Origin of the sequence: Desulfotruncus alcoholivorax DSM 16058 (assembly GCF_000430885.1) — a bacterium.
Lineage (GTDB): Bacteria > Bacillota > Desulfotomaculia > Desulfotomaculales > Desulfallaceae > Desulfotruncus > Desulfotruncus alcoholivorax.
The window spans coordinates 64,468-122,138 of record NZ_KE387266.1; the positions used below are offsets into that span (position 1 = coordinate 64,468).

The following is a 57,671-nucleotide window of genomic DNA, read 5'->3' on the forward strand; positions in this document are numbered from 1 at the left end:
TGTGTGCTGGGGGCTAACCGGTACCACAATGCCTTTCATTCTAATAATAGCATAATAGGCAATTACAAATTCAGGGCAATTACTCATGGCTAATAGGACCCTGTCGCCGGATTTAATACCCGATTGTTGCAGCCCACCGGCCAGCTGATTAACCCGGGTTTCCAGTTGGGCGTACGTCATTCTCCGGTTTTTAAAAACAATAACCTCCTGACCGGGGGATACCCGTGCTATTTCAGCAAGTCTCACAGGTAAGTTCATATTGAAACCTCCTTGATGCGCCGGGGCTAATTTTATTCTAAAACATTTTGGGGTGAAAACAAAGTAATTATTTAATATAATGTGCAGCTAAAGAACCTGTATTTAAGGAATTAATAATTTTAATTTAGTTCGATCTTTAAGCTCAGAAATCCTTCTTGATAATCCCCCGGTGTAACAAAAGGTTTGCTACACTTCCTATAAAATTATTTATTTTATAAAAAAAGTGACAAGAGTAATTGTTCACAAAGTTGGGTTTAGATAGTGATTTAAAGAACTTGCGTTAAACTATTGCTAAAATATGTGGTGACAATGTAAAATAAAATATAAAATAAAATACGAAGGTAGTTGTTTGCAGCTAGATTAAGTGTGTTAGCCGAGTTGTGAAAATTGCGACAATGCTATTGCGAGTTCAACAAATTCAGATTATTAAATTAATTTAAGAATTTATTATATCAGTAAGAAAATGGGGGGTGATTTATATGTCAAGCGTCTCTCAAACCGTAGGTAAAAATATGGACTGGACGGCGCCCAATGTATTGAAAAGGCTAATTAAATCGTTTGAGGGGTTTTTCAGTATACAGGACGTAACCAAGAAGGCTCGCATTTGGCACGGTGCTTTTTCGTACTCCTTAATACCAAACACTTCTATAAAAAATTTCCATAATATGAACCCTGTTACATCAATTGATGCAGGTCAGTGTTACATATGCGTGTTCGACCAGGATAATTACCAGGGAAACTACCAAATGCTTGGACCAGGGGAAAAAGTTCAGCTGAATAATTGTGCTTCGCTGGTTGTCAGTACTGAAAAATTCTCTATTGGGTCGGTGCGTAGCAATGCTGCACCTCCTAAAGGGTTCTGGGAAATGGACGGCCCGATGTACATGGCGCACTTTTCTTCCGGTTACAGGTACGCATAAGAAAGTTAAGTTTGCGACCAGGGACTTACCCTGGTTTTTTATTTTTATCTTTTGGTTATTGGTTTTTCGGCATGGATAATACTGATTGAGGTTATGTTTTGTGGTAAAATCTGAACCATAATCATGTTTTAATGGAGGGGGTTAAATGCACATAGAGCAGGGGCCGATTAGGCCGCCCAGCGAGGCAGCAAGTTTGCTGATCAGGGTAACCAGAAATTGCCCGTGGAATAAATGCGCCTTTTGCAGCACCTACAAGGGAGAAAAGTTTAGCCGCCGGCCTGTTGAAGACGTGCTGCGCGATGTGGATACCGTCAGACAGGTCAGTGAGCAGGTAATGCAAATTTCCTGGTCAAAGGGTCTCGGCGGCAAGATAAGCAGTGAAGTTGTGAACGAATCAGGGGCACGGTACGGCCATTTGCACTACCACGTGGCCTCCTGGTTGTATTATGGCGGCAGGTCTGTTTTTTTACAGGACGCCAACTCGTTGCTGTTAAAAACTTCAGACCTGGTTAAGGTTATAGAATATATCCGGGCTGCTTTTCCAACGGTGGAAAGGGTCACAACGTACGCCAGGGCGGATACCGCGGCCAGGAAAAATGAGGATGACTATTTAGCTTTGCGCAATGCCGGCCTGGCCAGGATTCATATGGGCATGGAATCCGGTTCCGATATTGTGCTGAAAATGGTTAAAAAAGGCATTACAGCAAACCAGTTGATTCAAGCGGCCCATAAAATAAAGGGGGCTGGCATATCACTGTGCTGGTATATCATGCCCGGCCTCGGGGGTAAAGAACATGCCAGGGAGCATGCATTGGAAACCGCCAGGGTGATCAATGCGGGTAACCCTGATTATGTTCGATTCAGAACACTATCAGTATTAAAAGGAACACCGCTTTATGATATGGCGCAAAGCGGTATATTCACGGTGCCCGGGGAGGATGATATGGTGGAGGAACAGCGTTTAATCATTCAGTCCCTCGATGGAGTAACCACGACAATTGTCAGTGACCATATGTTAAATTTGCTGCAAGAGCTTGAGGGCACTTTGCCGGCCGACCGGGATACAATGCTGGACATAATTGACCGTTACCTTGCTTTGCCGGAGGATGCCAAAAATAATTATCAGCTGGGCAGAAGGGCGGGAATATATTTAAAACTTGACGATATGCAAAATAAAAATAGATATAATTACGTGCAGGGACTGCTAAGTCAAATCGGCGGACCGGAAAATATAAAAAAAGAGCTGGCCAGGATTCGCCGTGGTTTTGTGTAATAACATGGATGACCTCTATAATTGTCAAATGGGAGGAACTATATGGCAACACGGCATGAGCAAAACGGTTCTAAAAAGTTAAGGATTGGGAGGCTGGCTATAGATCCAATATTTTTGCTCCTTTTCTTCCTTTTTACCGCGAGCTCTTTTTTTCTGGTATTTTTTTTGTGGTTAATGTTGTAAAGTTATTGACAAAAATTTAGCAAAAAGTTAATATTTTTTTAAGATGGTTTGTGATAGAGATCACAAATAATTTTAAAAGAAGGAAGGTGAGTAAGGGCAGATATAGCTGGCGTATATTTGCCCGTTTTCTATGCAAAAAAGTATCCAAACCAGGCTGGCTGTGATAATCACGGTGTTGATTGCGGTATCTGTCCTTGTAATTGGTTATTTGGCATATAACAAATCCCGCGCTATGCTGGTTGATTATACCAAAGAGAGGCTTATTACTGACGCGGGTATTTATTCAGATATGGTGGATAAATACATTTTTGAACGCAGTAAGGATATAGCAATAATGGCCAAACATCCAGTGTTAAGAAACGAGACCACCACCAGTGCTGAAAAGTCGGCGGTTTTAAAAAGCTATAAGGAGGATTATGGCTGCTACGCTTCCATCTCAATGACCGACGCTTCCGGTATGCAAATTGCGGACAGTGAAGGCACGGTCGGGGTGATGAAGAACGACACTGAGTGGTTTCAGGCTGCTATAAAGGGTGATTTATACATCTCAGATGTGCGCATGTCCAGAGATCTAAAAAAGCCTGTTTTAAGTTTTGCCTGTCCCGTTAAAGATAGCGGCGGCAGTATTATCGGTACTTTGACCAGCCGTTTAATTCTGGACAGCACCATCTGGGCTATGGCGGACGAATTTCAAACAATGCAGGAAAAACATGGCAAAAAGGGATACGCTTTTATAGTTAACGAAGCCGGCGTAATTATGGCTCACCCTGAGCGGGAAATGGTGCTGAATCAAAATATCCTGGAAATGGGGATTCCCGCGCTTAAAGCGGCGGGAGAAAAAATGATCCGGGGCGAAAGCGGGTTTTCACGCTACACTTACCAGGGCGTGGATAAATATGTTGCCTACGTGCCACTGGACGGGTGGGGCAACTACCGGGGCAAAGGCTGGTCCATCGCGCTGACCTCACCTGTGGACGATTTTCTAACTCCCGTATATACCATGCGTAAGTTTATAATTACTCTTGGTCTTGTTGTGGTTTTAATAGGTCTCGGGTTTTCATTATTATTTGCCAGGCAGATTGTCCGGCCGATTAGCGCACTTCTGGCCTGTGTTCAAGAAGTTGCCGGCGGAAATCTAACCCGCAGCGTGGACGTTCGATCCAGGGATGAAATAGGCGAGCTGGGCAGCGCTTTTAACCAAATGGTGTACCAATTAAGGGGAATTGTGGCCAACCTGCAGGACACTTCGGTTAAACTTTCGTCCCACAGCCAGGAAATGGCCGCGTCGGGAGAAGAGGTGAGCGCCACAGTGGAAGAACTGGCCAGCACCACCAACGAGGTGGCGGCTACAATAAACAACAGCGCAGAGAACAGCCGGGCCGCGCAGCAGGAATCAATCAACATGCGTGAGATTGCCGGGGATGGGGATACCGCCATCCAGAAGGCATTGGGGAAGATTAATTCCATAGCCGAGAACAGCAGGGTAATTGCCGGGGCGGTGCACAATCTGGGTAAACAGTCCGGCAAGATAGGGGAAATTATTGGTACCATAACCGGAATTGCCGATCAAACCAATCTACTGGCCTTAAATGCCGCCATTGAGGCCGCCAGGGCCGGCGAACACGGCAGGGGATTTGCCGTAGTTGCCGATGAGGTGCGTAAATTGGCTGAGCAATCAGGCCGGGCGGCCAATGAGATTACCGAATTGGTTAAACAAATTCAAACCGGTGTCGGTGAGGCTATGATGATGATGGATAAAGGGTTGGTTGAAGTAAACGAAGGTGTGGAAATAGCTAACAGCGCCGGTGTGGCTCTGAGCAAAATTACGGCTGCCATTGATAGAAATGTTGAAACGATCAGTGATCTGGCTATGGGTGCAGAACAAATTAATGAAGGTGCCCAGCAGCTTTCGGCAGCCATACAGCAAATTTCTTCCACCATTCAACAGGTATCGGGCGCAGCGCAGGACCTGGCAGGTATTTCAGTTGAACTGCAAAATGCCGCTGCCAGATTTATTGTTGAAGAGTAGCATGTAAATTTTCAGGTTAGATTGGTTTGCGCGGAGGGATGGAAAGGTGTCGAATTGCCGGGATCAACTGATAGGGGAGGAAATTCTAAACGCAATAACAACTATTAAGGGTTTAATTGACTACTTGTTTAAAGATGATTACCCCGAAGAAGTCCTGGTGGTGGACTGGGAAATAGAGAAAATATGCTTCCTGGTAAGAAACCACTTCGGGCTTATATCCGCGAACTTGAACCGGCCCCAAATGAATAGGGGGTAATCAAATGATCAACTCACACGCTAATAAAAAGTACCTTTTGGCCTATATTGCAATCCTTGCCGGCACACTGATCATGGCTTGCCTGGTTTTGCGCTGGTTGCTGATAGTCAGCAATAATATTGGAAAAATCTCGGTGCAGGAAAATAAAGTAGCCGACATTTCTCAAATTTATGAAAATGTTTTATTGCAGTCTCACTATATCAATAACTATCTGCTTACAGGTAACCCGGAAAGCCTGCAAAGATTCAGGGAGCTGGCCAGGACCAACCTGGTGCTGGAAGACCGCCTGATCGAAGTAATCAGGGAGTCCAGGAAACCGCTGGCCAGGAATGTAAGGTTATTGAATGAAAAGTATAACCGGTACTGTGAGGAGCAAGTTATCTCCAACATGCAAAAAGGAGTAAACCTGCCGGAAGAAGTAAAAGGACAGCTTTTTCTGCTGGAGGAAAATCTGCGCAACTCTGTTTATATAATCAGAGATATGCGACTGGCCGACACCGGCGAAATAACTTCCGCGGCCCTGGCCGACAGCCGCCTGGCGGTTAAGTTGGGAATAATATTTACGCTGGTGGGACTGGTTACAGGCATTACAGCGAGTTTAATAACCTGGCGCAGGATGTTCTATGAGTATACCAATTACCGGGCCATCCTGAATACAACCAGGAACGCTGCCATTACCGTGGGGCGCAGCGGCAAAATTACCAGCTTTAACAGGGTTGCCGAAGAAATTTTTCAAATAGACCGTTCGCTGGTGCTGGGTAAAAAATTTGAAAATGTATTCACCGGTGAACAAAGCAGGGAAACAATTAAATTCGTACTTCCCGTCCAAGAAGTGGCTGCTTCCGGCCTGGGTAGATGTAACCAGGAATTGTTATATACTTCGTCCGACGGCTGGGAAACGGTGCTAAACGTTGATTGCCTGCCCCTATCTCACAGAGTTCCGTCGGATGTGCTGGTAATTGCCAGGGATATCACCCACCGCAAGCTGCTTGAAGAAAAACTTTACTCCATGACCCTCCGGGACGGCTTGACAGGGTTGTTTAATCACAGCTATATTAAGAATTCTCTCAACAATGAAATAAAAAGATGCCGGGAGCAGAATCGTTGTCTGGCCTTTATACTACTTGATATTGATAATTTTAAATATTATAACGATATGTTTGGCCACCAGTGCGGCGATAAATTGCTGTTGGAATTTTCCAAAGTATTACTTAGCGGCACCAGAAATTCCGACATCGTGGGCAGATATGGAGGAGATGAGTTCGGCATCATTTTACCAGGCGCCAACGGCGAGCGGGCCTTGCAGGTAGGTGAAAGGTTAAAACAATTAATCGAAGAACACCCGTTTAAGAAAAAAGACCAATTGCCGGGTGGGTGCTTAACCGCCAGTATAGGGATAGCCATTTATCCGGATCACGCGGATAACGCGCAAGAACTGCTTAAACTGGCAGACGAGGCAATGTATCACGCCAAGCGCAATTCAAAAAACCAGGTGCAGTTGTATTTTTCCGCCATTCAAGAGTTTCAAAGGGAATTATCGCATTCCGACCGGGATTTAATGAAGTCATTAAACACTCTTTTAACCATAATCAACGCCAAGGACCGGTATACCTATGCCCACTCGGAAAAGGTTGCGGAATACGCTGAAGCCATCGCCCGCAAGCTTGAACTACCCGGTGACGTCATTAAAGAAATTAAAATCGCCGCTTTTCTGCACGATATTGGTAAGCTTGAAATCCCTTGTGAAATCCTGACCAAACAGGGGACTCTCACTGAACAGGAATGGCAGTTTATTAAACAACACCCCCGCTGGGGCAGCAATATGCTCAGATCCTTTGGACAGTTTAAAAACATTATTCCCTACATCGAGCACCATCACGAGCGGTATGACGGCAAAGGCTACCCCGACGGCCTTGTAGGGGATAGCATTCCCCTGGGCGCTCAGATTATCAGCTTGGCTGACAGTTTTGACGCCATGGTTTCACAAAGGCCGTATAAAAAACATTTGACTTTTAGAGAAGCGATTTTGGAATTGCACAAAAACAGGGGCAAACAGTTCCATCCGGTTTTAACAGGCATCTTTATTGATGTTTTAACAGGAGATTATGCTCAACGTTTTGGAGAAAACGGTCACCGGGAATTGCCGGAGTTATCTTGACGTCAAGACCCCGGCGATCGAACAGAGGCAGTTGCTTTACCGGTCGTTATGCTACTATATCCATAATTGATTAATGAAAAAGCTGCCAATCGGGGCCGCTTTGCTTACGGCCCCGGAATTGCCGGTTGCTATTTGCCCGGGTGCCGCCGGACCGCCAGAAGGTATATTTCCTGGTTTGCCCCGCCGGCATTTATTTCTTTCTCGGCATTAATCAAACGGTTTAATTGTTCCTGCGATAAATTTGCTGCTTCCATGCCTTTGGTATCAATATTTGCCATATCTCATCCCTCCTTTAAATTATTTTTATCCAAACCCGATTTTTTTATAGCGTTAAATAATAAATGTTGATATAATATCAATGAGAACGGTTATCTTTATCAATTAATGATGGGGGTGGCCTAAATTACTTTAGATAAAGTAAGGCGCGGCGAACAAATTAAAATAATATCCATAGGAGACTTTCGCATCAAGGAACAGGCCCTTCGCATGGGTATTGATGAAGGAACAATATTAACTTGTTCCGAGGTTGTACCGGCAGGGCCGGTGGTTGTAAGTAAAAACAGGCAGGAACTGGCCATTGGCAGATCGCTGGCCCGGCAGATCAATGTTGAAGTTTTGGCCCGGGCGGATGCGGCCGGATTGGCCAAGCCCTCGCTGAAAAGCGAAACTTTTGGCGAGGTTTAATTATGGTAAATCCAGTTTCCATAGGGGAACAAAAAAAGATTGTGCTTGTGGGCAATCCCAACGTTGGCAAGTCGGTTTATTTTCATCGAATGACAGGTCAATACGTTGATGTGTCTAATTTTCCGGGTACTACCATGGAATTTTATTGCGGTAAGCTTGGTTCCGATTTCCTGGTTGACACGCCCGGCGTGTATGGGCTGTCCGGCCATAATGAAGAAGAATCATTGGTTCGTGACGCAGTTTTAACTGCGGATATAGTTATTAACGTGGTTGACGCTGTGCACCTGGAACGTGATCTGTTTTTAACCTGTCAGCTGGTGGACACAGGGGTGCCAATGATTATAGCCCTTAACATGGTTGACGAACTTGAAGGGCGGGGCCTGGCAGTTGATACCGCCCGGCTGGAGCAATTGTTGGGTGTTCCCGTTGTTGCAACGGTGGCGGTAACCGGCCATGGTTTTGACCGGCTCAGTGAAAAGCTGGCCGGGGCCCGTCCCGGGCAGGCTGGTGAACTGGTTGGGCAATTGTCGGCGGGCTACATGGGCATACCCCGCAGTGAGGCGTTATTTATACTTGAGGGAGATTCCGAAGTGTCTTCCCGTTATGGTTTGGAGCCCGGTTTGGAAAGAGATAATATTTATAGGGCCAGGAGGAAACGGGCAGGGGAAATTGCTGCAGCCGTATTAAAAGAAAAGCGAAAAGATTTATCTATGGCCTCCAGGATTGGTCACTGGCTGATTAATCCTTTAACGGGAATTCCCGCATTATTTTTAACCTTATGGGTGATTTATGAACTGGTGGGTGTTTTTTTCGCCCAAACTGTGGTGGGAGTTACCGAAACAACCATAATGAAGGGACATTATGAGCCGCTGGTGCGGGCGCTGCTTAACCACGTTTTGGATTTGGATTCACCCCTGGGCTTTATTCTAACAGGTCAATTTGGCCTCCTGACCATGGCTGTGACTTATCTGTTTGGGTTACTGCTGCCTCTGGTGGGCGGGTTTTTTTTAGTGCTTTCCATTTTGGAGGATTCGGGTTATCTGCCCAGGATTGCGACATTGATGGACCGGGTAATGAGTTATATCGGTCTCAACGGGCAGGCTATAATTCCACTGGTGCTTGGTTTTGGCTGTGTCACAATGGCGGCTATAACCACCCGCATGCTGGCATCGGACCGGGAGCGTCGCATAGCTATCTTTTTACTTGCCCTATCTGTCCCCTGCTCGGCGCAGCTGGCTTTTGTGGCGGCGATTTTAGGATCGCTGGGGCCGGAGTACATGTTTTTATACGGGTTCTTTATCTTGAGCGTTATGGCCGGGGTGGGTACTTTAATGGACCGCCTGCTGCCCGGTTATGCCCAACCGCTTTGGTTGGACCTGCCTACGATGAGATTACCCAGGCCGGATAATATATTAAAAAAAACCTGGACCAGGACATTTAGCTTCCTTAAAGAGGCTTTCCCCATCTTCCTGGGAGGGGCACTGCTGCTAAGTTTGCTTAAGGTTACCGGGCTGATGGATGCCATTGAACGAATGATGCAGCCATTAACCACCGGCTGGCTCTACTTGCCGGGCGAAACGGCCGGGGCCTTTATCATGGGTTTTATCCGTAGGGATTTCGGCACGGCGGGCATTATGGCCATACCAATGGATCCAATGCAAAAATTTATCGCCCTGGTAACGTTGACCCTATTTGTTCCGTGTATCGCCACAACGCTGGTTATCTTCAAGGAGAGGGGCTGGCGGGAAGGCATTGTAATTTGGTTGACCGTACTGGCACTGGCCTTTACAATGGGTGGGCTTTTAGCCCATGTTATTTATTATGCGCAGGGAATTAAACCGGCCATGACTTTGCCGCTGACCGCGCTGTTTGTAACAACAGTGCTGGTGCTGGCAGTAATTGCGGGCCGGTGGCGGCGAGGGGTTGGTTGATGTGATGAAATGTGATACAATTACCGTTGTTTGAGATATTTTTCTGGCGGGAGAAATAACAGTTGTTTAAGAGGACAATTTTAGTACTGTTTTTTTATCTCACGGTGGCGGTCGGGGGACCTCCGACCGCAGCTGCGGCTCCGGACAATGCCCCGGAACCGGTGGGTGAGGCGGCGATTTTGGTTGATGCAAATAACGGCCAGGTACTTTTTGATAAAAATGCGGATCGAAGGATGTACCCTGCCAGCACCACCAAAATAATTACTGCTTTGCTGGCCCTCGAGCGGTCCAAGCCTGGTGATATGGTGGAAGTAAGCGAACGGGCGGCTCAAATCGGGGGAACGCGGGTGGGTCTTCAGCCCGGGGAAAAAGTAAGAATGGAAGACCTGTTATACATTCTCATGCTCAGTTCGGCCAATGATGCGGCCATTGCCATTGCCGAGCATGTGGGCGGATCGGTGGAGAATTTCGCCACATTAATGAATGCCAGGGCCCAAAAGGCGGGAGCGAAGGGAACCCACTTCACCAACCCGCACGGTATGCCTGACGAAAACCACTATACCACAGCACGGGATATGGCCTTGATTAGTTGCGAGGCAATGAAAAATCCCGCTTTCAGGCGGATCGTCGGAACGACTAATTACAAAGTGGATCGTAGGAAGCACCTGTCCCCTGAATTGCAGCAAAACATTGAGCGGCTGGAACGAATCTATGGTCCGGTACAGGAAGATTTTTATAACCATAATAAACTCATTTGGAGTAATTATTACGGTTATAAAGGGGCAAACGGCATCAAAACAGGCTATACCGTAGAGGCAGGTCAATGTATTATCGCCTCTGCAGATAGGAACGGCCGGGAACTAATTGCGGTGGTGTTGAAAAGCCAGGGTGCCAACTTGTGGTCCGATGCCGCAATGCTGCTTGATTACGGGTTTAATAATTTTATTCCGGTGCAATTGGTCAAGCCCAGACAAATAATCACTGACGCCGCTGTGCTGCATGGTACCAAAAGAGCCGTACTGGAGACTGCAAGCGGGTTTTATTACGATTTCCCCGTAGGTGAGTTCCCTGAGGTAAACCGTAAGGTTGAATTAAAGGAAAAAATCAGTGCTCCGCTGAAAGCCGGGCAGAAACTGGCGGAACTGGTCCTTGATACCAATGGGCGGGAATTGGGCAGGGTTCAGCTGGTGAATATTTATCCTGTGCCCCGCAAGATTTCAAGTTACTGGTGGTATTGGGCTGCAGCTATAATCATAACGGCATTTTTACTGAAATTATTGACGATGCGGCGGCGTCCCGGGCGGCATTCCCGCAGTAAAAATCGTTGGTAAAAAGCAACTTCTTTGTGTATTTAGAACAAAGATTTTGCTTTTTTTATTTATGATCTCAGATCAGGGACGAATAGCTTTACCAGCCTGGTAAAAAAATGAACAACCGGCAGCACGGCCAAGCTGCTGGTGATATTGAAAAAGGTGTGTGCGTTGGCCACCTGGCGCGGCAGGTTGTCTGCAGTGAAAGCAACCAGTGTTGAAAGCGGCTGAATAAAGGGCAGGAATAAGATTGCCCCCAGAAGATTTAGCAGTACGTGGGCGGCAGCAACCTGTTTTCCGGCCCGGGACCCTCCTAAGCTTGCCAGCACGGCTGTAACGCAAGTGCCGACATTGTTGCCCAAAACCAGGGCCAGAGCCGTTGGCAGGGAAACCAGCTGTTGTTCTGATAGAAGCATAACTATGCCGGTGGCCGCAGCGCTGCTATGCAGTAAGGCTGTTACCAGCGTCCCTGCCAGCACTGCGCGTAAGGGGCTGCCATGAAGGGTTAATAGAATTTCTCTCAACCAGGGTGCTTCTTTAAGCGGGGCAAGGGCTGTGGCCATTAGCCATAAGCCGCAAAAAACCAGCCCAAAACCGAAAAGAGATTGCCCCAATTGACCGGCAGTGCGATTTTGTCCTATCACCCGGAGTGTTGCTCCCACTGCCACCGCTGGTAACGCCAGCTTGAATAAGTCGAATGATATCACCTGCACAGTTACGCAGGTTCCCACATTAGCCCCAAGGATAATTCCTACGGCTTGGTCCAGGCTGAGCAGGCCGGCATTAATGAAGCCGATGGTAAGAACTGATATGGCTGTGCTGCTCTGTGCCAGCATGGTGAGAATCGTGCCGGTGATGGAAGCAGCTGCAGGAGTGCTCGTTAAATTTGATAGCACCCGCCTCATTTTTTCCCTGGACATCTTTTCGAGTCCGGACTTCATTATTTGCATACCTCGCAGAAGCAGGTAAAGACCGGTCAAGGCCCCTGCAATTATCAACAAAACAGTCCCTCCCGGCGCCAAGTATTTATTACTGTTTATGGTTGGCTGCCCTTTGATATGCGGGAAATAGTTTAACAATTTTTTAATTTTATGGACATAATTTTTTAATTAATGGACTATATCCTTAAAATAACAATCGGGGTTGTAGGAGGGTAAATCTGATGTTTTTTTTAAGTTTTCTTAAAAACGATGCAGGTAAAGTTATGTGTCAAAATCAAAACGACATGATTAACTTTATTTCTGCCTTGTCAGTTTTTTCTCTTGTTCACACGGAGCTTATGGCTTTTAGGGCATCGTTAAAAATACAGGAAGTTGTGAATAAAGCTTCGGATTTAGCGGCGACCAGCCAGGAAATGGCTGCGACTACCGAAGAAGTATCTGCATCAGCCCAACAAATCAGCGCCGGAATGCAGCAGGTGAGAACCGGGTCTATAGAAAACATTAATAAAATAGACAGCCTCGATAAATTAGCAAATCAGGTCGGGACAACTCTGGAGCAAATGGTCAGAGACACGGGCAACCTGGTTAACAGGATCAAAAAGATTGATAATATCTCCCAAAATGTTTCTGAAATTGCCGACCAGACCAATTTATTATCTTTAAACGCAGCTATTGAAGCTGCCCGTGCAGGAGAGCACGGCCGGGGGTTTTCGGTGGTGGCGGATGAAGTGCGAAAGCTGGCGGGGCAGACGAAAACCGCCGTTGCAGAGGTCAAAACCATATCGGACCAGATTAACGGTGAAGCCTTGATGGTGGGGGATGCGGTGACAGGAGTGCAAAAAACCCTGGAAAACTATATGGATGAGGTCAGTGAGGTCTCTGAAAGGACGCGCCGGAGCATAAAACAAATTGAAGAAACCACCGAAGCCTCGGAAACAATCGCCAACGCTATGCAGCAGCAGGCCACGGCTACGGAAAGCCTGGCCAAACTTGCACAGGAACTTACTGCTTCGGTTGACTTTGGTGATGTTATTGTCGATGATGCCAACCATTTAAGTGCAATAGTTGAACCGTATTTAAAATTTGCCGAATCTGATTCCGTTATCAGTATTCTGGCAGCCCGCCTTTTTGATCACGCGGTGTTCTTGAAAAATGTTATTATAAATGCCGGCAAGGGTGGTAATTTAGTTAACCATCACGACTGTGCCTTTGGTAAATGGTATGATGCTAATCGTAATAAATACAATCATATTAATGAATTTAATACTATTGACGAACCTCATCGTTTGGTGCACGAGGCGGGCAGTCGGCTGGCGGAAGAAAAAACCCTTGAAAATACTGACCTGCTATTAAAGTCTTCTGTTCAAATTTTGGAAGGGTTTCTTAAATTGCTTGACGTATTTAAAAAAAAGGATGCTGCCTGAAATAGTCGTCGGTAAATAACATGTGACCTGGTTGCTCTTAAACGGCTATTTCCATTCTTCTGTTGGTGACGCGTCAGCGGCATGGGCGTCTACCCTATCGTTGCGATCATTGCGATCATTGCGCAGCTGTTTTAGCTGGGGCGCAGGATAAGCTGTTGCTCCAAAGGTTTGTGCATTCAATTTTTTGTCGGTTTTAACGGGGATTCCTTCTCGGGCTCTTCTAAGGGTTGCCCGTAGATGAAACTCCGCTGCGTTAAGGTCATAAATTGCTGCGTCAAGAGTGTCATCACTGGCGTTGTTGAAATGGTTTTGCGCCTCTTCCAAGAGATCAAGGGCCTCTCTGAGGGCGGGGTTGGTCATGTCGCATATGATTCTGTTATACATTTGAAACCACCTCGATTCTACCATTAAGCCCTGGTATTTTATGTTCATCTTTTTATCAATGCAGCGGGATTGTAATTGTTTATATAATCTTTTACACGGGTGAGCCTGTTTTATACAAGGTTGAAAGATATAAAATGCGTGCGCAATGGTACTGATATGCGCGCGCATTTTTTGTATATCAATTAATTTTCGCTTTTTCTTTATTGCAAGCGAAATATTTGAGTAGTATAATATATCAAAAGAGTCCATCCAATTTTCTCCCCGTCGATTGACGGGGATTCTTTTATTTTAAAATTATTGACATACGTTCATATTGACAGGGGCTAATACATTTAGATATACTATTAATTGGGGGATCCTCCGACCCTCAAAGTTACTGCCCCAAAGCTGGTGTGTGTCCCCGTTCCTTAATTGGGGACATTCCTCCGACCCAGGAGGCCTGACCCCAGAGCGGAGGTGTGTCTCCGTACCTTAATAGAAACTTTTTGGTGGTGTTTTAAATGCGCGGGGTAATTGATGAAGTAGAGGAAAAGCTGCGCTCCAACGAATATAAAATGACTCCCAAGCGGGAGTACGTGCTGAGGGTGTTATTAGAAAACAAAGATAAGCATCTCAGTGCCGAAGAAGTATATAATTTGGTTAAGTTAAAGGCACCTGATGTTGGCCTGGCAACGGTGTACCGTACTCTGGAGCTGTTTTCCAGCTTTGATATTATCCACAGCATGGATTTTGGAGATGGCAGAAAGCGTTATGAGTTCGGGGTGGATAACGCTGACGGGCACAGGCACCACCACTTAATTTGTGTTCAATGTGGTAAAATAATTGAGATGAATGAAGACCTGTTAGAGGAACTGGAAGAAAGGGTCAACAGGACATATAATTTTACCATTAGCGATCATGAACTTAAAATATTCGGACGGTGCAGCGAATGTGTGACCAAAAATATAAAGGAATGACAACAATCATAAACGAGCGTGTAAAACGCATCCAAGAGCTTGAGGAACAAATTGCAGACTTGAAAAAAAGATTTCCTGCCCATTCTATAAAGCCGGAAATGGTTAACCGGCTGGAAGAGCTTGAAGACGAGCTGGAACGTTTGAAAGATAATAATTAATTACACAATCACCGCAGTTGTTTCATATGATGTATTAAACCTAAACAGGGCGGTGATTTTTTATGCCCCCTAAACCATTGGTTGGACTGGCGCTGGGCGGTGGGGTTTTGCGGGGGATGGCGCATATAGGGGTGCTTCGAGCGCTGCGCGAGGCGGGAATTCCCGTTGACATGGTGGCCGGAACCAGCGCGGGCAGTATTGTGGCGGCATTATACGCTTCAGGTTACAGCCCGCGCCAGATGCAGGAAATAGTGGAAAAATTGAAGTCGCGGGATATATTTGATTATGCCTCGCTGATGGGCAATCTTTTTTTAATTGCAGGTGACACTACAGCCGGCCTGCTGCGGATACCTTACCCCTTCAGAAAGCCACTGGGGCTGATGAAGGGCATAAAATTGGACGTTTTATTAAATAAGTGGCTTGGCCAAACCCGTTTATTCGCCCAAACTAAAATCCCTCTGGCCATTGTTGCCGTTGATGTAAGGGACGCCGGCCTGGTAATTTTTTTAGACGGTGATATAGCAACGCGTACTGTTTTGCCGCCGGAAGATAAATATATCAGCAATCAAAAAATTTCGCTGGCGGTGAGGGCCAGTTCATCGGTGCCCGGTATGTTTGAGCCGGTCCGTCTGGGCGAGCGCTTGCTGGTGGACGGAGGCTTGCGAGACAATGTGCCGGCCTCCGTGCTGCGCCGTATGGGGGCGGATATTGTTATTGCCGTTGATGTGGGTTACGACGGCAGCAGCACGCACCGGGTGGATAATATCTTTGACATTGTAGTCCAGAGTTATGAGATTATGATGTCTGAGAGTATGAATTTAAAAATTGAACGTTACGCCGACGTAATTATCCGCCCGGTAATTAAAATGGGACCCTGGGAATTTGAGAGAATAGGTTACTGCATCAAACAGGGGGAATTGGAAACCAGGAAGAAGGTGGATGAAATTAAGCGTAAAATTGAGAGCTACAAATAACTCCGCCTTTAAAACTTGTGGTTAAGGGCCGGCGGGCGGACAGGGTCGTCCGCCCCTACAGAGCACAAAATATAAGAATACTTATCTTTGTGAATATTCCTCCGGACTCAAACGTTATTGGGGACATTCCTCCGACCTTAAAGGTTTGACCCCGAAGAGGAGGTGTGTCCCCTTTCCGCTTTACACTCATTACCCGCAAAGGTATAATTAGCTTGTTGGGAGGGGTTGTTATGAAATTTTTGCCCCGGGGGCTGGCCACAGGTATAGGCAGTATGCCGTTTACACAGCCGGATCCCGCGCTTGTTTTAATTAGCCAAAACCTGCCGGAGATACCTCACTGGCCTCAATTGCCGCGGCGCGGTGCGGACGAGGGCTTTGTGCGGCAGTTTCTTGACCCGCTGGTGCGTTTGGGCTTGTTGGAAAAACGAGAGGATAAAGTTGTTTTCCCGGTGGACAACCCGGAATGGCCGCAGAGATTAACAGAGTTTTACTCTACTTACCTTTCCGCTGAAGCAGGAGATGCGAAGGCTCTCCGGCAATTTGCTTTCCCCCCTGAATCAGCTGCGGGCTTTTATGCATTTATGGAAAATATACATAGGAATGGGTCAGGTAGTGCGATATACCTAAAAGGGCACCTGGCCGGTCCCCTAACCATAGGTTTTCAGTTGAAAGACGAGAGGGGACGTTTAGCCTATTATGAAGAACAATTACGTGACCTGGTGGTTAAAACGCTGGCGATGCACGCCCGCTGGCAGGCAGTGGAGTTGGCCGGAGCCGGTCTACCGGTCATTATTTTTGTGGACGAGCCCGGCATCAGGGTATATGGAAGCAGCAGTTATATCACGGTAACCAGGGAAATGGTGACGGGAGACCTCAATGCTATTTTTTCAGCCATACATGCCGCCGGCGGCCTTGCCGGGGTGCATTCCTGCGATGCCATAGACTGGTCGGTTTTATTTGAATCCAACCTTGATATCGTCAACCTGGACACGTACCAGTTCGGTGATTCTCTGATCCCTTATGCCAGGGAAATGAAAACATACCTGGAGCGGGGCGGGATCATGGCCTGGGGCATAGTGCCCACACTTGAACTGGCTTTTAAGGAAAGTGCCGAATCATTGCTGGCGCGCCTGGAAAAACTGTGGACTGAACTGGCGTCCCGTGGCATGGACCGGCAGGTGATCTTGCGGCAAAGCATGATTACACCAGCCTGCGGCACCGGATTACTGGAGCCGGGACTGGCGGAAAAGATCTACCGGCTGACAGCGGAGGTTTCAGAAAAGGTGAAGGATTTAGCGCAATGAATTATTGGCCCGATTACCACGTCCATACCTCCCGCTGCGGTCACGCCGCGGGTGAAATGAAAGAATATGTGGAATATGCGATAAAGCTGGGTATTAAAGAAATGGGCTTTGCCGATCACATTCCAATGTACTGGCTTGATGAAGGACAGCGGGATCCAGGTTTGGCTATGCCGGAGGAACAGCTGCCCGAATACGTTGCACAGGTTTTGCGCCTGCAGGAAACTTACAAGGAAACGATAACCATTAAGCTGGGCCTTGAGGTGGATTATATTCCCGGCTGTGAAGATAAGGCCAGGCGAATAATAGACGCCTACCCGTTTGATTATGTGCTGGGATCGGTACACCATATAGATGGCTGGGGCTTTGATAACCCGGCTTATTTGGAGCAGTACCGGCACATCAATATCAATGACCTTTATCACAAATATTTTACCCGGTTTCAAGCGGCTGCCCGCAGTGGATTGTTCGATATCATGGCACATCCCGACCTGGTTAAAAAGTTCAATTACCGGCCATCCAAGAACATCCGGCAGCTTTATATTGATACCGCCCGGGTTTTAAAGGAGTCGGGGGTCTGTCTGGAGGTCAACGCCGCAGGTTTGAGGGCCCCTGTTTGCGAAATATATCCTGCTCCGGAGTTCCTTGCTGTTTGCTGTCAATATGGCGTACCCGTCACCTTGGGGTCCGATGCCCACGCCCCTGACCAGGTTGGCTACCGGTTTGATTGGGTCAGGGACATACTGGTCCAATCCGGGTATACCGGACTTGCAACATTCGAGCAAAGAAAAAGGGGTCCCGGCTGGCCGGTTTGAGATTGCCACGTCGCTTCGCTCTTCGCAATGACAAAAGCAAGGCAAAAATATACCAGATGTTTACAGCTCTGGTTTATTTTTTTTGTATAGGACTTCTTGACTATTGCAGGAAAAATAAAAAAAAGATAAAATAAGTGGTGTGAAGTGGGGTAAAGTGGTAAATACTTTATGCCCTGTGGGGTGCCCGGCATGTTTTTGGGTGAATACCAACATACGATAGATACAAAGGGAAGATTAATAATTCCAGCCCGTCTCCGCGAAGGTCTTGGGGATCGGTTCATTATGACCAAAGGCTTGGATAGCTGTCTTTTTGCTTACCCTCCCGATGAGTGGTCCAATATTGAGCGGAAGATGCGGTCCCTGCCCTCCACCAGAGCTGATACCAGGGCCTTCGTGCGATTTTTCTTTGCCGGCGCGTCAGAGTGCGAATTTGATAAGCAAGGTCGAATTTTAATACCATCCAATCTCAGAGATTATGCCGGCTTGGAAAAGGATGTCATGGTGCTCGGTGTTTCCAGCAGGGTAGAAATCTGGTCTGTTGAGCGGTGGAAGCAGTACTGCTCCGAATCCGCCTCATCTGTTGAGGAAATCGCAGAAAAGATTGTGGATTTCGATATCGGCATATAATAGTGAGTGGTAACTATTCAGGGGTCAGAAGTCAGGAGTCAGAATGAGGGAATAGTTTATCGTCTCATGGTATTCTGAATTCTGAATACCTGAATAAGCGATACTGAGGGTGGATATTGTGGCGTCGATTTCCTTTAACCACTTGCCGGTTATGCTGGAGGAAGTACTGGCGGGTCTGAATCCCGGAAACGAAGGGGTATATGTTGACTGTACGGTTGGAGGTGGCGGGCACTCCCGTGCCTTGCTGGAAAGAACCGGACCCGGGGTAAAATTGGTGGGGCTGGACCAGGACCCGGAGGCTCTGGCTGCTGCTTCCGAAAAGCTGACCCCATTCCAGGGGCGGTACACTTTGGTGCGATCAAACTTTAAAGACCTGGTACGGGTGCTGGCGGATTTGGGTTTAGAAGCAGTCAATGGCATTTTATTTGATCTGGGAGTTAGCTCCTACCAGCTGGACAACCCGGCACGGGGGTTTAGCTATATGCGTGAGGCGCCGCTTGATATGCGCATGGATGCAGAGGGCAACGTTACAGCGAGGGATCTGGTTAATACCCTACCGGAGCGGGAATTGGCCGGTATAATCAAGCGCTTTGGAGAAGAACGCTGGGCGTCAAGAATTGCAGCGTTTATCGTCAAGGCCAGAAAAAGCAGGGAAATTGAAACCACTGCTGAGCTGGTGGAAATTATCAAAAAAGCCGTCCCCGCCGCCGCCAGGCGCGAAGGGCCGCACCCGGCGAAAAGAACGTTTCAGGCTCTGCGCATAGCTGTAAATAACGAACTTGAGATATTGCCGCAAGTTATAAAAGATGCCGCAGGTGTGTTGGCACCGGGTGGCAGACTGTGTGTGATCACCTTTCACTCGCTGGAGGACCGGATAACCAAGGACACATTGAAAAAACTTGCCCATCCGTGTAAGTGCCCGCCCAGCTTTCCTGTTTGCACCTGCGGGCAGAAGCCTGTAATAAAGTTGGTCAACAGCCGGCCCGTGACTCCTACGGAACAAGAATTGGCTGAGAACCCGCGATCCAGGAGTGCAAAGCTCCGGGTGGCGGAAAAAATATGCTCTGTTCTAAAAAACCGGGAGGGTGAATAAGTTTTGATAGTAGCCAGAGAAAAGGCGGAATACTACGGGTTGCCTGAACAGCCTGAAAAGAAAAGGCGCGCCCGGGTGCGGCCGCTTTCAGAACAACTGGCCATGAAGGACCGGATTATGTATACTGGACTGGTGGTAATCATTTTTTGCTCCTGTGCGGTTATCGCCGGTTATTATGCCCAGGTGCTGGCCACAGGATACAAAATTAACGCTGTGGAGAAAGAATTATCGCTGCTGCGCACAGAAAGCAACGGCCTGTTTGCCGAAGTCAACGAGATTTCCAGCCTGGACTATGTTGAAACGGTAGCCGTTAATAAGCTTGGCATGGTCAGGCCGGCCAATGATGAGGTTGTTGTGGTGCAGGCCGTTAGCCAGGCGGGGCCAAAAAGTTCGGCGCCGGCAGCGGGACGGAGCGTGGCCGGGAATAAGCCTGAGACTAAGCAAGCGGGACGGGACGGGAACTGGATGATCAAGGCTTTTTCCAAAATGCTCGGCAGGATGGAGCAAAGCATACAGACCGGTTAAGGCGTAGGCGAAACTGGAGGGTCAGGGATGCACGGAACCAACATAACCGTCCGCAAAAGATTAACCTGGACATTCCTGCTGGCCAGCGCGGCGTTTATGATTTTGGTGGGCAGGCTGGCGTGGGTGCAGTTCGTGCGGGGCGATGAACTGCAAAAAAAAGCGCTGGAAGTCCGGATGCGCGATGTGCCTGTTGAGGCCAAGCGTGGCAGCATATTTGACCGCAACGGCAATGAGCTGGTAACCAGTATCAGCGTAGATTCAATATATTGCAATCCCGGTCATGTGAAAGACCCCCGGGACACGGCCGAGAGGCTGGCGCCTATTTTGGACATGGATGTTGATAAACTGGCCGATAAATTATCTAAGAAGTCTTCATTTGAATGGATTAAACGCAAAGTTGATAATAAAGTTGCCGGCGAAATCAGAAAACTGCTGAATGATGGCAAAATAAGCGGCATTGGCTTTGTTGAGGAAAGCAAACGCTATTATCTTAATTCGACACTGGCGGCGCATGTGCTGGGATTTACAGGGATCGACAACCAGGGCCTGATCGGTATTGAAAAAAGCTACGACGAGGAACTGCGGGGGGAACCGGGCAGGATAGTGGTGGAGCACGATGCTGCAGGCCGGGAAGTTCCCGAAGCCATCCACCAGTATATTCCGGCCCAAAAGGGCTCCGACCTGGTGCTGACCATAGATGAAACAATCCAGTATTTTGTGGAGAGAGAGTTAGACAAAGTTGTCGCCCAATATAAACCTAAATTTGCCCTGGCTATCATTATGGACCCTGAAACGGGCGAAATTTTGGCTATGGGCAACCGCCCCACCTTTGATCCGAATAATTGGGCCGGTGAGCCCAGGGAAGTTTGGGATAAGAACCCTGCTATCTGGTATAATTACGAGCCGGGATCAACTTTTAAAATTATCACAGCCTCCGCGGCTCTGGAGGAAGGTACGGTTCATCTCCAAGACAGGTTTTATGACCCCGGTTATGCTATTGTGGCCGATCGCCGGATCCGCTGCTGGAAAGCCGGCGGCCACGGTAGCGAGAGTTTTGTCGAGGTGGTCCAAAATTCCTGCAACCCGGGTTTTATCACTGTCGGGTTGAATACAGGTATAACTAAGTTTTATAAATACATAAATGCTTTTGGTTTCGGCCAGCGCACAGGTATCAGCCTGCCGGGCGAGGCCAGCGGTATTGTCATACCGGAAAAGAAAGTAACCAATCTTAACCTGGCCACCATGTCCATCGGCCAGTCCATTGCGGTTACCCCCATCCAACTTCTCACTGCGATCAGCGCTGTTGCCAATGACGGGGTGATGATGAAGCCGCACCTGGTAAAGGAAATCAGGGAGGACGGAAAGCCTGCCAAAGTAATCAAGCCGGAAAAAATCCGTCAGGTGATTTCCAAGGATACCGCCGCCCAACTGCGCTTGTTGTTGGAGAATGTAGTTGTAAACGGCACCGGGCAAGGCGCATTTGTCGAAGGTTATCGTGTTGGAGGCAAAACCGGAACAGCCCAGGTGGTAGGTGAAAAAGGTGGATACGTCAGCGGCAAATACGTAGCCTCCTTTGCCGGAATAGCTCCGGTAGATGATCCCAAGATGGTGGCGCTGGTGGTTATCGCGGAACCGCAGGGCGGGCAATATTACGGTGGCGTAATAGCAGCGCCTCTGTTCCAGGGCATCGCCAAAGATGTTCTTAGATATATGCAGCTGCCGGAAACGCCAGGCTTGGAAAAACCCAAAAAGCCATATGAAATTGATATACCCAAAGTGACTGTGACAGTGCCCAACGTGGTTAATTACCCGGTGGAGGAAGCAATCAGAGCATTGCAGGCAGCCGGGCTTGATCCCCAGACCAACGGGGAAGGGCTCATTGTTTGTGACCAGGTCCCTAAACCAGGTGCCAGGGTGAATAACGGAACCAAGGTGCTTCTGGAACTGCAGCCAGCCGGCAACAAGGACAGCGGTGAGCCGGTAACTGTACCAAATTTAAAGGGAATGACCATAAAAGAAGCCGGCAATATTCTTGAAAGCATAGGCTTGCTGCTGCTGCCGGAGGGGAGCGGGGTGGCATATGCGCAAGATGTTAAACCGGGAACCAAATTAAAGGCCGGTTCAACTGTTAAAGTAATTTTTAAGCCGCCTAATTATGATAATTCAAAGCCCCAGCCACAGACCAATCAAGTAACTGATTCAAAAAAACTGGAAAATTTATATGTAGATTAAAACCGCCGGGCGGACACACCGTCCCGGCGGCCGTCTTTTTGGCGCTAAAAAGGTTAAATATGCTAATTGTGGCAATAATGTTTAATAATGAAAAGGAGGACTGCGGGTTGCTGTTATCCGACTTGTTTTCCGGGCTGCCGGCTAATGTTCCTGCGGATGCTAACCCGGAGGTGCGGGGAATTGCCTACGACTCGCGACAGGCCGGGCCTGGTTTTCTATTCGTAGCTATTAAAGGATATAAAACCGACGGCCATTTTTATGTAAGGGATGCTGTGGCGCGAGGTGCAACAGCAGTGGCGGTACAGGAGGTAGTTGATGTACCCCCGGGCATAGCACGGGTTATGGTCAGCAACACCCGGCAAATTCTGCCGGTGATATCTGCCCGTTATTACGGTTACCCGGCCCGAAAAATGAAACTGATCGGGGTGACGGGGACAAACGGAAAAACAACCACCACCAATTTAATTAACGCAGTATATCAAGAGCAGGGCCTGAAAACAGGTCTCATCGGCACCATTCATAACCGCATTGGAAACAGGTTACTGGCGGTGGAGCACACGACACCGGAGTCTACTGATTTACAGCGTCTTTTAGATCAAATGTCTCAAGAAGGTGTGCAGGCGCTGGTAATGGAAGTCAGTTCACACGCGCTGGCCCTGGGCCGGGTTGACCAGTGCGAATATGATACTGCAGTTTTTACCAATATAACTCAGGATCACCTTGATTTTCACGGTACCATGGAAGAATACCTCGAAGCTAAAACGCTGCTGTTTAGGGGGCTGGGTGTAAACGCCCAAAAAACCGGCAAGAAGCACGCCGTTATTAATGCCGATGATCCTGCGGCGGAAAAACTGATTAATGCCTGCAGTGTTGATGTGTTGACCTATGGCATAGAACAGCCCGCGGATGTTGTGGCCCGGGACGTTTTAGTGACGGCCCGCGGGGTTTGCTTTACAGCTGAGGTGCCTGGAGAAACTATAAACCTGCACTTGAAGTTAACCGGCAAGTTCAATGTATATAATGCTCTGGCGGCAGTGGCCGCTTGTATTGCCGGCGGTATACCGGTACCTGTTATTAAAAGGGCGCTCGAAGGTGTGACGGGCGTGCCCGGGCGGTTTGAACTGGTAGACCGGGGACAGGATTTTGCGGTTATTGTGGATTATGCCCACACTCCCGACGGTTTGCAAAATGTTTTATCGACTGCCAGAGAGATTACCTCCGGCAGGCTGATCACTGTTTTTGGCTGCGGCGGGGACCGTGACAGGACGAAACGGCCCCAAATGGGGGCAATAACAGCCAGGATGAGCGATCTGGCGGTGGTCACTTCGGATAACCCCCGTACTGAAGACCCCATGAGCATTATTGAAGATATTTTACCGGGTATCCGTGGCATAACCGGAGCCAACTACGTTGTGATACCAGACCGGCGGGAGGCCATCAGGCAGGCCGTCAGGGAAGCGAAAAGCGGCGACGTTGTGGTTATTGCCGGTAAGGGTCATGAAGATTACCAAATTATCGGCGCCAGGCGCATGCACTTTGATGACCGGGAAGAAGCGGCAGAAGCACTGGAATTGAGGGGGGTAAACCCATGAAAACTATGACGGTGGGGCAAATATACAGGGCCATAGGCGGCCGGCTTCTGCAGGGGGATGAAAGCATAACCTTGTCCCGGGTGTGCACAGACACCAGGCAAATCCAAAAAGGGGACTTGTTTTTTGCCCTGCTGGGGGAAAAATTTGACGCTCACGATTTTATTGATCAGGCCATAAATGGTGGCGCCGGTGCCCTGGTGATCAGCCGGAAAGTAACAGTTCCTGAAGGAGTGCCGGTGATACAGGTTCGGGACACGCTGGTGGGTTTGCAGGAATTGGCGGCATATAACCGGCGCCAATTTAACGTACCGGTGGTGGGGATTACCGGCAGCAGCGGGAAAACAACCACCAAGGACATGGTTGCGGCCATACTGGGAACTCGTTATAAAGTATTAAAAACAAAAGGCAATTTTAATAACGAAATTGGTTTGCCGTTGACATTACTTGACTTTTCGGATCAGCATGACGTTGCGGTCGTAGAGATGGCCATGCGTGGTCCTGGTGAAATTGATTCGTTGTGCAGGCTCGCCAGACCAACCTGCGCTATTATCAACAATATCGGTGTTGCCCACCTGGAAAGGTTGGGCTCTGAAGCCAACATCGCCCGGGCCAAGGGTGAGATCTTAGACCATATTTCCCCGACAGGCTTTGCTTTGCTGCCGGGGGACAGTGAGCCGGCCAGGGAACAGGCAAGCCGCTGTTATGGCAAAGTGCTTTATTTCGGGTTTGACCAAAACTTTGATATTTATGCTGAAGATATACACCCCGAGGCTGGTGGAAACAGGTTTACCGCGGTAATGGGAAATAACCGGTGCAACATTTTTCTGCCACTGCCCGGGCTTCATAATGTTATGAACGCCCTCGCCGCCGTGGGAACCGGATTGCTGCTGGGTCTTACCCCCGGGGAAATAGAAAAGGGATTGGCCGGGGTGGCGCTATCGGGTATGAGGACCGAAATAATCAATCAAGCAGGCTACACAATTGTTAATGACGCTTATAATGCCAACCCAGATTCTGCCGTTGCCGCTTTGCAGGCGCTTGAGGAACTGGCCGGGGACCGGAGAAAAGTGGCAGTGCTGGGAGATATGTTGGAATTAGGCACCGGCGCGGTGGCCGGGCATCTTCGAGTTGGCGCCGCTGCGGTGAGGCACGGGGTTAAACTGCTTGTTACGGTTGGCGAGCTCGCCGAACAAATTGCGGAGGGCGCTCTGCAAGCGGGGAAAAATACTGCTATGCAAATATTTTCATGTGCTGAGAAGCCTGAAGCTTTAAAAGTGCTGCGCCGGGAATTACGCTCCGGAGACATGGTGCTGGTAAAAGGATCCAGGGGCATGCGCATGGAGGAGATTGTTAAGGACTTGTTGAAAGATTAATTAATACTTCTTGATTAGATTAGCATCTAAACCATATTTTACAAGCCTGTCATTGCGAACGCAGCGGGATTGCCGCGTCGTTGTACTGTTCGCAATGACAGGCTAAGGTACAGGAGAAGTCAGATGGATGTCGTATTTAACAGCCAAATATTACCGGCATTTACTATAGCTTTGGTGGTTTCTTTAATCCTGGGACCGCTGGTGATCCCCCTTTTGCGCAGGCTTAAATTCGGACAGAGCATAAGAAATGACGGTCCTTCACGTCACCTGAGCAAGGCCGGGACACCCACCATGGGCGGGGTTATTTTTATTACTGGTTCACTTGCGGCAGGGCTTGTGTTGGGATGGAGTGACAGGGATGCGCTGGTGGTGCTGGGGGCGCTGCTGGGTTTTGGTCTAATTGGTTTTATTGACGATTATATTAAAGTGGCGTTAAAGCGATCACTGGGACTGAGGGCCAGGGAAAAACTTCTGGGGCAGTTCCTATTGGCGGCACTGCTGGTGGTATTGATTGTAACAGTGCTCAACCGGGGCACAGCCATAGCAGTTCCTTTCAGTAAAGTTTTTGCGGGACATTATGTTATATTGGACTGGGGTCCCTGGTTTTACCTGGTGTTTAGCACTATTCTCATAGTAGGCATGGCTAACGCCGTTAATTTAACCGACGGCCTTGACGGGCTGGCAGCAGGTGTTACTACCGTGTCGGCAGTCGCATTTGTTCTTGTGGGATTGCTTTCCGGCAAAACGGGAGTTGCGCTGGCCATGGCCGCGCTGGCCGGGGGCTGCACCGGGTTTTTGTTTTACAACCGGTTTCCGGCGAGGGTGTTTATGGGTGATACCGGATCGCTGGCACTGGGGGGTGCTCTGGGTGCAGCGTCTCTGATTACAGGAAGCGAGCTGCTGCTGTTGGTTATCGGAGGCGTATTTGTGCTGGAAGTTGCATCTGTAATACTGCAGGTATTTTCTTTTCAGGTTTTCGGCAGACGCATCTTCCGTATGAGCCCGCTGCACCATCATTTTGAATTGGGCGGCTGGAGCGAAGTGCGGGTGGTGCGTACCTTCTGGCTTGCGGCAGTGCTGTTCGCAATAGTGGGCATGACGGGATTCAGGTAAAACTTAATTAATTACAACCTTATTAAGGAAGAAGGTAACCTTTTTGAACTTAAAGGGTAAAAAAATACTTGTGGTTGGCGCCGGCAAAAGCGGAATTTCAGTTACCCGGTTTCTCATGCAAAAAGAGGCCATAGTAACGCTTACCGACAACAGGGACAGAGATCAATTTAATGGTGAACTGGATGATTTGCTGGTTTCCGGTGTAAGAGCAGCGCTGGGAAATTATCCGGATGTCGCACCCGGTTTATTTGATCTGGTGGTGGTAAGCCCCGGCGTACCCCTTACGGTGGCGCCGGTGGTTTCGGCCAGGGAACGGGGAGTGCCGGTTACCGGAGAGCTCGAATTGGCCTGGCGCTTTGCCCGGACCCCTTTTATCGCGATCACGGGCACCAACGGAAAAACCACCACAACCGCGCTGGTAGGAGAAATTTTCAAGGCGGCCGGGTATAAAACCCTGGTGGGAGGAAACATAGGTGTGCCCCTGGTGGATGTTGTTGAGGACTACGGCCCCGAGGATATCATCGTGGCTGAGGTTTCAAGTTTTCAGCTGGAAACTGTGGAGCTCTTTCGGCCCAGGGTGGCGATTATTACCAACATAACCCCCGATCACCTGGATCGCCACGGGACCATGGAAGCATACACAGCGGCTAAAGCTAGAATTTTTGCCCGCCAGGAGGCCGGTGACTATACAGTTTTAAATTATGACGATCCCAAAACCCGGGCTTTAGCCGGCATTACCGGAGGGAAAGTCATATTCTTCAGCCGCAGGCATATTTTAGAAGAAGGGGTATTTGTCCGGGAAGGAAACATGCTGCTGCGCCTGGGGGGAATTGATCAAGAAATCATGCCGGTTAAAGATATTGCCATCCCCGGCGGGCATAACCTGGAAAATGCTTTGGCCGCAGCGGCGGCTGCGGCAGTGCTGGGTGCCTCCCCGGAGCTGCTGGAACTGACACTTAAAACCTTTCCCGGGGTGGCCCACAGATTGGAAACAGTGGCGGAAATAAACGGAGTTAAATACGTAAACGATTCCAAAGGTACCAACCCTGAAGCCAGCATCAAAGCACTGGAGGCTTTTGACAGCCCCATCGTCCTGCTGGCCGGGGGGCGGAACAAGGGCAGTGATTTTACTGAATTTGCCCGCCTGGCCGGGAAAAAGGCCAGGGTGATGGTTATTTTGGGTGAGTGTGCCGCTGAAATTGAGCAGGCGGCGCGGCAAGCAGGAATAAGCAGTATTCTAAAGGCTGCCAGTTTTAACGAAGCAGTTTTAATGGCGCACGGGGCAGCTAAACCAGGTGATGTGGTGTTACTGTCCCCCGCCTGCGCCAGCTGGGATATGTTTAAAAATTATGAAGAGCGGGGCGAGCTTTTTCGCCAGATTGTAAGTGGCTTAAAATAAGGGTATTAAGCACTGGCGCCAAAGGGGGTAAATCAATGCGTATGCGCAGGGGGCCAACGGATTTTGTTTTATTCCTGACTGTGTTGATGCTGTTAAGCATCGGCCTGGTTATGGTCTTCAGCGCCAGCTCGTATTTTGCCGGAGACCCTCAGGGGCCTTTTAAAGATCCATTTCATTTTTTCAAAAGGCAGCTGTTGGGGGCGGTACTGGGCCTCGCAGCCATGGGATTCATGATGAATTATGATTACTGGAAGTTGAAGCGCTGGGTGGGATTGATGCTGATCTGCTCTTACCTGACGCTGTTCGCGGTTTTAGCCTTCGGCCAGGAATACCTGGGCGCCAGGCGCTGGCTTGATCTCGGCTTTACAAGTTTCCAACCGTCCGAATTGGTTAAACTATGTATTATAACCTATGTGGCTTACGGTTTATCCAAAAAGGAAGAACTTGTGCAAAGATTTATCCCCGGGTTGATGCCCTTTTTATTAGCCGCCGGGGGGGCGGCTTTATTGATCTTGGCCCAGCCCGACCTTGGCACTGCGGCAACACTGCTGGGGACTGTTTTTGTACTAATGTTTGCGGCGGGGGCCAGGGGCGGGCATTTAACAGCTTTGGGCGCAGCGGGTGTCGCCGGGGTGGTTGCGGCCATTTTTTTGGAGCCCTATCGTATGCGTAGGTTTATGGCTTTTATGGATCCCAACGCCGACCCCAAGGGATCAGGCTGGAATATTATCAACGCCTTAATGTCACTGGCCTCGGGGGGGTTGCTCGGGGAAGGTTTGGGCCAGGGGCGCCATTCCAAGTTTTTGTTTTTGCCCGAGCGGCATACCGACTTTATCTTTGCCGCTATCGGTGAAGAGCTTGGTTTTATCGGCGGTTGCCTGATCATCCTGTTGTTTGTGCTGCTGGCCTGGCGGGGCTACAGGATCGCCATAACTTGTCCCGATACTTTTGGGAGCTTGCTGGCCGCCGGGCTGGTCACCGGAATTGTCCTGCAGGCATTTGTTAACATTGGGGTGGTAACCGGTACATTGCCGGTAACGGGGATTACGCTGCCTTTTATCAGTTTTGGATCAACGTCCTTAATATTTTCCCTGACGGGTGTGGGTATAATTTTAAATATATCACGCTATACCTCATCCAGATAATGCGCTGGATGAAACTATATCAAGGAGTCTGTAGGGGCGGACGGCTCTGCCCGGCCGCGTGGTGAGGGGTGAAGGTTTTTTGCGTTTTGTTGTGGCGGGTGGCGGAACCGGGGGGCATATTTACCCGGCGCTGGCCATTGCGCGTGGTCTAAAGCAGCGTTATCCCAATTGTAAAATAATGTATATCGGCACCGGCCGGGGGCTTGAAGCTGATATCGTGCCCAAGGCGGGATACGAGTTTCACGCTGTTCGTGCCGTAGGTATCAAGCGCAGTTTGACCCTGCAGAATCTGAAAGTGCCGCTGGAGGCTCTGGCCGGCTACAGGGAATCTCGCAAGCTGATCCGGGGTTTTGCCCCCCGGGTTGTAATAGGCACCGGAGGCTACGTTTGTGGTCCGGTGCTGCTTGCTGCGTCACGGCTGAAAATACCGACTTTAATTCATGAGCAGAACGCGCTGCCGGGGATTACCAACCGGATTTTGTCCCGGGTGGTGGACCGGGTGGCGGTTACTTTTGAAGATTCCTTACGATATTTCCCGGGCCGGGCCAAGCCATACCTGACGGGACTGCCGGTTCGCCCGGAAATTCTTTCTGCAGACAGAGAAAAAGCCAGAGCAAAATTTGGTGTCGGTGCAGGGGAAATAATGGTGCTTTGTTTTGGCGGCAGCCAGGGCGCGCGCAGCATCAACCGGGCGGTAGCCGAAGCCATAGGCCCGCTTTCCGACCTGCCGGGTTTAAAATTGCTGCATGTAACCGGTAGCGGCCAGCACCGGGAGTTTTTACAAATGCTCCAATCAGTCGCCGGCCAAAGTGATCCGCCGGGCAATATCAACATTGTGCCGTATATGTACGATATGCCTGAAGCGCTTGCTGCCGCAGATTTGGTAATCAGCAGGGCCGGGGCGGCCACCCTGGCCGAAATAACAGCCAGGGGGCTGCCCTCTGTGCTGGTGCCTTTCCCATATGCTACCGGAAATCACCAGGAATACAATGCCAGAGCGCTGGTTTCCAGAGGGGCGGCGGAAATGGTCAGGGATGCGGAACTTAATGGGACAACACTGGTTAATAAACTAAAACAACTGTTGGATAGCCGCCAAAAGCTGGCGAAAATGGCAGAGGCCAGCCTCAGGCTGGGGAAGCCCGGAGCTTTAGCTGACATATTAGACGGGATAGCGGAACTTGTCTGATAACGGTTCTGCTTTCAAATACAATACATTGGGACAAGCCATAGGTGGAAGCAGGTGCAAGTAACACCTTATTTGAATCAAGCATAATATAAGGTATCTCTTTCTTCCGGCTTGTCGCACTTGCGCTGCCCGGTGCAGGAAGGAGCTGATTAGCGGGTGCAGGATATTCCAGATAAAGTTCATTTCATAGGTATTGGCGGCGCCGGCATGAGCGGTCTGGCCAGAGTGCTGCTTGACCTTGGGTTTGAAGTCAGTGGCTCGGATTTAAACACAAGCCCGGTTACAGAGCGGCTCGCAGCAGCCGGCGCCACTGTGTTTGAAGGCCACCACGGCCATAATGTCAGGGGTGCCGGCCTTGTAGTGGTATCCACTGCAATAAGCGGTGATAACCCTGAACTAAAGGCAGCCGCTGAAAGCGGCATTCCGGTTATCCACAGGGCGGATTTGCTGGGCTTGCTCATGGAAAGGCAAAAGGGCTTGGCCGTGGCCGGCGCGCACGGTAAAACCACCACTACAGCCATGCTGGCGCTGGTCATGGAAAGATGCCACCAGGATCCCACTATATTAATCGGAGGTGAATTGACTGATGTTGGCGGAAACGCCAAACTTGGACGGGGAGAATATTTGGTGGCGGAAGCGGATGAAAGCGACCGGTCATTTTTAAGATTGCGCCCTTATCTGGCAATTGTTACAAACATTGAAGATGATCATTTGGATCATTACGGGTCGGTGGATGAGATTATTAAATCATTCAGCCATTTCCTGCAAAAGATACCGGCCGATGGTGCGGGGGTACTTTGTTTTGATGATGTCAATGTCCGGGATGTTGCCCCGGGTTGTGGCGGCACCGTAATATCATACGCTTTGGATAACCCGGAGGCTGATTATGTGCTGCGCGATATCAGGCTTGACTCCGCAGGGTCGGCCGGGGAAGTGTTCTTCCGGGGGCGGCGTCTGGGCCTTTTGGAACTGGTTGTGCCCGGCAGGCACAACCTGGCCAACGCCCTGGCGGTTATTGCTGCCTGCCTTCGGCTGGGTTTGGAATTCGATGATGTTGCGGCTAGCTTGAAAGAGTTCAGGGGTGCAGGCAGGCGGTATCAATTCCACGGTTGCGAAAAAGGCGTCACCGTGGTAGACGATTACGCGCATCATCCAACGGAGATCGCGGCTACGCTGCGGGCAGCCCGGCAGGTTCATGCCGGTCGCGTAGTGGTTGTTTTTCAGCCGCACAGGTATACCAGGACTTCATTGTTGCACCGGCGGTTTGGGTCATGTTTTAAAGATGCGGACCTGGTAATAATTAATGATATTTATAGTGCCGGCGAAAAACCTGTTGAAGGCGTATCAGCGCAGCTGATCGTTGACGCTGCGCGCGAATTTAAGGGGGACGATATAATATTCCTTCCTTCAGCAAGGGATACGGTTGAATACTTGCTGGATAATTATCAAGCAGGCGACCTCGTATTAACAATGGGTGCCGGGGATGTATGGAAGACAGGTCTGGCTTTGCTGGACCGTTTAAAGGAGAATTGATGTGAGCTTCCCAGCCCAATTATTAAGCGAAAAAATTAAAGGCGAAGTCAGGTTCAATGAGCCGATGAGTAAACACACCAGCTGGCACATCGGCGGTATGGCGGATATATTTGTTATGCCGAAGGATATTGCCGACTTGCGGGAGGCCCTCTCCTACGCCAAACGTAGTGAATTGCCGGTTAGCATTATCGGTAACGGCACTAACCTTTTGGTTTCGGATTTTGGTATAAGGGGCATGGTGATTAAAATCGGGCCGGGGCTGTGTCAGATTGAGGTGCGAGGCGAGAGAATTCGGGCGGGAGCCGGTGTGCCCCTGCCCCGTCTTGCTGCTGTAGCCTTGCGCTCCAGTCTTTCAGGTTTTGAGTTCCTTGCCGGCATCCCGGGTACGGTGGGCGGCGCGCTGGTGATGAACGCCGGCGCCAACGGGTGCGCGGTGGGTGAAAGGGTCCGGCAGGTAACGGCCGTTGACCTCGAAGGTAAAGAAGTCCAGTTAAACAACCAGGAGCTGGAGTTTTCCTACCGCTACAGTTGCCTGGCCGGAAGAAAACTGGTCGTAGCGGAAGTAGAATTTGAAGGCATCCCCGGCGTCCCGGAAGCAATAAAAGCGAAGATGGACAGCTACCTTGAACGTCGAAGGAAGACCCAACCTCTTGAATTCCCCAATGCCGGCAGTGTTTTTAAAAATCCTCCCGGTAATTCGGCGGGAAAACTGATTGAACAGTCCGGATGCAAGGGTATGCGGGAAGGGAATATCCAGGTCTCAATGTGCCACGCCAACTTCTTTGTCAATCTGGGTGGAGGGACTGCCGAGCAGGTCCTGACACTGGTGGAAAAAGTGCAGCAATGTGTTTTTGAAAAATTTGGCTGCAAACTTTTAATGGAGGTGCAAAAGCTGGGAGAGTTTTAGCGGAGGTGACACAATTGCAAAGGTTTATGGTCGTTGGCGGAAACCGCCTGGTGGGCACAGTGCGCGCGAGCGGTTCCAAAAACGCCACGCTGCCCATTATGGCAGCCAGCTTGCTGCTGGACGGCCAGTGCATTATCAGGGGCATACCCCGCCTCAGGGATGTGGCGGTTATGCGCGATGTGCTGGTATATCTCGGGGCCGGCGTGGTCTGGGAAAAAGATACTATGTATATCGACGCCAGAAATGTCAGCTGCCAGGAAGTATCGGAAGATTTAATGAGACGCATGCGTGCTTCAAACCTGGTGCTGGGGCCGCTGGTCGGCAGGTTCAGGCAGGCCAGGATATCTTACCCCGGGGGCTGCCAGATCGGTTCCCGCCCGATGAATCTCCACCTTAAAGGGCTGCAAGGTTTAGGTGCTACTATCACTGAGAAATTCGGTTACATTTCGGCAGAAGTCAAAAACCTGGTTGGCACCGAAATTTACCTTGACGTACCAAGCGTGGGAGCGACAGAAAACCTGATGATGGCTGCGGTTTACGCCAAGGGAATAACAGTAATAAAAAATGCCGCGCGTGAACCGGAAATAACGGACCTGCAAAATTTTCTTAACCTGTTGGGTGCAAGGATAAACGGAGCAGGTACCGGTGTAATTAAAATTCAGGGTGTCGAGGGCCTGTATGGGGCTGAACATACCGTAATACCCGACCGGATTGAAGCCGGTACACACATGATTGCCGGGGCGATTACCGGCGGCGATGTGATTGTTGCAGATGTGATTCCTGAACATCTTGAGCCTGTTATCAATAAATTGCGTGAAGCCGGAGCCTTTGTAGAGGTGAAAGATAGTCAGGTTAGGGTGGCGGTGGATAAAAAATTAAAGGCGGTAGATATAAAGACAATGCCTTACCCCGGATTTCCCACCGATATGCAGCCCCAGTTCATGGCCCTGCTGACTATGTGCGAGGGAACCGGCATAATCACAGAGACAGTTTTTGAGAACAGGTATAAACACGTAATGGAAATGCGCCGCATGGGAGCGGACATCCGCCTGGAAGGCCAGACGGCGGTTGTAAGGGGTGTACCCGGTTTATCGGGGGCATGCGTGGAAGCCACCGACTTACGGGCCGGCGCGGCGCTGGTACTGGCGGCCATGGCGGCGGAAAACGGCTCCGTAATAGAACGTGTGGAGCATATAGATCGAGGTTACGAGAGGCTTGAAAATAAATATAACGCCCTGGGGGCGCGTATCATTCGAGTGCACAATTAATTGATTTTAATGTGGACTCTTTTTTGGTTTTATGGGGGACAAGTAGATCAATTACTGCCAGTCGCCCTCCCTTTTCATAATTTCCCATAACAATCACACAAAATTACTTATTTTCTTAAGGTTATCTTAAGCTAAAGCAAATATAATTAAATCATCCGGTGCACCGAATATAACAGATGTAAGGAGGAATGAAATGAAGACTAAAAAATGGCATATTGGCGCATTGTTATTGGCGGTGGTCATTTTGGCGGGTACTGTAACCTCGGCTTTTGCAGACTCTACTCAAACAAAAAAACCGGATCCAAGCAACTTATACCAGAGTTTTGTGGCAAAATTCGCAGCGAATCTTGGTGTGAGCCAGGAGCAAGTGACAGCGGCCCTGGACAAAACAAAACAACAAATGCTTGACGAAGCCGTACAGCGGGGCCAATTAACCCGGGAGCAGGCTGATAAAATCGCCTCCGGTAAAGGTTTCGGTTTTGGTGAACTTGGTCCAGTCAAAAAAAGCGGTAATTTTTTTGCGAGAGAAGGCCGCAGCCTCGATAACATAGCAAATGTGCTGGGTATAACGGTTGACGAACTTAAAACCGAGCTTCAGAATAAAAAAATGCAGGATATTGTTACAGCACACGGCCTGACTTTTGAAGAGTTCCAACAAAAAATGCTGCAAATTAAGAAGGATGCAATTTCCCAGGCCGTAACAGACGGTAAATTAACACAGGAGCAAGCCGATAAAATCCTGCAAAATATGGAGAACAGACATAATAGAACTAATCAAACGGCTCCTGACAACACTGGCGATGACAATTAATTTGTAATTTAAGCGCCGGCCCTATGACCCTGCCCAAGCGGCAGGGTTTTTAATTTAATTTTTTTATCTTCCGAGCAATTTCTTTTTCCAGTGTATTGATCAAGTTTTTAATATCTTCTCTTATAACTTCGTTTTCTTCCCGCTCTACATGGTTTTTTAAAAGGTCTATCAATTTTTCCAGCGACTCTATATGCATTTCGCAATATATAGTTAAATTGGCTACGTTGGTGACTATTGTATCCAGTTCATATTGCATTGAACTAAAATAGTCGCCCGCAATTCCGTATTCTTTGTCCATTTGCCATAAAGCTTGCTTGATGCGCTGAAGAATTATAAGTATGTGCTCCTTGGTGTTATGCATTTTATTCTCCCTGTTTTTTTAATACTATTAATTCATCAATAATTCTTTTGATAACCAACAAATCTTGGGTTACTTGCTTATCGTTGTTATTATTGTTTAATTCACTATTCAACAGATTGTTAATTATTTCAAGAGCGGAAGGACTAAGTTGCCCAAAAGCATTTATCATATTGCCCAAAGTGTTGGTTTCCTCACAGAGCTCCGCCAGGAGGTTATAAACCTTGGATACATCATCTTCCTTGACGATATTGGGATATTTGCACTCCATGTGATTCAGTCTGGACTCCACTTTATGAATTGAATTATAAATGTTTATTAATATGTTGTTGTACATATATTACACATCCTATTAATTATTTAAAATTTAATTGTAAGAATTATACTATGCAAACATTTGTTTGTAAAGATATAATATGAGCAGTTTTTGCCGGTGGGGCGATGCTGAGGTATATTTCATGGCGCAAAAACGTATAGAGTTGGAGGGATATATATTTTACCGGAGAATTTGTTTAATATCTCATCAATATCTTGAAGGAGTTGTAAAGCTTGTTTAAAGAAATCGAGAGCAAATTTTACGTCATTCTTTGTGTGTACATAACGGCACTGATGGTGGCCAATGTGGCTTCATCAAAGGTAATAACGCTATTTGGCCTTTTTGTTCCGGCCGGCTTTGTGGCCTATTCCCTGACGTTTTTGATGACCGACGCGGTGTCTGAGATATGGGGCAAGGACCGGGCCAAAAAGGTGGTAATACTTGGCCTGTATATGAATATCTTAATGGTTGCGCTTCTACAGATTAGCATTCACCTTCCGGCGGCACCGTTTTGGGCCAACCAGGAATCATATAAGTTAATTTTAAATGGTTCTATACGAATTGTTGGTGCAAGCCTGTCTGCCTACCTGGTATCTCAGTTTACAGATGTCTGGGCCTTCCTGGCGATAAAAAAACTGACCGGGGGGCGCTACTTATGGTTGAGGAATAACGGCTCAACATATTTATCCCAGGCCGTAGATACAATGATATTTATCACCCTGGCTTTTTACGGCTTGGTGCCCAATATTGCTCTGATTAACATGATTATAGCCCAATACGTAGTGAAGGTAGGCATAACAATTATCAATACCCCGTTCTTTTATGCCCTGGTTTACTGGATCCGGGGCGGGTGTAAAGAGGAGGGCGGCTCAAATCTAATACATAATTAATATGTCGGGTCAAATTGCTTAAAACCGGTCAAGCGTATTCAATTGGGTCCTTCAGCCCGGCCCCGGTGAAACCTTTTAGCCTCAGCCGGCAGGAATCGCAGATCCCGCAGGCCTTTTCGCCACCATTATAGCAGCTTGTCGTCAAGTGCAGGGGCGCACCGTTTTTAACGCCTAATTTTACAATCTCAGCCTTGGTTAAAGAAAGAAGGGGTGCTTCAATAGTTATGGGGCAACCCTTTTGGGGGGCTGCCGCCCCAGTGTTGACCAATTCTTGAAAAGCCTGAATAAACTGCGGGCGGCAGTCCGGATATCCGGAATAATCCATGGCGTTGACCCCAATATAAATCTTTTCTGCTCTTATCGCCTCGGCATAGCCCACAGCCATCGAAAGGAAAACAGCATTTCTAAATGGTACATAAGTTACCGGGATTTCATTATCCATATCCCTGTTGGTTGGCACCTCAATTTCCCGGGAAGTAAGGGCGCTGGCGCCAATCTCCTTAAAAAACCTGATATCCAAGACCAAGTGATTTGTGCAGCCATAGTAATCAGCAACTTTTTTGGCCTGCTCAACCTCCCTGCTGTGGCGCTGGCCATAGGCGAAGGTGATGGGGTGGATCTCATAGCCTTCCTTGTCGGCCACTGACATGCAGACCGTGCTGTCCAGGCCGCCCGACAAAATTACAATTACCTTTTTCATAGATCTCCTCCGGTTTTATATTACAAGCTTACTTTTCTAATTGTAATACTTAAAATTCAGTTTGGATAATTAAATTTCAGAAAAACAAGCTGTGGTTTTATGATCAATAATGAATTTGACGGATAGCTCGGACAAACTGCTGTCAGCGGCTATTGCTACAATTAAAACGCACATATGCTGCTTGTCCAGTTAACCAATCAATAGAAACGGAGGTTTGAAAAAATGGCCGGAAGAAAAAGCAAGATCAGCCAAACCCGCAGTGCCCTATACACTGCGGCTAAGATCCTGGGTGACATTTCAGCAATAAGCAAAGGGCCGGGTGCCGTTGGTAAAAGAATTGCCAGAAGGGCGGCGGGCAAAGCAACAAGTAAACTGCTGGGCAAATTGTTCAAGTAAGGCGGGGTAACCCGCTTGCTTGGTTTTGATTGACAACATATTGTCCGTAAGTATTGCTGAACTTTAATTATGTTAAGTAGGAGGACCAAAATGCCCGACAGAACTACACATATCCAGGAATTAAAAGATTTGGTGGCTTGTTTTGTGCAAGAGCGCAATTGGAACCGGTTTCATAGTTCCAAAAATTTGTCCATGTCAATAGCTATTGAAGCCGCGGAACTGATGGAGTTGTTTCAATGGGCCGATTCAAGTGACCTGGATGAAATACCGGTGGACAGAGTAAGAGAGGAATTGTCGGATGTAATAATTTATTGCCTGTCTATGGCCAACGCTTTGGAGATAGATATTACAGATGCGGTAAGGGCTAAAGTAAGGTCAAACGCTCAAAAGTACCCGATTGACAGGTATAAAGGGAAATACAAATGATCATTACATGCAGGAATTTAGATAAATAAAGTTGAAAGCTTGGCCAATACTGGATTTGTTGATTTTAATTAAAATTGAAAAGGCCAAAATATACTGCGCCAGAAAACATTTTGCAGCAATAAGCAATAATTCCGTGCAGTATGACGTGGTTGACAGTTACCAGCGGCTTATGGAAATCGTGAAATAGTTACATTGAAAAGTATTATATTTAAAGCCGGGCAGCCAAAGCCGCCCTTTTTACGTGAATGGCTGGAACGATATTTAGAGGCAGAACTTTTATTCGCCAAAAAAAGACCAAGTAAATTTGAGATGCCTGGTTCTGTGAACCGCTCAATTAGAACAGTGGCCGAAGCAGAACGTGTGGCATCTCATAATCAATTAGTCGAAGAACAGTCCTATCCAAAAACCGGTGTAACTGCCAATAATGAAAGGGCCCAAGAGGGCCCTTTTGTTGTTTTGTCAGCATCTACAAAGCAGCTTATCAACCTTTGTAAGTATCTACAAAGGTTAAGTTTCAAATAATCGCAAATATTTAGACAATGCCGAAACGGAGGTGAAAACCCTTACAGTATTAATTTGTTTAACAGGGAGGATATGCAAAACTATGATGACAGGAACAGAATATATCGAAAGTTTGCGTCAGTTGAAAACGGAAATCTATGCTTTTGGTGAAAAGATAACCAACTTTGTGGACCATCCTCTTTTCCGCCCGCATATCAATGCTGCGGCCGTGACCTATGATATGGCCCACGAACCCGAGTTTGAGGATCTAATTACGGTCAAATCCCATCTTACCGGGAAGAAGATAAGCCGTTTCACCCATATTCACCAAAGCAGCGAAGATTTGGTCAAAAAGATAAAAATGCTGCGCATGATTGCCCAGCGGACCGGCACCTGCTTCCAGCGCTGCGTGGGTTTTGACGGGTTAAATGCTTTATACACCACTACTTATGAAATGGACCAGGCACTGGGCACCAATTACCACACCCGCTTCGTGGAATTTTTAAAGTACGTGCAGGAAAACGATTTGATGTCCGCCGGTTCCATGACTGACCCCAAGGGTGACCGTGGTTTGCGCCCCAGCCAGCAGGCTGATCCGGATATGTATGTGCACGTAGTTAAAAGAACGGACGAGGGCATTGTTATCAGGGGGGCCAAGGCGCACCAGACAGGCATCGTCAATTCACATTACATGATCATTATGCCTACCGTTGCCCTGGGCGAGGCCGACCGGGACTATGCCGTTGCCTGTGCCGTGCCGGTGGACGCTCCAGGCGTGTTCCATATATTCGGCCGCCAGACCAATGATGAGCGGCGCCTGGAAGGTGAAATAGATACCGGCAACGCCAGGTATGCCGTGGTGGGCGGCGAGGCGTTGACCGTGCTGGAAGATGTTTTTGTACCCTGGGATAAAGTGTTTATGTGCGGTGAAAATCAGTATGCCGGGATGCTGGTGGAGCGGTTTGCCTGCTATCACCGGCAAAACTATGGCGGCTGCAAATGCGGCGTCAGCGATGTTATCATCGGCGCCACAACAGCTATGGCCGAATATAACGGGGTGGCCAAGGCCTCCCATATCAAAGATAAAATTACCGAAATGGTGCATTTGAGCGAAACCATGTACTGCTGTTCCATAGCCTGTTCGGCCGAGGGCGGCAAGACCCCTTCCGGCGCCTATTTTGTCAACCCGCTGCTGGCCAATGTGCTTAAACAAAATGTTACCCGCCATATTTATGAAATTTGCCGGCTGGCTCACGATATCGCCGGTGGGTTTATTGCTACTTTACCTTCGGAGAAGGATTTTAAAGACGCCAAAACCGGCCCCTATCTGGAAAAATATTTCCGCGGCGTGTCCGATGTGCCCACTGAATACAGGGTCAGAATGGCCCGGTTGGTGGAGAATATGACCGGTGGTACCGCTCTGGCCGAAAGTATGCATGGCGCCGGGTCGCCCCAGGCGCAAAGGGTAATGATTATGCGCCAGTCCAATATGGAGCATAAGAAGCGCCTGGCCAGAAGACTGGCCGGTATTCCCGAGCAAGACTAAAAGGAGGTTTTACTATGGTTTCTATCGGCAAGGATCTCTGGGCGCCTCGTTATACTGAGGGTATTGTAGAAGAGACCATCAACGGGGTAACGGTTAACACTTATGCCGACCGCCCTAAATCCGTTATTGAAACACTGCAAAACAGCGCCCGCCTGTTCCCAGACAAGGAGGCGCTGGTAGCCGGCAGTGAGCGCATTACCTATGGTGAGTTGAACAGGCGGGTTAACAACATGGCTTATGCCCTGCGTACCAGGTATGGCATTAAAAAAGGTGACCGGGTGGCCATTTTGCTGACCAACGGGATTCCCTTTGTGATCAGCCTGTATGCCGTGGCGCAACTGGGCGGCATCTGTGTGCCGCTGAATACCAGGCTGAAGAGCTCTGAACTTGAGTTTATGCTTAACAATTCAGGCTCCAGCCTGCTGGTGCTGAACGACAGCTGGTGGGTAAATATTGAGCCGATTAAAAGCTCCATTGGCAACTGCCGTGAATTTTTCGTGGTAGGACAGGAAATAGCCGGCACCAGGTCATTTACCGAGTTAATTGATTCCGATGCGCCGGAAGTGGTAACGGAGCAAATAGATGAGCACGATGTCGCTCTGATAATGTATACCTCCGGCACCACCGGGCTGCCCAAGGGTGCTATGAACACCAATTTTAACGTTATTCATACCATGATTAGTTATAAAAGAATCTACGACCTTACGCCCGATGACAGGACTGTAATTGCCGTGCCGCTATTCCATGTCACCGGCCTTTACGCCCAGCTGCTCACTTATATTAACCTGGGCTGCACAATTGCCCTGCTGCCCATGTATAAAACTGACGAGATGCTGCGGATTCTGGAAGAAGAGAAAATCACCAGTATGATTGTGGTGCCCACCATTTATGTAATGATGTTGATGCACCCCGAACATAAAAATTACGACCTCTCCAACTTGCGGGTGGCAGGTTTCGGCGGGGCGCCCATGTCCGGTGAAACGGTTAAAATGCTGGAAGAATGGCTGCCCGGCATCGAATTGCATAACACCTACGGGCTTACGGAAATTGCCTCTCCGGGCACTTGTATGCCCAAAGAAGATGCCATGCGGAAATTAGGATCCATCGGCCTGCCATTCCCGGTCAACAAATGTAAAATTGTCGACCCGGTTACGGGTGAGGAATTGCCGCCCAATACCGAGGGGGAACTTTTAATTAATTCCCCCAACCTTACCCCGGGCTACTGGCAAAACCAGGAGGCCACAGCTAAAGCTATTATTGATGGGTGGCTGCATACCGGTGATATCGCCAAAATTGATGAAGAGGGCTATGTTTACATTATGGACCGCATCAAGGACATGATTAACCGGGGCGGTGAGAAAATATTCTGCGTGGAAGTGGAAGATGTCCTCTACAGCAACAGCAAAGTGATGGAGGCTGCGGTGGTTGGTGTGCCGGACGAAGTTTTCGGCGAAGTGGTTAAAGCCTGCATCGTACCCAGGCCCGGCGCGACCCTTACGGAAGAGGAAGTGCAGGATTGGGTGAGAGAGCGCCTGGCTAAATATAAAGTTCCTAAATTTGTGCAGTTTTTAACCGAGCTGCCCAAGAACCCCAATGGCAAGGTAATGAAAAATGTTTTGCGGGAAATGCATCAGTGAAATAAATTTTGGAAAGGAGTTTTGTAAAAATGTCACAGACTAAAGTTTATATTCTTGATTTAGGCGTTTTAGAGTGCGATGAGGTATGGCTTGCTTCGGCTCCCAACCCCGGCACCTTAACCAATCCTAACCCGCCGGCCAACTGGGTAACTGTTCCCACCTACGCGGTACTGGTGGATCATCCCGAAATGGGACGGGTACTCTTCGACTGCGGCTGTTCTCCCCAGTGGAAAAGCCGCTGGCCCGAGGGACTGCAGGGAGTATTCCCCTGGACCAGGGAAGTCCCTCTGGTGGAAAAATTAAAGGAGTTAAACTTGACCCCCAATGATATCGACGCTTTAATTGTTTCTCACTTGCATATGGACCATGCCGGCAATATTGATCTTTTCAAGGGCACCAAAGCCGGCCAAAATGTATATGTGCATAAAAAAGAACTGGAATATGCCTTCTATGTTACCCACATCGGACCGGAACCCAACGTGGGCGCATATGTAAAAGCTGACTTTAGCGATATCCCGGGTATTGTTTATAAGCCGGTACTGGAAGATGGCGAGCTGGCCAGGGGGCTGGAAGTTGTAGCGCTGCCCGGGCATACTCCGGGGGTTATGGGTATGGTTGTACATCTGGAGAAAGAAGGTACCTTAATTTTCACTTCCGATGGTGTTTACAGCAGCAAGAATTATGGCCCCCCGGCCAATATCCCCGGACTGATTTATGATAGCCTGGGCTTTGTGAACACTGTGGAAAAAGTAAGAAAGCTGCAGAAAAAATATAACGCCAAAGTTATATTTGGCCATGATCCCGAACAGTTCAGCGCATTGAAATTAGCCCCTGAGTTTTACGAGTAAAATAATTAAAGTCCTGCCAAAAGCCCCGCCAAAAGGCGGGGCTTGACGTACATACATGTCATTGCGAGGAGCGAAGCGACGTGGCAATCTCATATATATTGGGGACATTCCTCGGAGAGGTGTGTCCCCTTTCCTCTGTTTCGCCGGGTGCTTGCTTCAGTTCAGTATCTACCTGGCGTGGTAAGGTTATATTTTTGCATTTTACGGAGCAGGGTGGTGCGGTGGATGCCCAGGGTTTTGGCTGCCTCTTCCGGGGAACCGCTATTGCGGAGCGCTTTTATAATCAGTTCTTTTTCAAAATTTTGTACCGCCTGCTGCAAATTGGGCAGCTCCAATTCATCGCTTTCCAGGCTTGAATGCTCCTTTGCAAGACCCAATTCTTCTTCCACCATACCTTGAGCTATCTGAGCATCGGGGTAAAGCACCACAAAGCGTTCAACTATGTTTTCCAGTTCCCGCACATTACCCGGCCATTTATAGCCAACCAACAAGGACCTTGCCTCCGGTGTAAAATCTTTCTCAACCCGGTATCTTCTTTTTAGCCTGTCCAAAAAATAATTGATTAAAAGGTGTATGTCTTCTACCCTCTGGCGCAGTGGAGGAATATTAATGGGCACGACATTAAGCCGGTAGAACAAATCTTCCCGGAATTTACCCTGGGTTACCAGTTCCCGCAGGTTGCGATTGGTGGCGGCAATAAACCTTACATCCGCAAATTCCGGCTGTACTGCCCCAACCGGCAGGTATTCTCCCGATTGCAGCAGGTGCAGTAATTTTACCTGCATGGAAACCGGCAGTTCGCCTATTTCATCCAGAAAGAGAGTGCCTCCTTGTGCGGTCTGGACCAAGCCTTTTTTGCCGCTATGCACGGCCCCGGTAAAGGCCCCGGCCCGGTAACCAAATAGTTCCGATTCAAACAGTTCCTCCGGAATGGCCCCCACGTTAATTCTGACAAAGGGCCCGCTGCTGCGCCTGCTTAAATAATGGATTAACCTGGCGACAACCTCCTTGCCCACCCCCGACTCCCCTGTAATGAGCACAGTAGAGTCAAAGTTGGCCGCCCGGGCTCCTTTGGCCAAAACATTTTGCATGGCCGGACTGGATGCTACTACTTTATCGATACCTTCAATATATATTTGTTTGCCGACATCAATTGGTTTCCCGGATAGTCCTATATCAGGGCTTACCCGGGTCACCACCAGAATGATGTTGCCATCTTGATCGTAAATGGGGGTGCCGGAGGCGAACAGTTTTCTTTTATTGGTTAAGATAGTTTGGGGGATGGTTACCGGTCTTTTTTCAGCCAGGATCTTTAAGGTTACGGATTGATCAAGTACTTTTTGCTTAACCATTTCGCTCATGTGCAGTCCAATAAAATCGCTGGCTTCCAGGCCGCTGAGCAGTTCATAAGACTTGCTGGCGCCAACATTGTAACCTTTTCCGTCAGTTATCCAAATTCCGCAGGTATCTTCCTCTTTCTTTTGAGCAGCGTCGTTACTAAAGGTGCGGTTAGCTGTCATGGTATACCCCCTTTGTGCAGGTCTGCACAGAAACGAGTGCGTAATTGCACTAAATCTTGTACAAGTAAACAGATTAAAAGCCAGAATTCCAGGTATCCGTGTTTAATTGTCTCTGGCATAGTAATTGCATTTTTCAGAAATATAAGAACAATTTAATGATTAATACGTTTTATCTTTCCATTTAAATTTATCATTACTTGATTTGCTTGTCCATGCTCTGGCGCTGCCATTTGTCCCGTATTGACCCAGTTGCTGGTAAAAACATAGCGGCCAAAGGAGGGGGAGGACATGTTAGCAGAATATTTGCAAGAAAATAAAAACGATGCACTGAGCTATGCCAGGCAGCAGGATGACCGGTTAAGCAGAAGCAATGTTTATCAACAGCTAATTGATATAGTACTGGCGGGCGATGGCGCGGCGGGGATAATTGAAACCATTCATAATGAAACAAACCGCCGGGTTTTGTTGATTACCACCGAAGGAGAAGTAATGTTTTATGCCGGTTGCCCGCGGCCTCCCAAACTCGGGTGGCCGGTATCCTTTCCACCTGAGCAGGCAGACCAGTTTGCCGGCCCGGTACCGTGGCGGGAAAAAACCATTGCCCGGGTTGATGGCGCCGGTTTTGAGTGTTTAGTGGTGCCGGTCGGGCGGCAAAATGAAGTGACTGCTTACCTGTTGGTTGGGGCCGGTACACCAAATCAGGACGATCAATTGTGGGAACTGCTGTATGCCTCTGCCCGGGTGCTGGCTCTGGCACTGGACCGGGAGAAAATGATTCTTTCAGTGGAAAAGAAATATAAAACGCAATTTTTATTAGACCTTCTGCTGCATCAAGAGCAGCCCAGGCACAAGCAGGAACTGGCATCGCGGGCCTGGGGCAGGGATTTAACCCGGCCGCACCTGATATTTGTTGCCGAATGTAGCCCCGGGCAGCTGCGGGATCAAAAAAATTGTACTAGAATGATAATCAGTAATTTGGAGCAGCTGGCTGTTAATAACTTTATTCACCTGCTGCACAGGGACCGGCACGTTATTCTGCTTGAACCCCCCGGTGGTGATGTCCAGGCTGCCATCAAACTAATGAGGAATGTCTACAAGCAAACCTGTATCAGGATGCCTGAAGGCCTGCGGCTGGTTTTGGCCTGTCAATCCGTCTCGCGCCAGGAATATAATCTGGCCCAGGGGTACCGGGAAGCCGGCTATGCCTTGGAGTTGGGCCTGGCAGGTAAGGAAAGCAGCGCTTTTATAAATTTTGATGAGCTTGGGATCTATGGCCTGCTGTACGGCATGTGCGGTAACCGTTCCATGACCAGCCAAATGAGCAGTTTTTGGGGACATAAGCTGGGTGTTCTGGTGAATTATGACCAGTTACACAGAACAGAATTATATAACTCATTGGTTAATTACCTGGATAATAACTGTAACCTTGCGTTAACCGCAGATAAACTTTACATTCATCCCAACACTCTGCGCTACAGGATTAAAAAGATTGAGAAGTTATTGAAGATAGATTTATCCCGGTTGGAATGCGTGGTGGAAATCGCCCTTGCTTTTAAAATTGACCAGGTTAAAAAATGGCTGTTGTCCAACAGGGAGATGTATCCGCATGTTTGAGTTAGGGGTTAAATTTTGCGGCAATTGTAATCCCGTAATTAATAGTAAGGAAATACTGGCTAAGCTCACCGGTCTGCTGCCGGAATGTAAATTTACTGTGCCTGGCGCTAATATGGCGGCGTTATTGATTTTAAGCGGCTGTGTAACAGACTGTGCCACCAGGCCTGATTTTAACGTTGACACAATAGTTGTGGCCGGCTTATCGGTTGATTTGGTGCCCTGCCCTGAGGAGCAAATACCGGATTTGGTAGCTAAAAAGTTGGTCACCGGACCTTTGCGGGAATTAGGTGAAAAATACAAAGTCACCGAATGTCAGATACACCGGGACCTGGACGCAATTTAGAATAATATGGGGTTACCCTTAGTAATAATAGATGAACAGTACAGCAGTAAGAATACTGCGGTTTTTAAACTATTTTATCCCGTTTTGTTTCTTTGCGGGTTGACCAACCCAGCAGATCATAAACAATTCAGTATGCAAAATAAGCTTCAACAAATTGTGACAGCGCGAATATTACGGCAACAACCGCCCATACCTTTGTGACGAACTTGGTAAATACCAGTGCCAGCAGTATTATTCCTATGGCTATCCGTATAATTCGATCGGTATTGCTCAGGTTGCGCTTCCAATCTAAATCCAAGATAATCCCCCTTTTCAACATATTATGTTATAAAAATCGCCAGCTTATACTTGCTTATACCATCTGGAGATAAACGGTATGATTAAACAGGGGGGCCGGGATACGTTTGATAATCATAGTTTAGGAAGCTTGGCTTACTTTTTACTGAATTTACTAATTAAAATCCTTATACACTCACTGATAACCTTTGCATAAGTAAGAATATCCCGGGTGTTTTCTTTAACAGTGCCGGCAGTTTCGATTAGATTTAAACCAATAACGTCCATTGAACTCTCTATTTTTTTGCCAGTATTTTTTAATGTTGAGGTGATGGAATGAATGTTATCAATAGAACCAGGAATTTTCTCCTCATAAAGATGTTTATTTTTTACTAGAGAATCAGTTAGTGCATTGAGGTTATCCGTGGTAGCGGTCAGGTTGGCCATGGTTTTTTGAATATCCTTTGTATAATCCGTAATTTTACTGTTAATATTTGAAACTAATTTATTAACATTGTGTAGGGTAATAATGAGAAATATTGCTGCAATTAATAACATTGCAAACAAAATGAATAGACCCAGCTCATGAAGAGAAATATACATGATTCACCTTCCAGTCTTCATTTTCTTGACCTATAGCTGTTCTAGCGACTGATCCCGCCCTAATTTTTTATCTAGTTTTGTAACATAATTTTAGATAAATTGTCAAAGGGATGACGCGCCAGGCCAAAAAACTGGCTGGCATTTCCAAACAATACTAATATTATAAGTGTAAAGCTAATCCCAGTATCAACAGCGCCGCCAACCAGCAGTGGTGGCGTGAAAAGGTTTTGTTCCTGTAAGCAGAGATAGCCAAAAGACATATGACCAGGAGTATCACCCATGTTAAAACGCCTGAAGTTATCTGAGCAAGAAAATGAGAGCGAACGCCTCTGCCACGCGGCAGGTTCAGAGCCAAAACGCCATGCAGGGTTAATACCCCCAGGCAGGCTAAGGCCAGACGGTGGTGATACCGGGCCCATGCTGTTCCTTGGGGCCAAAGCCTGCGCAACAGAAAGGGTGTTAGTGAAATAAGCAGCAATAACAATCCTATCCAGCCTAAAAGCTCCAACATAGTAGGACACCTCACTCATCACATTTGGGGGCCGGCAAGACATTAGAATTTAAGAATTTGCGTATGTGCCTGCATTAATAGTTATGCTTGGCCAAGCTATTTCCTGCACAGTTTCATAAAATTTTGGGAGGTTTTGGTGTGGGATATGATTTGATTGTGGTGGGCGGGGGGCCGGCGGGCATGGTTATGGTAGAAGAGCAAACCGTGGCGGAAGAATTTGGTGAGATGCTGTTCACCCACTATGGGATTTCGGGGCCGGTCATCGTTAGCGGCATGGGGGGCTAATGCCGCTAATAACATGGTAACTGGAATGGGAGAAAGGAAAATGATCAATTCGGAAATAGGTGGTTAGCCAGGAGATTATTTTCAGCAATGATAGTCGCAATCAGTGTCCAGGCCGGAACATATGTTGCCCAGATTAAGCTCGCAAGACCGGGATTAAACCGGTGCTGAAAAGCGGGATTAAAAAACGATTGGGAAACCCCAATGTCACTAATGAGCATCAAACAGCCTGCCAGAGCTATTCGGCAGGCAACACCAAATCTGTAGTGGTACTTGAATAATGTACAAATGCAGGTCCAAGCCATGTAACACAATACGATGCCAAACAAGGTTCCCCCATAAAACATTAACCCCGTGACGTGGGGCCAAAGGGTGATATAGTTTGGAACGAATAAGATCAGGACAAGTAGTGCAGCTAGTAATTCCCATCCCCCCACTTTGAAATTTTTCTGAAAAGCGAGGATAAGGAATATATAAGCGAACAGGAATGCCAGCACGCCTAGAATAACCAATTTATCTCCTATACCTGGAATAGTATCACAAAAAACAAGAAAGAAATCAGCAACAACTATAAAAAATATGGCTATGTTCATATATAGCTGTTCAATGTGCCTTTTTTTAATACACAGAGTGAATAAAAACAGTGCAATAATCGTGGCATATTTGACGTAATTAACAAAAGCATCTCCGGGAAATAAGTTGTCAAGCAAGACAATAACCAAAGTCATGGGCAAAAAAATGTAAAGCAGTTTTCTCTGTATACTATTCATTTTATCACCTCAATGGTTTTGGCTGGTTCTTATTGATATATATGCAGCAAATCAGGAATTAATTTTTTGCCCGCTTTCTTGATGATTTAGTTTTTATCGTTACCCAGCCAGACGGGGCATTTTATCGCCCGAGCCAGTTTATTGATATTAAATTTTAACCCGGCCTCGGCCGGGTGACCGGCGGCGTAGGGATTGGGCAGTACCAGCAGGTCCGCCTCTTTGGCCAGGGAAATGATTAGCTTTTCGGTGCTGCCCGCCAGTATTTGTTTTTCCACCCGTACCTCGCGGGATTTGGCCAGGTCACAGAATTCATCCAGCACGACAGATGCCTGTTTTTGCAGGCCTTCCCCAAGCCAGCGGAAAAAATTAGCCCGGGTAACGGCTCCGCTCATCCACTCATCGCCCAGGATATGGCCCCAGCTTTCGTCAATGATAAAAACGGCCCGTATAGCCGCTTCCCATAAGCCGGCCAGTTCCAGCGCCGCCAAACCCGCCCCACGGGCCGACGGCGAGCCGTCAGTTACATATAATATTTGCGCCGGCATGGCATCCTTCCTTTCTGTGGTGTGAGGGTTTAATAGAATGCTTTATATCCCATTTTAGTGGCATGGTGTTTAATAGTATAATAAAACATAATTGCTATAAGGTGATATGTATGTTAATAAAAAATAAGATCGTGGTTTCTCTGGTTTTATTGCTATCCATGCTGCTTGCTGCCTGTTCCTCAAACAGCAATGCTGCTTTGATTAAAGCGGCAATGGAAGAAGATATGGAAGCGGCGCGGGAGGCGCTGGGGAGTGGCGGCGATGTGAATACGAAAAACGGTGACGGTAACACCGCCCTGATGTGGGCCGCGTACAAGGGAAACTACGACATGGTTAAACTGCTGCTGGACAGCGGAGCGGAGCCGGACATGCAGGGCAAGGATAACTGGACGGCTTTAATGTTTGCCTCGGCCAAAGGGCAAGTTGACGTTGTTAAGTTATTATCAGACCGGGGGGCGGATGTTAACCGGAAAAATGCCGGGGGGGATACGGCGCTGATGTATGCGGCCCTGGGTGGGTATCCGGAGGTGGCGAGTATTCTCGTGAAGCATCAAGCAAACATTAATGAAAAAAACAATGGGGGTAAAACGGCGTTAGACCTGGCGAAGGAACAGAATTTTGCCGCCGTGGCGGCCCTGCTTGAGGATAAGGGCGCCCGGTAAAGGGGAGTGTAAATTGTTTCGTGTAAGTGGGGATCCAAGCACAGCTTGGCCAGTATGCTATGGTGCATGATATAATAAAATTAGATAACCTGACATGGAATATAAAATAATGATGGGAAGATGGTTATGGATAAAAACAATATTACCTGTATCCAAAAAGCCAAGTTTATCTTTGAGTTTTATGAAAAGAGAGAGTGGCAGCCAGGTGAAGAGCCTCCATTGAGCGGGGTTGTCAAAGCTGCCCGGGTTGAGCCCGGGGCGGTCAGGCATTTGGGTAATTTCCTGGCCAACCGGTTGGAACGTATCGCCCGGATGATGGAAATACTGATAGACGCCCATGACCGGTGGGGCGTAAGCGGCAAAAAGGACAGGGTGATTATGGAAACAGATTCCTATGATTTTAACGACGCTCTTAAACTGCTCAAGGAAAACGGCTTTAACGATGATGAGTTCGTGCTCAAGGTAGAGTACGAGCGTAAGTGGGGACTGCTGTAACATCCCCGTTATCCCCGCATGGGCTGCCTAACATGGATTAAGATGTTAGTTGAATAAGCAGGCTGATCCCTAAAGGTTAAATAAAAGACCCCGGGTGCACCAAGGCATGTGCCCGGGGTTTTTTATCAAGTAAATTGTTTGTTAATCTACTTGATAGCCACAGCGGCCCAGTAGCCGCCCAGTACCAGAATGGAGAAAATGTAACCCAGCGGTACGTTGATTAATACACCGGTGGTGAAGGCCGCGAAGGGTCTCCAGCCCACGGAGGTTAGTTCTTTGAAACGGGTGGTCAGGCCGATGGCCAGGAAGCAGAATATGAAAGCCCAGGTTCTTAAAGTGGTAATGGGTTTAATAATATCATCAGTTATCATGTTGGAGGTTGAGGCATCACTGCCGGCGATAAGCATAGTGACCAGCGCAGAAGCCACAAAGAAACCAAGTACGAATTTGGGGAACCTAAACCAGATTTCCGAAGCCTGGGGTTTGGTTCCGTCTTCCCTCTTTTCCCACATGGTGATGGAAATAATAGCCAGGATAAAGCACCAAATACCTACGAACATATCACGGCCCACAACCTTCATCAAAGTAAAGGTGGTGATGGCCTGGTCACCGATGGCGGCAGCGGCGGCCATACCGGCAGCGTCGGCGAACTCGGAGGTGCCGATCCAGGCCCCGGCGGGACCGGCGGGAATACCGAAGATGGTGATGAATACCGGCAGGGCGTAAATCATGATAATAGCCCAGACAACCACCAGGGAAATAGCTACGGAAACGTGCTGCTTATCAGCTTTTACCGCACCACCGATGGCGATAGAGGCGGAAACACCGCAGATGGAACCGCCTGCGCCCAGGGTGGCGGCAAATCTTTTATCCAGTCCGAACAGCCTGGTACCTGCAAAATAAATGGCCAAAAATGTAGAAACGGCAATGACAGTGGCCTGAGTAAAAGCTACCGGGCCGGCCTGCACGATTTTGGTAAAGGGCAGGGTAGCACCCAGTAAAACAATACCTACTTTAACGTAAAACTCGGTGCGCAGTGAAGCTTCCATCCATTTGGGCATCTTTACAATGTTGCCGATGATGAGTCCCAGGGCAAGGGCCACCAGCGGAGCTTCCAGGTTATACCTGCTGGCCCATTCCCAGGCGCCGAAGATGGAGACCAGCACGCTGGCTGCAAAGATCAGGAGAAAGCCGGGAATGAATTCGCTTAATTTGTGTCCCAGAATTTTCACGGCTATGGAGAAAATCACCGCGAAGGTTATGAACATAAATACCAGCGAGCCGAAATTGGCGCCCAGGAATGAAGTAACGACGCCGAATTCCGACCACTTGGGGATGGATACACTGATTGGCTTAATAGAACTACCGGAAAACCACAGCAACATCGCGGCAATTACCAGGCCGAGACCAAGCCATACCGCCCACCAATCTTCTTTTTTGTAAAGGTCTGACCAGCCGCCGCTTACAGCAGGTTTGTTGGACATAGCATAATTCCTCCTTTAAAATGTAAATAATCAGTTGATAAGTAAGGATGCCTGCAACAGCCGGCAGTTAACAGGCACCATGTACTACCCGGGCTAAAACTGTAAAAGTTAATATTATTGGAACTTATAGCTGGAATAATTCGAGCTAATATTAAAAAAATCTTATCTTATTTTTAATTACAATCATATCCCCCCGGCACAGGATGAATATTTTCAGCTTTCTACTTGGCAATAAGATTTCAATGGGGTGAACATTTTGGTTCAATTTTTAGATAATTACGATTCACAAGGGAAATATGCGTATAATAGGGTAATATGTAGCGGGGTGAAAAAATGGCCACAGGCAAAAGCGTGCGAAACTGGTTTTACGCCACCCTGGTACTGCTATTAATGGTGCCCGCACTGCACCTGTACAGCACCCGGGTAGCGACGATAAGAATTGAAGCATTGTCCGGTGATTTTGAACAGCTGGCGGAAAATTATGCCCTGTCACCGGATATGGGGCTGCTGGTATATTATGCCCAGGCCTATATTTCGTACAATGACCGGCGTTTTTTGGACAAGTTCAACGAATTGGGCACCACGTTAATTAAAAAGGAGATGGACCTTTATAACCGGGCCTGTGAAGGTACAAGAAAAGCGGATCTGAAAAAGCTGGTTCTTTTAACCCAGGAATACGTTGCGTACATGCGCGGGGAAGTGGCCCCGCTGATTCAGTCGGGCGACCGGGAGGATTTCCAGGTCCTGTACCGGGAGCAGTACGACCTGCTGGCTGCGCAGCTGCTGGATGCATCCCGGCGACTGCTGACCGAACGCCAGGACACCGTTAAAAAGGCGGCCGCCGGCGAAGTACAATTGCTGGATAAAACGGGTTTTTTATCGGCCATTTTAGTTTTGCTCGCCCTGGTTATTGCGGCGCTGGGCGCCCGGAACCTGATTTATCCCGCGCTGGTAAGGTATAACCACGCCCAAAAATTACTTGATAATACCAGGGACGCCGTGATGGTGATCGATCCCAGGGGAAATATCACCCGGGTAAACCAGGCCTGGACGGAGCTACTGCATATTCCCGGCCAAGAAATTCAGTCCAAATCCCTTAATGACCTGCATGTGATGTATCCCAAGATCCAGGGACTGACTCAGCCGCTATTTAATGTGCTGTTGAACCATAAAAAAATATTAAATAACCAGGTTGTTTTAAATGAAGCGGAAGAAAAAACATTTATCAACATTGATTACTACCCCCTGCTGAATTTTAACAGGCTTACCGGGGCGGCCATGCTGGCCCATCCCGTGGAGATGCACAAAAATAAAAGGTATTTGTTTGACACCATTGAAGCCGAGCGCAAAAAAATATCCATCGAAATACATGACTGGATCGGCAGGGGCATGTCCCCCATCATCCACTCGCTGGACTATATACTGCGGGCCCACAAGCAAATTCCTGAAGATGTTTATGCCGACCTGGCCAGGTTAAGGGAACACTGCCAGAATGCAGCTATGGATATGCGCAGTATCATGAATGACATCCACCCGTACTTAATTGACAAGGTGGGGTTGATCCCGGCCCTGGAGTCTTATGCGTCCAATTTTGAGCAGATGCAGGGTATCAGGGTGTACATGTTTTACAAGGAGCGGACCTTCAATGTGAGCAAAACCGCGGAGATTATCATTTACAGGATAATCCAGGAGGCGCTGAGCAATGTGGTTAAGCACAGCAGCGCTACGGAAGTAGACATTTACTTTAAAGTTGAAAATGATATCCTAAAGATAGAAATTATGGACAACGGCAAACCGCCGGAAAATTTCGTGGCGGGCAAAGGTTTGTGGGGCATGAAGGAAAGGGCCAATTTAATCGGCGGCGACCTGGTATACGTCAGTGATGAAACCGGTTTTTCCTTGATCTTGACTGTTCCCGCTCATTCGAAAGGGTAATAAACATGGGTATGATTAAAATAATGCTGGTGGAAGACCACAACATAGTGCGCGAGGGTCTGAAAAGGTTGATTGAAATGGAAGAAGGCATGACGGTGGTGGCTGAGGCGGGCACCTGTGCCCAGGCCAGGGCTAACCTGCGGGATGATACGGATGTTATCCTGCTGGATATCAAACTGCCCGACGGGGACGGCCTGGAACTGTGCCAGGAAATCAGAATGAAAACTCCGCAGGTGAAATTTATAGCGCTGACCACCTATGATGACGCCCTATTCATTAAAAAAGCCCTGGAGCACGGCGTGCAGGGGTTTATCCCCAAGTATGCTTCCTTTGACGAGATCAAGTCGGCCATCCACATCACCCTGAGGGACGGGCGTTACCTTTACCCCGGGCTGAACATGCAGGCCTTGATGGGCCTTTCGGAAACGGGGCTGTCGGAGTTTGAAATACAGATACTGCGCAGGATTGCCAGCGGCGAAAACCAGAAAAATGTTGCCGCAGCCCTGTTTATCAGTATCTCGACTTTAAGAAGAAGGATTAAGGGAATTTGCACTAAAATGGGCGTGGATACCATTGAGGAAGCCCTGGCCTCAGCAGTTAAAAAGGGGTTGATTCAGTAGGTGGACAGGTTGAAAAGCAAAAAAAAGATTCTGGTTTACTTTGCCATAATCTTTTTTTTAACGCTGATAATTTTATTTTTCGTACTGGAATTTCGCTATATTAACCGGGTAGTCAGTGAAAACCGGGATAACATCAGGCAGATCGTGTTAAGCGAAGTTTATTCCTACATGCGCGACCTGCAATTACTTACTGAAGACGCGGCTAATTTCGTTGAGGATGAAAACGGGCCGGCCATCCAGTCGCTGCGGTCGGTTGCCGGCAGGGATGAAAGGATTACAGGAGTATACCTGCTGGACCAGACGGGGAAGATAATCAGCTCTTTTAAAGGAAATGAACCGGGTGTCCACCGGGGCGCGCTGGCCGGGAGCGCACAGGGTATCCCCTATATATTCGGTGTCGAAAAAAACGGCCGCCTGGACCAGGTGGGGGTTGCCGCAGTTGTCTCAGGGCAGGCGGGCAAGCTTTTTCTGGTGCTGACCTACAATGTCAATGATTTTGTAAATCAGTTTATACTCAAGTATAATACCAGCCAGGTAAAGGCGGGCATCATGAACCAGGAGGGGCTGCCGCTGGTTTGGCCCTTTGACCAGGCAGCCCTGGCCAATTTTAGCACCGGCGTTGAAACACTCAAATTTCAAAATGAACGTTATGCCGTAAGTAGGGCGGACCTGGAAAACTCCTCCCTGGATGTTTACTTTTTTGACAGGCAAAGCAATTTTGATGCTTACAGAATCATCACCATTATGTTTTTGCTGTTTATGCTTTATTTCTTAATTTACCAGTTTATCGTAGAACTGCTCAACGCCAACAATATCCAATCCTATTTCGAAAACATTGACTTCAATATTTTCAACCATTTAAAAGAAGGAATAATTATTGCCAATAAGTTTAACCGGGTGGTATTTGCCAACAATGTTATTCACGAGATATTTGCCGAAAAGGAAATTGTTTTAAAAAAAACATCCCTTAAGGAAATAACCGGGCCTCTGGATAGCTTTGAAAGCAGGCTGACGTTAAAAAAAGCAAATAACCTGCTGGAGATTATATCCGCACCCATTGTAAAAAACGGCAAGCTGCTGGGGGCGCTGGTGGTGGTCAGTCTGAGCCATGAGAAGGAAAAACTGTGCGGCCGGGCGCTGGACAAAATAATTGAGTTATCTCCGGACGGGGTGGTTTTCGTGGATAAGGACGGCAAGGTGGTTACCTGCAACATGATGGCCAGCTATTACTTGGGCAACGTGAAACCGGATTTAAATATTGACCATGTGAGCACCGAACTGGCCGGCCTGATTGAAAACAGTATCGGGTCCGGTTCAGTAACCAGAGAAAACTTGTCCTTCGGTGATATTTACTGCGAACTGGCGCCCCTGTATGACGCCGGCGGGTTTTATGCCGGTACGGTGGTGTTTTTAAAAGACAGCAGCAAATCCGGTTAATAAAACAGCAGCACCAGCATTAAAATCAGGGCCGATACGGCCAGGGCGGCGTAATCCTCCAGCCGGTCGGAATTAAAAAGCAGGTTTAAATTGTCCTGGTCATGATTTTCCTGGCCATGATTGTCCGGCAACACAATTCCTCCTAAAAACAACCAAATTTCATTTTTTAGCTGGTGGCGCGCCGGTGCTATTACGGCCGGTGTTGGATGAACAGCAGCACCACCAGCAGCGCGCCTACCGCCTTGACCACGGCGGCGATTGTCCCAACCAGGAGTGGTTTGCCGCCCGCTTTACGCAGTTCATTGAAGGATATCTGCATACCCAGGCCTGAAAGGCCGATGGCAAAAAACCAGTTGTAAAGGTTGCGTATAAACACCAGTTCGGGCGAAGGCGGGGAGGTTTCCCCCAGCAGGCCGAATGAGGTCAGCAGAACCACTACGATAAAACCGATCACGAACAAAGGGAATTTATCCCAAAAGCCTGTTTGAATGGCGTACTCGTCTTCTTCCTCTTCCGACCGGCGGCTGTTATATACTGCCAGGGCCAGCACCACAAAAGGGAGAAATATGATCCTGGTTAAGTTGAAAATTTCCCCTGTTTTTAAACTTTCAGAAACTCGCTGGGCGGTGCCGTGGTCGAAGGCCAGAGCAGCCGCCAGCACCTGGCCGGAATTGACTATCCCCGTGCCGGCCCAGACCCCGAACTGGTGGGGACTCAGCCCCAGCATCGTGCCGGCGGTGGGGAAGATTAACAAAAAGATCAGCCCCACGGTAAGGATGGTGGCTATGGAATAAGCCACGTCGGATATTTTGGCCCGGACGGCGGGGGCGGTGGCCACAATAGCCGAGACCCCGCAAACGGCTGCGCCGGCGGCCAGCAGTGAAGCGGCGGCGGGGGACATGCCCGCCTTTTTCCCCAGGTACAGGGTAAATAACAGGGTAAAGGAAATAAACACAAAGATAATTAAAAAGGCTTTTAAGCCCAGGTTGGCCAGGTCAGCGATGCTGTACAATGAACCCAGCAGAATCACACCTATTTTGATAAACAGCCGGGAAGTCCTTACGCCCGGCATAAGCATCCCCGGCAGGCCGACCACATTTCTCAGCAGCATGCCGGTTAAGATAGAAATGAGAATATAATTCAGGTGCAGTACATCAATTAAGATTTTACTGGTCAGCGGCCTTGAGGCGAAAAGCGTTTCCAATCCCGGCCACTGCGGGAAACCCAAGTCTGCACCGCCTCTGGCCAACACGGCTACCGCCAGCATCAGGGCGATACCTGGTAAAAGCCTGGATAATAGGTAAAGCGTTTGCACCAGCATAGAAAATCCCCCAAAATTTATTTTTATGGGGTTAGATTTGAATTAAGTATAATAACTTTTGAACAAGGTAGCAAGATTGTTACAAGTATAGATAGTTTAAGTCTGACCTCAAAATGATTGAAACCATCCCCACTTGCCACCCGCATGCATAATAAATGTAATATTCGCTGAACCAGTGCCCTGGCGGAGAGTTTGTGCTCGGCCGGGTGAGCTCTGACATTGGTCAGTGCGTTACTTTTTTATCGAGGGTATTGACAACGTGTATGTGTGTATTATATTGTTAGTACACTGGTACAATAACACATTTTGAACGGAGGTTCAGGTATGAAGGCTTGGTTGACTTTACTGAAAAAGGAATTTCTATTGACCAGAAGCAGCTTATTATGGAAATTGCTCTTTCTGGTTATAGCCGGTTTGCTGGGAGTGTATTTTGCCTACCGGAACAATGACCGTCCCGGACTTATTGTGGTATTGGCGGTTATGGTGGTTGCGTTTTATGTGTTTTACCTTGCGGCTTATATGTTTAAAAGTCTAAGAGAAGAATGGGAGCACACTTCTCATTCGTGGCTCAATACACCACAGCCGGGCTGGATGCTGCTTTCAGCTAAACTGGCTGGCGGGTTTATCAATTTGTTGGCTCTCTTTGGGGTAACCTGCTGTTTCACCCTTTGGATAACCTGGATTGAGTTAAACAACTTTGCGCGACCTGGTTTTCAAAACATAGACCTGGCGTGGGCTACGATTAATTACTATGGATGGTATATAGCCGTGCTGATTGTTTTAGGCAGTATCTATACCGGATTATGGTCGATGATGATTTCGGTAGGCATGGCAGCATCCAAAAGCATTCTCAGCAAAGGACGCTTTTTCGTCGGC

At 48.2% G+C, this 57,671-nt stretch carries 60 protein-coding genes (2 of these 60 only partly in view); 44 read left to right on the forward strand and 16 right to left on the reverse strand.

Translation table 11 applies throughout. The annotated features are described in order from the left end of the window. On the reverse strand, positions 1 to 258 hold the beginning of the coding sequence (locus H569_RS0117445) for a class I adenylate-forming enzyme family protein (RefSeq protein WP_027366026.1). The gene continues 1,266 nt to the left of window position 1, outside the view; 258 of the gene's 1,524 nt are visible here — the first part of the coding sequence; it begins with the start codon at positions 256 to 258; its stop codon lies off the left edge, out of view. Between the two features lie 479 nt (positions 259 to 737). On the opposite strand from H569_RS0117445, the gene H569_RS0117450 reads away from it, so the two are divergent. The 5 genes from H569_RS0117450 (at position 738) to H569_RS21545 (ending at position 7,077) form a co-directional block, all read left to right on the forward strand. Continuing rightward, a complete protein-coding gene (locus tag H569_RS0117450; RefSeq protein ID WP_027366027.1) occupies positions 738 to 1,178 on the forward strand; it encodes a hypothetical protein in 441 nt (146 codons plus the stop codon). Positions 1,179 to 1,323: 145 nt separating this feature from the next. Further along, positions 1,324 to 2,451 (forward strand): radical SAM protein, encoded by a 1,128-nt coding sequence (locus H569_RS0117455; protein WP_027366028.1) that lies wholly within the window; start codon positions 1,324 to 1,326, stop codon positions 2,449 to 2,451. 313 nt (positions 2,452 to 2,764) lie between these two features. Beyond that, positions 2,765 to 4,663 carry a methyl-accepting chemotaxis protein gene (locus H569_RS21540; protein WP_051273737.1) on the forward strand — a complete coding sequence of 633 codons (1,899 nt, stop codon included), beginning with the start codon at positions 2,765 to 2,767 and terminating at the stop codon, positions 4,661 to 4,663. A gap of 46 nt (positions 4,664 to 4,709) precedes the next feature. Then, a complete protein-coding gene (locus H569_RS0117470) occupies positions 4,710 to 4,919 on the forward strand; it encodes a hypothetical protein (protein WP_027366029.1) in 210 nt (69 codons plus the stop codon). Positions 4,920 to 4,923: 4 nt separating this feature from the next. Beyond that, entirely contained in the window at positions 4,924 to 7,077 is a 2,154-nt protein-coding gene (locus H569_RS21545; RefSeq protein ID WP_051273738.1) for a diguanylate cyclase, read from the forward strand. 128 nt (positions 7,078 to 7,205) lie between these two features. Here H569_RS21545 and H569_RS22665 read toward each other — a convergent pair whose 3' ends face one another. Beyond that, positions 7,206 to 7,355 carry a hypothetical protein gene (locus tag H569_RS22665; protein WP_157833579.1) on the reverse strand — a complete coding sequence of 50 codons (150 nt, stop codon included), beginning with the start codon at positions 7,353 to 7,355 and terminating at the stop codon, positions 7,206 to 7,208. Positions 7,356 to 7,479: 124 nt separating this feature from the next. Between H569_RS22665 and H569_RS20945 the strand changes: the two genes are divergently transcribed. From H569_RS20945 to H569_RS0117495, 3 genes are all read left to right on the forward strand, one after another. Further along, positions 7,480 to 7,761, forward strand: a complete 282-nt coding sequence (locus H569_RS20945; protein WP_051273739.1) for a FeoA family protein — start codon at positions 7,480 to 7,482, stop codon at positions 7,759 to 7,761. 2 nt (positions 7,762 to 7,763) lie between these two features. Continuing rightward, positions 7,764 to 9,692: a ferrous iron transport protein B gene (feoB, locus tag H569_RS0117490; protein ID WP_027366030.1), complete on the forward strand. Its 1,929-nt coding sequence runs from the start codon at positions 7,764 to 7,766 to the stop codon at positions 9,690 to 9,692. A gap of 62 nt (positions 9,693 to 9,754) precedes the next feature. Continuing rightward, entirely contained in the window at positions 9,755 to 11,023 is a 1,269-nt protein-coding gene (locus H569_RS0117495) for a D-alanyl-D-alanine carboxypeptidase family protein (RefSeq protein WP_027366031.1), read from the forward strand. 47 nt (positions 11,024 to 11,070) lie between these two features. Here H569_RS0117495 and H569_RS0117500 read toward each other — a convergent pair whose 3' ends face one another. Continuing rightward, positions 11,071 to 12,003: a Na/Pi cotransporter family protein gene (locus H569_RS0117500; protein ID WP_027366032.1), complete on the reverse strand. Its 933-nt coding sequence runs from the start codon at positions 12,001 to 12,003 to the stop codon at positions 11,071 to 11,073. A 161-nt stretch (positions 12,004 to 12,164) separates the two neighbouring features. On the opposite strand from H569_RS0117500, the gene H569_RS23790 reads away from it, so the two are divergent. Continuing rightward, a complete protein-coding gene (locus H569_RS23790; protein WP_051273740.1) occupies positions 12,165 to 13,367 on the forward strand; it encodes a methyl-accepting chemotaxis protein in 1,203 nt (400 codons plus the stop codon). 45 nt (positions 13,368 to 13,412) lie between these two features. On the opposite strand, the gene H569_RS22670 is transcribed toward H569_RS23790, so the two are convergent. Then, positions 13,413 to 13,751 carry a hypothetical protein gene (locus tag H569_RS22670; RefSeq protein ID WP_157833580.1) on the reverse strand — a complete coding sequence of 113 codons (339 nt, stop codon included), beginning with the start codon at positions 13,749 to 13,751 and terminating at the stop codon, positions 13,413 to 13,415. Between the two features lie 500 nt (positions 13,752 to 14,251). On the opposite strand from H569_RS22670, the gene H569_RS0117515 reads away from it, so the two are divergent. From H569_RS0117515 to H569_RS20960, 19 genes are all read left to right on the forward strand, one after another. Further along, the gene (locus tag H569_RS0117515) at positions 14,252 to 14,707 is read left to right on the forward strand and encodes a Fur family transcriptional regulator (RefSeq protein ID WP_027366034.1); all 456 of its coding nucleotides are present in this window, start codon (positions 14,252 to 14,254) and stop codon (positions 14,705 to 14,707) included. Continuing rightward, positions 14,704 to 14,865, forward strand: a complete 162-nt coding sequence (locus H569_RS22365; protein ID WP_114679321.1) for a histidine kinase — start codon at positions 14,704 to 14,706, stop codon at positions 14,863 to 14,865. The genes H569_RS0117515 and H569_RS22365 overlap by 4 nt, the downstream gene beginning before the upstream one ends. Positions 14,866 to 14,927: 62 nt before the next feature. Beyond that, positions 14,928 to 15,839 (forward strand): patatin-like phospholipase family protein, encoded by a 912-nt coding sequence (locus H569_RS0117525; RefSeq protein WP_027366035.1) that lies wholly within the window; start codon positions 14,928 to 14,930, stop codon positions 15,837 to 15,839. Between the two features lie 230 nt (positions 15,840 to 16,069). Then, on the forward strand, positions 16,070 to 17,143 hold the full coding sequence (locus H569_RS0117530) for a methionine synthase (protein WP_027366036.1): 1,074 nt from the start codon (positions 16,070 to 16,072) through the stop codon (positions 17,141 to 17,143). Further along, positions 17,140 to 17,955: a histidinol-phosphatase HisJ gene (hisJ, locus tag H569_RS0117535; protein WP_027366037.1), complete on the forward strand. Its 816-nt coding sequence runs from the start codon at positions 17,140 to 17,142 to the stop codon at positions 17,953 to 17,955. The genes H569_RS0117530 and hisJ overlap by 4 nt, the downstream gene beginning before the upstream one ends. Positions 17,956 to 18,144: 189 nt before the next feature. Continuing rightward, positions 18,145 to 18,582, forward strand: coding sequence for a division/cell wall cluster transcriptional repressor MraZ (gene mraZ, locus H569_RS0117540; RefSeq protein ID WP_027366038.1), 438 nt, complete (start codon positions 18,145 to 18,147; stop codon positions 18,580 to 18,582). A 127-nt stretch (positions 18,583 to 18,709) separates the two neighbouring features. Then, entirely contained in the window at positions 18,710 to 19,675 is a 966-nt protein-coding gene (gene rsmH / locus H569_RS0117545; protein WP_027366039.1) for a 16S rRNA (cytosine(1402)-N(4))-methyltransferase RsmH, read from the forward strand. Between the two features lie 3 nt (positions 19,676 to 19,678). After that, positions 19,679 to 20,200, forward strand: a complete 522-nt coding sequence (locus tag H569_RS0117550) for a septum formation initiator family protein (RefSeq protein WP_027366040.1) — start codon at positions 19,679 to 19,681, stop codon at positions 20,198 to 20,200. A 27-nt stretch (positions 20,201 to 20,227) separates the two neighbouring features. Then, positions 20,228 to 22,432, forward strand: coding sequence for a stage V sporulation protein D (locus H569_RS20955; protein WP_081411100.1), 2,205 nt, complete (start codon positions 20,228 to 20,230; stop codon positions 22,430 to 22,432). Between the two features lie 77 nt (positions 22,433 to 22,509). Further along, the gene (locus tag H569_RS0117560; RefSeq protein WP_034631321.1) at positions 22,510 to 24,024 is read left to right on the forward strand and encodes a UDP-N-acetylmuramoyl-L-alanyl-D-glutamate--2,6-diaminopimelate ligase; all 1,515 of its coding nucleotides are present in this window, start codon (positions 22,510 to 22,512) and stop codon (positions 24,022 to 24,024) included. Beyond that, positions 24,021 to 25,397, forward strand: coding sequence for a UDP-N-acetylmuramoyl-tripeptide--D-alanyl-D-alanine ligase (locus H569_RS0117565; protein WP_027366042.1), 1,377 nt, complete (start codon positions 24,021 to 24,023; stop codon positions 25,395 to 25,397). The genes H569_RS0117560 and H569_RS0117565 overlap by 4 nt, the downstream gene beginning before the upstream one ends. A gap of 123 nt (positions 25,398 to 25,520) precedes the next feature. After that, a complete protein-coding gene (gene mraY, locus H569_RS0117570) occupies positions 25,521 to 26,510 on the forward strand; it encodes a phospho-N-acetylmuramoyl-pentapeptide-transferase (protein ID WP_027366043.1) in 990 nt (329 codons plus the stop codon). A gap of 43 nt (positions 26,511 to 26,553) precedes the next feature. Next, the gene (gene murD / locus H569_RS0117575) at positions 26,554 to 27,909 is read left to right on the forward strand and encodes a UDP-N-acetylmuramoyl-L-alanine--D-glutamate ligase (RefSeq protein WP_027366044.1); all 1,356 of its coding nucleotides are present in this window, start codon (positions 26,554 to 26,556) and stop codon (positions 27,907 to 27,909) included. Positions 27,910 to 27,944: 35 nt separating this feature from the next. Further along, a complete protein-coding gene (ftsW, locus tag H569_RS0117580; RefSeq protein ID WP_027366045.1) occupies positions 27,945 to 29,054 on the forward strand; it encodes a putative lipid II flippase FtsW in 1,110 nt (369 codons plus the stop codon). 79 nt (positions 29,055 to 29,133) lie between these two features. Further along, positions 29,134 to 30,240, forward strand: coding sequence for an undecaprenyldiphospho-muramoylpentapeptide beta-N-acetylglucosaminyltransferase (gene murG, locus H569_RS0117585; protein WP_027366046.1), 1,107 nt, complete (start codon positions 29,134 to 29,136; stop codon positions 30,238 to 30,240). A gap of 156 nt (positions 30,241 to 30,396) precedes the next feature. Further along, positions 30,397 to 31,773 carry a UDP-N-acetylmuramate--L-alanine ligase gene (murC, locus tag H569_RS0117590; RefSeq protein WP_027366047.1) on the forward strand — a complete coding sequence of 459 codons (1,377 nt, stop codon included), beginning with the start codon at positions 30,397 to 30,399 and terminating at the stop codon, positions 31,771 to 31,773. A gap of 1 nt (position 31,774) precedes the next feature. After that, positions 31,775 to 32,680, forward strand: a complete 906-nt coding sequence (murB, locus tag H569_RS0117595) for a UDP-N-acetylmuramate dehydrogenase (RefSeq protein ID WP_114679322.1) — start codon at positions 31,775 to 31,777, stop codon at positions 32,678 to 32,680. Positions 32,681 to 32,694: 14 nt separating this feature from the next. After that, positions 32,695 to 33,948, forward strand: a complete 1,254-nt coding sequence (gene murA / locus H569_RS0117600; RefSeq protein WP_027366049.1) for a UDP-N-acetylglucosamine 1-carboxyvinyltransferase — start codon at positions 32,695 to 32,697, stop codon at positions 33,946 to 33,948. 193 nt (positions 33,949 to 34,141) lie between these two features. After that, on the forward strand, positions 34,142 to 34,759 hold the full coding sequence (locus H569_RS20960) for a DUF2680 domain-containing protein (RefSeq protein ID WP_051273741.1): 618 nt from the start codon (positions 34,142 to 34,144) through the stop codon (positions 34,757 to 34,759). A gap of 49 nt (positions 34,760 to 34,808) precedes the next feature. On the opposite strand, the gene H569_RS0117610 is transcribed toward H569_RS20960, so the two are convergent. Together H569_RS0117610 and H569_RS0117615 are read right to left on the reverse strand one after the other, a co-directional pair. Beyond that, on the reverse strand, positions 34,809 to 35,120 hold the full coding sequence (locus H569_RS0117610) for a hypothetical protein (RefSeq protein WP_027366050.1): 312 nt from the start codon (positions 35,118 to 35,120) through the stop codon (positions 34,809 to 34,811). 1 nt (position 35,121) lies between these two features. Beyond that, positions 35,122 to 35,454 (reverse strand): hypothetical protein, encoded by a 333-nt coding sequence (locus H569_RS0117615; protein WP_027366051.1) that lies wholly within the window; start codon positions 35,452 to 35,454, stop codon positions 35,122 to 35,124. A gap of 212 nt (positions 35,455 to 35,666) precedes the next feature. On the opposite strand from H569_RS0117615, the gene H569_RS0117620 reads away from it, so the two are divergent. After that, positions 35,667 to 36,323 carry a queuosine precursor transporter gene (locus H569_RS0117620; protein ID WP_051273742.1) on the forward strand — a complete coding sequence of 219 codons (657 nt, stop codon included), beginning with the start codon at positions 35,667 to 35,669 and terminating at the stop codon, positions 36,321 to 36,323. Positions 36,324 to 36,351: 28 nt separating this feature from the next. Here the strand turns inward: H569_RS0117620 and queC are convergent, their stop codons facing one another. Then, on the reverse strand, positions 36,352 to 37,023 hold the full coding sequence (queC, locus tag H569_RS0117625; protein ID WP_027366053.1) for a 7-cyano-7-deazaguanine synthase QueC: 672 nt from the start codon (positions 37,021 to 37,023) through the stop codon (positions 36,352 to 36,354). 222 nt (positions 37,024 to 37,245) lie between these two features. Here queC and H569_RS22845 point away from each other — a divergent pair, with 222 nt between their 5' ends. The 6 genes from H569_RS22845 (at position 37,246) to H569_RS0117660 (ending at position 42,377) form a co-directional block, all read left to right on the forward strand. Further along, positions 37,246 to 37,419, forward strand: coding sequence for a hypothetical protein (locus H569_RS22845; RefSeq protein ID WP_169726485.1), 174 nt, complete (start codon positions 37,246 to 37,248; stop codon positions 37,417 to 37,419). 90 nt (positions 37,420 to 37,509) lie between these two features. Then, positions 37,510 to 37,845 carry a nucleotide pyrophosphohydrolase gene (locus H569_RS0117635; protein ID WP_027366054.1) on the forward strand — a complete coding sequence of 112 codons (336 nt, stop codon included), beginning with the start codon at positions 37,510 to 37,512 and terminating at the stop codon, positions 37,843 to 37,845. Positions 37,846 to 38,037: 192 nt separating this feature from the next. Further along, positions 38,038 to 38,367, forward strand: coding sequence for a hypothetical protein (locus tag H569_RS0117645; protein WP_027366055.1), 330 nt, complete (start codon positions 38,038 to 38,040; stop codon positions 38,365 to 38,367). 82 nt (positions 38,368 to 38,449) lie between these two features. Further along, positions 38,450 to 39,892: a 4-hydroxyphenylacetate 3-hydroxylase family protein gene (locus H569_RS0117650; RefSeq protein WP_027366056.1), complete on the forward strand. Its 1,443-nt coding sequence runs from the start codon at positions 38,450 to 38,452 to the stop codon at positions 39,890 to 39,892. Positions 39,893 to 39,906: 14 nt separating this feature from the next. Beyond that, positions 39,907 to 41,529 carry a class I adenylate-forming enzyme family protein gene (locus tag H569_RS0117655; protein WP_051273743.1) on the forward strand — a complete coding sequence of 541 codons (1,623 nt, stop codon included), beginning with the start codon at positions 39,907 to 39,909 and terminating at the stop codon, positions 41,527 to 41,529. Positions 41,530 to 41,558: 29 nt separating this feature from the next. Next, positions 41,559 to 42,377 (forward strand): N-acyl homoserine lactonase family protein, encoded by an 819-nt coding sequence (locus H569_RS0117660; RefSeq protein ID WP_034631285.1) that lies wholly within the window; start codon positions 41,559 to 41,561, stop codon positions 42,375 to 42,377. 161 nt (positions 42,378 to 42,538) lie between these two features. Here H569_RS0117660 and H569_RS20965 read toward each other — a convergent pair whose 3' ends face one another. Then, positions 42,539 to 43,897 carry a sigma-54 interaction domain-containing protein gene (locus tag H569_RS20965; protein ID WP_051273744.1) on the reverse strand — a complete coding sequence of 453 codons (1,359 nt, stop codon included), beginning with the start codon at positions 43,895 to 43,897 and terminating at the stop codon, positions 42,539 to 42,541. A gap of 288 nt (positions 43,898 to 44,185) precedes the next feature. On the opposite strand from H569_RS20965, the gene H569_RS0117670 reads away from it, so the two are divergent. Both H569_RS0117670 and H569_RS0117675 read left to right on the forward strand, forming a co-directional pair. Continuing rightward, complete coding sequence (locus H569_RS0117670; protein WP_027366059.1) at positions 44,186 to 45,511, forward strand: PucR family transcriptional regulator; 1,326 nt, start codon at positions 44,186 to 44,188, stop codon at positions 45,509 to 45,511. Then, on the forward strand, positions 45,504 to 45,854 hold the full coding sequence (locus H569_RS0117675) for a hypothetical protein (RefSeq protein ID WP_027366060.1): 351 nt from the start codon (positions 45,504 to 45,506) through the stop codon (positions 45,852 to 45,854). The genes H569_RS0117670 and H569_RS0117675 overlap by 8 nt, the downstream gene beginning before the upstream one ends. Before the next feature lie 127 nt (positions 45,855 to 45,981). Here the strand turns inward: H569_RS0117675 and H569_RS22095 are convergent, their stop codons facing one another. From H569_RS22095 to H569_RS0117690, 3 genes are all read right to left on the reverse strand, one after another. After that, a complete protein-coding gene (locus H569_RS22095; protein ID WP_157833581.1) occupies positions 45,982 to 46,152 on the reverse strand; it encodes a YgaP-like transmembrane domain in 171 nt (56 codons plus the stop codon). A gap of 134 nt (positions 46,153 to 46,286) precedes the next feature. Further along, on the reverse strand, positions 46,287 to 46,733 hold the full coding sequence (locus H569_RS0117685) for a DUF948 domain-containing protein (protein WP_027366061.1): 447 nt from the start codon (positions 46,731 to 46,733) through the stop codon (positions 46,287 to 46,289). Between the two features lie 71 nt (positions 46,734 to 46,804). Next, entirely contained in the window at positions 46,805 to 47,014 is a 210-nt protein-coding gene (locus H569_RS0117690; protein ID WP_027366062.1) for a hypothetical protein, read from the reverse strand. 368 nt (positions 47,015 to 47,382) lie between these two features. Here H569_RS0117690 and H569_RS22675 point away from each other — a divergent pair, with 368 nt between their 5' ends. Further along, positions 47,383 to 47,529, forward strand: a complete 147-nt coding sequence (locus H569_RS22675; protein WP_157833582.1) for a hypothetical protein — start codon at positions 47,383 to 47,385, stop codon at positions 47,527 to 47,529. Positions 47,530 to 47,573: 44 nt separating this feature from the next. Here the strand turns inward: H569_RS22675 and H569_RS0117705 are convergent, their stop codons facing one another. Then, positions 47,574 to 48,296 carry a lysoplasmalogenase family protein gene (locus H569_RS0117705; RefSeq protein WP_027366064.1) on the reverse strand — a complete coding sequence of 241 codons (723 nt, stop codon included), beginning with the start codon at positions 48,294 to 48,296 and terminating at the stop codon, positions 47,574 to 47,576. 86 nt (positions 48,297 to 48,382) lie between these two features. Next, on the reverse strand, positions 48,383 to 48,841 hold the full coding sequence (locus tag H569_RS0117710; RefSeq protein WP_027366065.1) for a universal stress protein: 459 nt from the start codon (positions 48,839 to 48,841) through the stop codon (positions 48,383 to 48,385). 110 nt (positions 48,842 to 48,951) lie between these two features. Between H569_RS0117710 and H569_RS20970 the strand changes: the two genes are divergently transcribed. Beyond that, positions 48,952 to 49,503 (forward strand): ankyrin repeat domain-containing protein, encoded by a 552-nt coding sequence (locus H569_RS20970; RefSeq protein WP_051273745.1) that lies wholly within the window; start codon positions 48,952 to 48,954, stop codon positions 49,501 to 49,503. A 126-nt stretch (positions 49,504 to 49,629) separates the two neighbouring features. After that, positions 49,630 to 49,998, forward strand: a complete 369-nt coding sequence (locus H569_RS0117720; protein WP_027366066.1) for a hypothetical protein — start codon at positions 49,630 to 49,632, stop codon at positions 49,996 to 49,998. A 146-nt stretch (positions 49,999 to 50,144) separates the two neighbouring features. Here the strand turns inward: H569_RS0117720 and H569_RS0117725 are convergent, their stop codons facing one another. Further along, positions 50,145 to 51,482: a YeiH family protein gene (locus H569_RS0117725; protein ID WP_027366067.1), complete on the reverse strand. Its 1,338-nt coding sequence runs from the start codon at positions 51,480 to 51,482 to the stop codon at positions 50,145 to 50,147. 333 nt (positions 51,483 to 51,815) lie between these two features. On the opposite strand from H569_RS0117725, the gene H569_RS20975 reads away from it, so the two are divergent. The 3 genes from H569_RS20975 to H569_RS0117740 are packed head-to-tail and all read left to right on the forward strand — an operon-like array spanning position 51,816 to position 55,474. Then, positions 51,816 to 53,417: a sensor histidine kinase gene (locus tag H569_RS20975; protein WP_081411103.1), complete on the forward strand. Its 1,602-nt coding sequence runs from the start codon at positions 51,816 to 51,818 to the stop codon at positions 53,415 to 53,417. Positions 53,418 to 53,422: 5 nt separating this feature from the next. After that, entirely contained in the window at positions 53,423 to 54,037 is a 615-nt protein-coding gene (locus H569_RS0117735) for a response regulator transcription factor (RefSeq protein ID WP_027366068.1), read from the forward strand. 9 nt (positions 54,038 to 54,046) lie between these two features. Beyond that, on the forward strand, positions 54,047 to 55,474 hold the full coding sequence (locus H569_RS0117740) for a transcriptional regulator (RefSeq protein WP_027366069.1): 1,428 nt from the start codon (positions 54,047 to 54,049) through the stop codon (positions 55,472 to 55,474). Here the strand turns inward: H569_RS0117740 and H569_RS23430 are convergent. Then, entirely contained in the window at positions 55,471 to 55,605 is a 135-nt protein-coding gene (locus H569_RS23430; protein ID WP_257720128.1) for a hypothetical protein, read from the reverse strand. The genes H569_RS0117740 and H569_RS23430 overlap by 4 nt on opposite strands. 59 nt (positions 55,606 to 55,664) lie before the next feature. Beyond that, on the reverse strand, positions 55,665 to 56,795 hold the full coding sequence (locus H569_RS0117750) for a YeiH family protein (protein WP_027366070.1): 1,131 nt from the start codon (positions 56,793 to 56,795) through the stop codon (positions 55,665 to 55,667). Positions 56,796 to 57,119: 324 nt separating this feature from the next. Between H569_RS0117750 and H569_RS0117755 the strand changes: the two genes are divergently transcribed. Then, a protein-coding gene (locus tag H569_RS0117755; RefSeq protein ID WP_027366071.1) for a hypothetical protein crosses the window boundary here: on the forward strand, positions 57,120 to 57,671 show its 5' portion. Its footprint extends 231 nt past the window's final position; 552 of the gene's 783 nt are visible here — the first part of the coding sequence; the start codon lies at positions 57,120 to 57,122; its stop codon lies beyond the right edge, outside the window.

Coding starts and splice junctions, on each gene's coding strand:
- H569_RS0117450 (WP_027366027.1), top strand. CDS start 738: ATGTCAAGCGTCTCTCAAACCGTAGGTAAAAATATGGACTGGACGGCG.
- H569_RS0117455 (WP_027366028.1), top strand. CDS start 1,324: ATGCACATAGAGCAGGGGCCGATTAGGCCGCCCAGCGAGGCAGCAAGT.
- H569_RS21540 (WP_051273737.1), top strand. CDS start 2,765: ATGCAAAAAAGTATCCAAACCAGGCTGGCTGTGATAATCACGGTGTTG.
- H569_RS21545 (WP_051273738.1), top strand. CDS start 4,924: ATGATCAACTCACACGCTAATAAAAAGTACCTTTTGGCCTATATTGCA.
- H569_RS22665 (WP_157833579.1), bottom strand. CDS start 7,355: ATGGCAAATATTGATACCAAAGGCATGGAAGCAGCAAATTTATCGCAG.
- feoB (WP_027366030.1), top strand. CDS start 7,764: ATGGTAAATCCAGTTTCCATAGGGGAACAAAAAAAGATTGTGCTTGTG.
- H569_RS23790 (WP_051273740.1), top strand. CDS start 12,165: ATGTTTTTTTTAAGTTTTCTTAAAAACGATGCAGGTAAAGTTATGTGT.
- H569_RS22670 (WP_157833580.1), bottom strand. CDS start 13,751: ATGTATAACAGAATCATATGCGACATGACCAACCCCGCCCTCAGAGAG.
- H569_RS0117515 (WP_027366034.1), top strand. CDS start 14,252: ATGCGCGGGGTAATTGATGAAGTAGAGGAAAAGCTGCGCTCCAACGAA.
- H569_RS22365 (WP_114679321.1), top strand. CDS start 14,704: ATGACAACAATCATAAACGAGCGTGTAAAACGCATCCAAGAGCTTGAG.
- H569_RS0117525 (WP_027366035.1), top strand. CDS start 14,928: ATGCCCCCTAAACCATTGGTTGGACTGGCGCTGGGCGGTGGGGTTTTG.
- H569_RS0117530 (WP_027366036.1), top strand. CDS start 16,070: ATGAAATTTTTGCCCCGGGGGCTGGCCACAGGTATAGGCAGTATGCCG.
- hisJ (WP_027366037.1), top strand. CDS start 17,140: ATGAATTATTGGCCCGATTACCACGTCCATACCTCCCGCTGCGGTCAC.
- mraZ (WP_027366038.1), top strand. CDS start 18,145: ATGTTTTTGGGTGAATACCAACATACGATAGATACAAAGGGAAGATTA.
- H569_RS20955 (WP_081411100.1), top strand. CDS start 20,228: ATGCACGGAACCAACATAACCGTCCGCAAAAGATTAACCTGGACATTC.
- H569_RS0117560 (WP_034631321.1), top strand. CDS start 22,510: ATGTTTAATAATGAAAAGGAGGACTGCGGGTTGCTGTTATCCGACTTG.
- H569_RS0117565 (WP_027366042.1), top strand. CDS start 24,021: ATGAAAACTATGACGGTGGGGCAAATATACAGGGCCATAGGCGGCCGG.
- mraY (WP_027366043.1), top strand. CDS start 25,521: ATGGATGTCGTATTTAACAGCCAAATATTACCGGCATTTACTATAGCT.
- ftsW (WP_027366045.1), top strand. CDS start 27,945: ATGCGTATGCGCAGGGGGCCAACGGATTTTGTTTTATTCCTGACTGTG.
- H569_RS20960 (WP_051273741.1), top strand. CDS start 34,142: ATGAAGACTAAAAAATGGCATATTGGCGCATTGTTATTGGCGGTGGTC.
- H569_RS0117610 (WP_027366050.1), bottom strand. CDS start 35,120: ATGCATAACACCAAGGAGCACATACTTATAATTCTTCAGCGCATCAAG.
- H569_RS0117615 (WP_027366051.1), bottom strand. CDS start 35,454: ATGTACAACAACATATTAATAAACATTTATAATTCAATTCATAAAGTG.
- queC (WP_027366053.1), bottom strand. CDS start 37,023: ATGAAAAAGGTAATTGTAATTTTGTCGGGCGGCCTGGACAGCACGGTC.
- H569_RS22845 (WP_169726485.1), top strand. CDS start 37,246: ATGGCCGGAAGAAAAAGCAAGATCAGCCAAACCCGCAGTGCCCTATAC.
- H569_RS0117635 (WP_027366054.1), top strand. CDS start 37,510: ATGCCCGACAGAACTACACATATCCAGGAATTAAAAGATTTGGTGGCT.
- H569_RS0117650 (WP_027366056.1), top strand. CDS start 38,450: ATGATGACAGGAACAGAATATATCGAAAGTTTGCGTCAGTTGAAAACG.
- H569_RS0117655 (WP_051273743.1), top strand. CDS start 39,907: ATGGTTTCTATCGGCAAGGATCTCTGGGCGCCTCGTTATACTGAGGGT.
- H569_RS0117660 (WP_034631285.1), top strand. CDS start 41,559: ATGTCACAGACTAAAGTTTATATTCTTGATTTAGGCGTTTTAGAGTGC.
- H569_RS20965 (WP_051273744.1), bottom strand. CDS start 43,897: ATGACAGCTAACCGCACCTTTAGTAACGACGCTGCTCAAAAGAAAGAG.
- H569_RS0117670 (WP_027366059.1), top strand. CDS start 44,186: ATGTTAGCAGAATATTTGCAAGAAAATAAAAACGATGCACTGAGCTAT.
- H569_RS0117675 (WP_027366060.1), top strand. CDS start 45,504: ATGTTTGAGTTAGGGGTTAAATTTTGCGGCAATTGTAATCCCGTAATT.
- H569_RS0117685 (WP_027366061.1), bottom strand. CDS start 46,733: ATGTATATTTCTCTTCATGAGCTGGGTCTATTCATTTTGTTTGCAATG.
- H569_RS0117690 (WP_027366062.1), bottom strand. CDS start 47,014: ATGGGTGATACTCCTGGTCATATGTCTTTTGGCTATCTCTGCTTACAG.
- H569_RS0117705 (WP_027366064.1), bottom strand. CDS start 48,296: ATGAATAGTATACAGAGAAAACTGCTTTACATTTTTTTGCCCATGACT.
- H569_RS0117710 (WP_027366065.1), bottom strand. CDS start 48,841: ATGCCGGCGCAAATATTATATGTAACTGACGGCTCGCCGTCGGCCCGT.
- H569_RS20970 (WP_051273745.1), top strand. CDS start 48,952: ATGTTAATAAAAAATAAGATCGTGGTTTCTCTGGTTTTATTGCTATCC.
- H569_RS0117720 (WP_027366066.1), top strand. CDS start 49,630: ATGGATAAAAACAATATTACCTGTATCCAAAAAGCCAAGTTTATCTTT.
- H569_RS0117725 (WP_027366067.1), bottom strand. CDS start 51,482: ATGTCCAACAAACCTGCTGTAAGCGGCGGCTGGTCAGACCTTTACAAA.
- H569_RS20975 (WP_081411103.1), top strand. CDS start 51,816: ATGGCCACAGGCAAAAGCGTGCGAAACTGGTTTTACGCCACCCTGGTA.
- H569_RS0117735 (WP_027366068.1), top strand. CDS start 53,423: ATGGGTATGATTAAAATAATGCTGGTGGAAGACCACAACATAGTGCGC.
- H569_RS0117750 (WP_027366070.1), bottom strand. CDS start 56,795: ATGCTGGTGCAAACGCTTTACCTATTATCCAGGCTTTTACCAGGTATC.